Raw genomic sequence first — 56088 nt, forward strand, 5'->3', positions numbered from 1 at the left:
AGCACGTCTCCCGAATTTCTTTCAACAAGGTTGCCGCCTTGGGCGCGCCGAAAACGCAATCCTCGCGTTTTCAATGTCGCTCGGAATCGCGCTCCTATCGATCGTGTGCTTTCTTTCGCGATCATCATCGGCACGGCCACCGGAATGTCCCGCGAGGACTTCTCGTCGGGAATCTGGCCGCTCGTCGCCATCCTGCCGAACATCGGGCTTCCGCTCGCGTTCGTGCTGATCATCACGCTCCTCGTCATCACCTGGGTGCGCCGCAAGCGCGCGAATCAGGCTTCGTCTTGAGCCGACCATGACAGAGGGAACGAGGGAGCTCGCCGCGCGCCTCGCGACCCTCGACGACTCGGAGTTCGCCGCCCTGCTCGCGGCGCGGGGAGTCTCACCCACTGCCGCCTGGCGCGATTACTTCGACGCCGCGGACGCGCTCACCGAGCCGTCCTTCGTCGCACGGGCCCTGCAGGGGCTGACCGCGACCGAGCTCGCCTCGGTCGCTCGCGCGGCCGCCGAGGGCACGCCGGTCCCCGAAGACGTGGCGCCGACGGTGCGAAACCTGGGACTGACGGATGCCTCGGGCATCCCGCTTCCCTCCACTTCCGCCGCGATAGATCTCGTCACGCTCGACCCCGCCACCCCGCAAGGCGCGCTGCCGCCGGCCGACGCGGCGACCGAGGGGGCCATCGCCGAACGGGCCTTCACCAGTGTCGCGTCGCTCGGCGACATCCTCATCCAGTCGTTGCAGGCGCCGTTCGCGCGCCTGGGGTCGGGCGCGCTCGCCGCCGCGGATCGCCGCCGGATCACCGAAGATCTGCAGCGCCCCGATGACCTCGATGCCCTGATCGCCCTCGCGCAGACCGCGGGTCTGCTGAACGTCGAGGGGCGCTGGTTGCTGCCCACCGCCCAGGCCGAGCTGTGGTTGCGCGAGCCCACGGTGCGGCGCTGGTCGATCGTCGCCACCGCGTGGCGCGAATAACTGCCCCGCGGTATCCGCGCGGGCGGCGCCTGGACCGACCCGTCGACGTGGAACGCGACATTCCCCGCGGATGCCTCCTGGCCGGCGCGCGCCGGTGCCCTGCATTCCCAGGCCCTCGTGTGGGGCCTGATCGCACCCGACGGCGCCGCGCCCCCGTGGTCACGCGCGCTCCCGTCCGGCGCCACCGAGGCCGAAGCCCGGCTCGGGGCCCTGCTCCCCCATGAGGTCGACCGCATCTACCTGCAGAACGACCTGACGGCGATCTCGCCCGGGCCGCTCGCATCCGGACTCGATGTGCGCCTGCGCCAACTCGCCCACCGCGAGTCGCACGCACAGGCGTCGTCGTACCGCTTCACGCCCGAGACCATCGCCGCCGCCCTCACCGAGGGCGAGACCGCCGAGTCGATGCTGGCGTTCCTCGCGGGCTTGTCATTGACCGGCGTGCCGCAACCCCTCGAGTACCTCGTGCGGACGACCGCCGACAAGCATGGGCTCGTCCGCGTCGGATACGACCCGGATGCCCCGCCCGAGACCCCCCGCGCTCTCGTCACGAGCACCGAGATGCAGGCGCTCGAGACGATCGCCGTCGACCAGTCGCTGCGGCCCCTCGGTCTGGTCCGCACCGCGGACGGTGCGGCGCTGACGTCTCGCGCGCCCCGCGACACCGTGCTCTGGGCGCTGATCGACGCACGCTATCCGGCCGTCGCCGTCGATCACGAGGGCCGCGAAGAACCCATGCGACGCCACCGCATCGCGGCGAGCGCGCTGGCACCGGGCTCCGCCCCGCCCGAGGCCTATACGACACTCATCGCGACGCTCCGCGCATCCGTTTCGTCCAACGCGGACGCCGCCTGGCTCGAACGCGAGATCGAGGCCGCCGTCCGCGCCCGCTCGATCGTCGACGTCGACGTGCAACTGCCCGATGGATCGACCCGCACGTTCACGCTCGAGGCCAGCGGCCTGGGTGGCGGTCGCCTGCGCGGCCGCGAACGCGGAACGGACGTCGAGCGCACGCTGCCCGTTTCGAGCGTCCAAGGCATCCGACGCGTGTGAGGCGCGCCCGGGCACGCGCGCGCACCGGTAGAATTGGCCCTTATGTCTGATGGCCCCCTGATCGTGCAGAGCGACCGGACCGTGCTGCTCGAAGTGGCCCACCCCGACGCCGAGACCGCGCGACACGAGCTCGCGATCTTCGCTGAGCTCGAACGCGCACCCGAGCACATCCACACCTACCGGATCACCCGTCTCGGTCTCTGGAACGCGCGTGCCGCCGGACACCTCGCCGAAGACATGCTCGCCACGCTCGAACGGTGGTCGAAGTTTCCCGTGCCGCCGTCGGTCTCGATCGACGTGCAAGAGACGGTCGGGCGTTACGGCCGCCTCGTCATCGAACGCGACGACGAGGGGACGCTCGTGCTGCGCAGCACGGATGGCGCCGTGCTGTCGGAGGTCGCGCGCAACAAGCGCATCCAGCCGCTGCTGACGGGCCAGCCCGTCCCGGGCACCTACACGGTCGACGCGTGGGCGCGCGGACACATCAAACAAGAGCTCTTGAAGATCGGGTGGCCGGCCGAAGACCTCGCCGGTTACACCCCCGGCACGCCGCACGAGATCGCGCTCGACGAGAGCGAGTGGAACCTGCGCCCCTACCAGCGCCAGGCGGTCGACAGCTTCACGGATGGCGGATCGGGCGTCGTCGTGCTGCCCTGTGGCGCGGGCAAGACTCTCGTCGGTGCTGCCGCGATGGCCGATACCAAGACCACCACGCTGATCCTCGTGACCAACACCGTGTCGGCCCGGCAGTGGCGCGACGAGCTGCTCAAGCGCACGACCCTCACGGCGGAGGAGATCGGCGAGTACTCCGGACAGGTCAAAGAGGTCAAGCCGGTCACGATCGCGACGTACCAGATCCTTACCGCGAAGCGGAAGGGCGAGTACGCGCACCTCGCGCTGCTCGATGCGCTCGACTGGGGCCTCATCGTCTACGACGAGGTCCACCTGCTCCCCGCGCCCGTGTTCAAGCTCACCGCTGAGCTGCAGGCACGCCGCCGCCTCGGCCTCACCGCGACGCTCGTGCGCGAGGACGGCCGCGAGGGCGATGTGTTCAGCCTGATCGGGCCCAAGCGCTTCGATGCCCCGTGGAAAGAGATCGAGGCTCAGGGCTTCATCTCCCCCGCCGCCTGCTACGAGGTGCGCATCGACCTGCCTGCCTCCGACCGGCTCGAGTACGCCGCCGCCGCGGACGACGAGCGCTACCGGCTCGCCGCGACCGCCCACGCCAAGATCGACGTGGTGCGCCAGCTCGTCGACCGCCACGAGGGCGAGCGCATCCTGATCATCGGGCAGTACCTCGACCAGATCGACATCCTCGCCGAGGCGCTCGACGCCCAGAAGATCACGGGCGCCACGCCCGTCGACGAGCGCGAGCTGCTGTTCCAGGCGTTCCGCGAGGGGTCGATCTCGGTGCTCGTGGTGTCGAAGGTCGCGAACTTCTCGATCGATCTGCCCGACGCATCCGTCGCCATCCAGGTCTCGGGATCGTTCGGCTCGCGCCAGGAAGAGGCGCAGCGCCTCGGGCGACTGCTGCGGCCCAAGACCAACGGCCACACCGCGAGCTTCTACACGCTGATCGCGCGCGACACGGTCGACCAGGACTTCGCGCAGAACCGTCAGCGCTTCCTCGCCGAACAGGGCTACGCGTACACGATCCTCGACGGTTCGGCGATCGCCGCCTGAGGGCGCACGAGCCCCCCGATCGCACGCCGAACGCGCCGATCAGGGCGGTATTCAGCGGATGCATCACTCCAGCGGCGATAATGGGGTAATGACTGCACCGCGCATCCTCGTCGTAGACGACGAGCCGAACATCCGCGATCTTCTGATCACGAGCCTGCGATTCGCCGGTTTTCAGGTCAGGGCCGTCTCGAACGGCGCGCAGACGATCTCGGCCGTTCTCGAAGAAGAGCCCGATCTGATCGTGCTCGACGTCATGCTGCCCGACATGAACGGGTTCAGCGTCACCAAGCGCCTCCGGAGCGCCGGCTACACCGCGCCCATCCTTTTCTTGACCGCCAAAGACGAGACCGAAGACAAGATCGAGGGCCTCAACGCCGGTGGCGACGACTACGTCACCAAGCCGTTCAGCCTCGACGAGATCGTCGCGCGCATCCAGGCCATCCTGCGCCGCACGATGCAGGCCGACGAAGAGGCCGTCATCCGCGCCGGCGAGCTGTCGATGGACCAGGACACGCACGACGTCAAGGTCGGCGAGGTCTCGATCGACCTCAGCCCCACCGAGTTCAAGCTGCTGCGCTACCTCATGCTCAACCCCAACCGTGTGCTGTCGAAGGCCCAGATCCTCGACCACGTGTGGGAGTACGACTTCAACGGTGACGCCGGCATCGTCGAGAGCTACATCTCGTACCTGCGTCGCAAGATCGATCCGCACTCGTCCGAAGCGCTCATCCAGACCAAGCGAGGCTTCGGCTACATGCTGAAGGCCGGCAAGACCGCGTAGGGGGACTCCCTGAGCGATCGTCACAAACCCGACAAGGTCACCCGGTGGTGGCGGGGCGTCAGCCTCCGCGCCAAGGTCACCGGGGTCACCGTGGCGATCCTCGCGATCGGCCTGTTCGCATCCGGGATCGCGACGATGGCGTTCGTGCGCAACGCCCTCGTCGCCGCGCAGGACGAACAACTCGTCGCGCGAGCCTCGTCGAACCTCGCCGCCGGTCTTCTCGACGTTACGATCGACGATGCCACGGGAAGGGTGGAGATCTCGCTGACCGACCAGGCGATGGCCGGCGACTACTTCATCGCCGTCTACGAAGCGGAGGGCGAGTCACTGGGTGGGCGCCCCACGGGCGCTGGTCCGAACTGGCCCAAGGAGTACACGCTCGAGAAGACGATCTCACTCGGCACGAACCCGTTCACCCTGAAGGATGACGACGGCGCGGTGTATCACGCCAGCGCCGGCACGCTCGAACCCGGTCTGAACGGGCAGCTCTACACGCAGATCATCGCGCAGCCACTTGCCCCCATCGATCGCACGGTCGCAACCTTCTTCGGCGTCTTCACGATCCTCGGCCTGATCACGATCGCCGCGGGGGCGCTCACCACTCGCCTGCTGGTCACACAGACGTTCCGCCCCCTGGGCCAGGTCGAGCGCGCGGCGATGTCCATCTCGTCCGGAGACTTCGGCCAGAGACTGGCGCCCGGCGATCCGCGCACCGAGGTCGGCAAGCTCACCGGGGCCCTCAACACGATGCTCGACCGCGTGGATGCCCTGCTCAGCCAGCGTGAGGCGACCGTGCGCCAGATGCGGCGCTTCATCGGCGACGCGAGCCACGAGCTGCGCACACCCCTCGTGACCGTCCGCGGATACGCCGAGCTGTACCGCATCGGCGCGATCCGCGGCGATGCGGACACCGCGCAGGCCATGGAACGGATCGAGAAAGAGGCGATCCGCATGGGGGTGCTGGTCGAAGACCTGCTCGCCCTCGCGCGACTCGACGAGCGTCGCGAGGTCGAGATCACCCCCATCGACCTGCGCCCCATCGCGCGAGACGCCGGAATGGACCTCCGCGCCGCGGCACCGCAGCGCACCGTCACCGTCATCGACCTCGATGCACCGGGGTCGCGCACGGCGACGAATGCTCCCGAGACCCACCCCTCTGGTCTCGCTGACGGTCCCGGTGAGGATGCGGCTGCGAAGGATGCCGCGTCGCCTCGGCGCCGTGGCGGTGGCGGCTCGGGCGCTCGGGCGCGTTCGCTCCTCCGACGCATCCCCCGCCCCCTCCCGTCGCCTCGGTCCGGGTCCGGCGACGGAGCGGCCGATGCGCCCGCCCAGCTGTCGTTCCCGACGAAGCCGATTCCGATCGCCGCGAACCGCCCGCCCGTCGTGCTCGGTGACGAGAATCGCATCCGTCAGGTCGTGGCGAACCTGTTGGGCAATGCCCGCCGTTTCACCGCCGACGATTCGCCGATCGAGATCGTGGTCGGCACAGACCTCACCGCGGTGAGCGAGACCGCACCCCTGGGTATGGGGTGGGTCGCGATCGTCGACCACGGCGAGGGCATTCCCGAGCAGATCCGCGACAACATCTTCCAGCGCTTCTGGCGCGCCGACTCCTCGCGCACGCGCGAGACGGGCGGCTCGGGCCTGGGTCTTGCGATCGTCGCGTCGATCGTCGCTGCCCTGAACGGCACCGTCGCGGTCGAAGACACCCCGGGCGGCGGCGCCACGTTCCGCGTCTCGTTCCCCATCGCGCCCGAGTCGACCCTCTACCTCGACACGCAGCCGCTCCCCGAGCTGCCGCCCCTCCCCCCGCTGCCGCCAGCGCCCTGACCCGCACGCGCCGCGCTGCATCTCAGGACCGCTCCCCGGGCACTTGTTGCTGGTCCGGAGCGCCGCAAACCACATCTACTGCCAGGGGAGCCGCTCGATCCTTCCTCCCCAGGGGCGCGAGCGACGGGACGGAGCCCGATCCGGATGCCTGGGCACGGCCGGTACCCGCCAGGCCCGTAGCGTCGGGGCACCCGCAGCACTCGGCGACCCCGATCCGCACCTCAAGGAGCCCCCATGGCCGTGTTCACCGTCGACTCCGACGCCGTCATCGCCCAGTCCGCCGCGATCCGCGGCACGACCGACCGCATCCAGGCCGAATCGCAGGCCATGCTCGGCCAACTCGTGCAGCTGCAGTCGTCGTGGACCGGCCAGGCATCCGCCGCGTTCCAAGAAACCATCGAACGATGGCGCGCCACGCAGCGGCACGTCGAAGAGAGCCTCGCCGCGATCACCCTGGCGCTCGAGTCCGCCGGACGGCAATACGCGGATGCCGAGGTCACGAACGCCGCCCTGTTCCGCTGACCCGAGCCTCGCGCCCGCGCCCACGAAACCCAGGCCCACGAAAATCCAGGCAGACGAAATCCAGGCAGACGAAAAGAAGGGCCCCGGCATGACGCCGGGGCCCTTCTTGTGATTCGTGCGGGACTTAGAAGTCCATGCCACCCGTCGGGTCGCCCGCCGGAGCGGAGACCTTCTCGGGCTTGTCGGCAACGACGACCTCGGTCGTCAGGAACAGACCGGCGATCGACGCCGCGTTCTGCAGGGCAGAGCGCGTCACCTTGGCCGGGTCGATGATCCCGTACGCGAACATGTCGACGTACTCACCGGTGGCGGCGTTGAGGCCGTGTCCGGTGGGCAGCTCGGCGACCTTGTTCGCCACGACGCCGGGCTCGAGGCCGGCGTTCAGGGCGATCTGCTTGAGCGGCGCCTCGATCGCGACGCGAACGATGTTCGCACCGGTCGCCTCGTCACCCGTGAGGTTGAGCGTGTCGAAGACGTTCTTGCCGGCCTGGATGAGGGCGACGCCACCACCGGCGACGATGCCCTCTTCGACGGCGGCCTTCGCGTTGCGAACGGCGTCCTCGATGCGGTGCTTGCGCTCCTTGAGCTCGACCTCGGTTGCGGCTCCGGCCTTGATGACGGCGACGCCACCGGCGAGCTTGGCGAGACGCTCCTGGAGCTTCTCACGGTCGTAGTCGCTGTCGGTGTTCTCGATCTCGCGGCGGATCTGGGTCACGCGACCCTCGATCTGCTCCGAGTCGCCGGCACCCTCGACGATCGTGGTCTCATCCTTGGTGATGATGACCTTGCGCGCCTTGCCGAGAAGGTCGGTGGTCGTGTTCTCGAGCTTGAGACCGACCTCTTCGCTGATGACCTGACCACCGGTGAGGATGGCGATGTCCTGCAGCTGCGCCTTGCGACGGTCGCCGAAGCCGGGAGCCTTGACGGCAGCCGACTTGAAGATGCCGCGGATCTTGTTGAGCACGAGAGTCGCGAGAGCCTCGCCCTCGACGTCCTCGGCGATGATGACGAGCTCCTTGCCCTCCTGGATCACCTTGTCGACGACCGGCAGAAGGTCCTTGATGTTCGAGATCTTGGAGTTCGCGATGAGGATGTAGGGGTCCTCGAACACGGCTTCCTGGCGCTCGGGGTCGGTGACGAAGTAGGGGTTGATGAAGCCCTTGTCGAAACGCATGCCCTCGGTGAGCTCGAGCTCGGTGCCGAACGTGTTCGACTCCTCGACGGTGACGACGCCTTCCTTGCCGACCTTGTCGATCGCCTCGGCGATCAGGTCACCGATGGTGGTGTCGGCGGCCGAGATCGACGCGGTGGCGGCGATCTCTTCCTTGGTCTCGACCTCTTTGGCGCTCTTGAGCAGCTCGGCCGAGATGGCCGCGACGGCCTTCTCGATGCCGCGCTTGAGCGAGATGGGGTCGGCGCCGGCCGCGACGTTGCGCAGGCCTTCCTTGACGAGCGCCTGAGCCAGAACCGTGGCGGTGGTGGTGCCGTCACCCGCGACGTCGTCGGTCTTCTTGGCGACCTCCTTGACGAGCTCCGCGCCGATCTTCTCGTACGGGTCGTCGAGTTCGATCTCCTTGGCGATCGAGACGCCATCGTTCGTGATCGTGGGGGCGCCCCACTTCTTCTCGAGCACGACGTTGCGACCGCGGGGGCCGAGCGTCACCTTGACGGCGTCGGCGAGGATGTTCAGGCCGCGCTCGAGGCCGCGACGGGCCTCTTCGTCGAAAGCGATGATCTTTGCCATGTGTGTGTCGTCCCTCCCGGACGTAGGTATTGGTTTAGCACTCCGGTAAGGCGAGTGCTAACGCCCATTCTGGCACTCACCCCCACCGAGTGCAAGCCGCGCGGAGTCCGAATGGTTCGGGTCAGACGACGGTGACGCTTCCGCCACGCGCGTTGGGAACGAGTTCGACCCACGTGTTGCCCGGCGCCAGATACACCGGGGTGCCGTACGCGTTGGTGAGTTGGATCGGGGCGTCCCGCGATGTCTTGGTCCAGGTGACCTGCACCACCTTGCCGCCCGTGGCGACCCACGCCGGACCGCTGCCGACCATCACGGTCTTCGGAATGTCCCCGTAGGTCCAGTCGATGCTGACCGAGAGAGCCACCACGTTCGTGGCGGCGAGCTGCCCGCCCGCCGAGTCCATGTCGGGCGCTCCGTTCTGCGACCGCAGGTAGCGACCGGAGCCCGCATCCCACAGCCACGTCCGGCCCTCTTTAGCAGAGAAGAACAGATCGAGCCCCGCCGCGGGGTTGCCGTAGGCGGCGGCAGATGCGGTCTGCGGGCGCTGCGAATAGGCGAACTGCTGCGCGGGCGGTGGGATGTCGGCATACGCCGCCCGCAGCTCGGGCGCGCGGACGATGACGTTGTGCGGCGCGGCCTTCGACCGGGTGCGGTACATGAACTGATCGTCCGCGCCACCGTGGATCGCGTTGTGCACCGGCGCGTTCAGCATCATGTCGACGAACCGCTGTTGGCCGCCCGAATAGGCGATCAGGCCTCCGAACGGCGAGACGATGTCGGGATCCATGGGACGGATGCTGCGCACCGGACCGATCTCGGCGGGAACGTCCGAGAACCAGACCGCGACGTAGCGGGTCAGGCCGCCCTCGACGAGCTCTTCGAACACGATGTCCGTGTGATCGAGGCCCACCTGCGGCCGGGCTCCGACATGGTTGTCGATCTTCGCGGCGAGCGCCGGGCCCGCGATGGTCTCGGGTGAGACCTGCGTTCCGCGGAGCGGCTGCACGGCCATCGGCGGCGCCTCGGCCGTCACCGTGGGCGTGGGCTCGGGCGACGCCGCACCCCCGGGTGTCGCCGTGGGCGACTCGGCGCCGGTCGATTCCGCGGCGCACGCACCGAGCACCAACGCGGACACGAGCATGCCGACAGTCGCGGCGAGCCGCACCGAACTCGGGAGCGCGCGGGCCCGGGCAGGCGTCGTCATGCGCGCCACACTAGGACGCGCGCAACGGCTCGCACCGCCGACACGACGAGCGAGGGGGAAGCCGAGTCGTCAGGAAACGACGCGAACGGACTCGGCCTGGGGGCCCTTCTGGCCCGCCCCGACCGTGAACTCGACGAGTTGCCCCTCTTCGAGGACGCGGAATCCCGTCATGTCGATGTTCGAGTAGTGGACGAAGACGTCCTGACCACCGTCGACCACGGTGATGAAGCCGAATCCCTTCTCGGCGTTGAACCATTTGACGGTGCCCTGGGTCATGCGTGAACTCCTGTGCTGCGTGGGTGAGACAGGGTCATGCTAGCCAGCGCGATCGGCTCAGAAGAGCCCCGAGCGCAAGTATTGACACGAGGGCCGCCAACTCGTAACTCCGCCGAAACATGCGGGCGAATGCGTCCCGAATACGACCCGGACCGAACGACCCGGCGGGTGCCACGCCATCCCGCAGACGACGCGTTATCCGGCGGGCGTCTCGGAGGCGGCCGGTTCGATCCGGTCGAGTCCGAGCACCACGGTGAGCTGCGTCGCGGGTGTGCCGGGAAGCGGATAGTCGGGGTCGAGCGCGATCTCGGTGGCACCGATCAGACCGGCCAGGCCGCGGGCGGCCCCCTCGGCCTCGGGCGCCGCGTAGTAGACGGTCGTCAGGGGGAAGGAGCGGTTTCCGGCGTTACCCGCGAGCACGTTGGCCTCGGGCCATCCGTTCGCCACGAGCTCGTCCTTCGCCAACGTCGCCTGGCCCTCTTCGGGCGTGCCGTTCAGGACCAGGACGGTGTACGACGTGTCGACGACGGGCTCGGCCGTCGGAACGATCGAGATCGAGGGGGCGGGCGTCGGGAACAGCACGATCTTGCCCTGCCAGATCATGCTCGCGAAGATTCCCACCACGACCAGCACGACGGTTGCGGCGAGCGCCCACGCGAGCGTGGTCCAGCCGCGCACGCGGGGGTTCTCGGCCCGGTGAGCTCCGACGCGGCCGGGGGACGCGGAGATGTCGTCGAATCGATCGCGTGAGGGCGTGGGCACCACAGAATGCTACCGGCGGTCGCGTGTGCGAACCCTCAACGCCGCGGCCGGGCCTCCTTCGCGGCCCCGAGGGCTACAGGCCGAGTGCACCCTCGCGCGCGGCCCGCTCGGCCTCGCGCTGGTCGCGCACACGCCGCAGGCGCTTGACGAGCATCGGGTCGTAGGCGAGAGCCGCCTCGGTCTCGATCAACCGGCCGAGCAGCTGGTAATAGCGCGGGGGTGTGAGATCGAGTTCGGCACGGATCGCCTCTTCCTTCGCTCCCGCATGGCGGCGCCACTCGGCCTCGAAGTCGAGCATCGCGCGCTCGGCCGCGGTGAGGGCATCGCTCGGGGACTCGAACATGACCCCAGGTTAGGTCGGACGGGCGCATCAGCCGGCGCGCCACTCCAGCCACGCGCCAAGCGGATCGGCCGCGGCGAGCACGCGACCGTTCAGGCTGAGAACGAACCCCGGCCATCCGTTCGGGTCCACCGGTGTCGTCCAGCGATCGTGCAGGGCCGGAGGGTCAAGCGAAACCCAGTCCACCCCGCGCCCGCGCCCACCCCTGTCGCGCAGGCCGGCGAGCGTTTCGAACAGGCGCTCGCGACCGGCCCGTGGCACGTGCGGCAGCAAGCCCGGGGTGGTCACGACGATCGTCGCCCCGGAAGGCGCGGAATCGACCAGGTGCGCGAGCGCCGAGGGGTCGGTCGCGTCACCGGCGTCTATCCGCAGGCCCTCGCCCGAGGCGATCTCGAGCGCCGCCCCGATGCGCGCGGCGCGACCCGTCTCGCCCGGCCACACGAGCGCGGTCGCGAACCGGCGATCGGCCGGATCGGACGGATCGAGCGGGCGCAGGTCGAGCCCGGCACGCCAGACGATCTCGGGCATCCGCAGGTCGGGTACGCGATCGCCTCGCAGAGCGCACGAGAGCACGACCGATGAGGTTCCCCCCGCCGGATCGAGCCCCACGTGCGCGGCGCCGCCGTAGCGGTACGAATAGCGGTCGGGCACGAGGCACAGGCCCGCGGACGCCCCGAGCTCGATCAGCGCGATCGGTCCCTCGATCGCGGCGAGCGCGGGCAACAGCACGGCCGATCGCTGCGGTTCGTTGGTCTGCAGCGAGCGGACGGATGCGTCGACCACGAGCTCATCCTCGTGCCGCACGAGCCACGCGGCGAAGGCCGAGTACCCACCGGTCTCGGGAGCGCCGCGCAGCCGCGCGAGCGCGAAGACGAGCGGGGGTTGACGCCGGTCGGGCGGGAGTCGTCCGATCACGTCGCACGCCGAGGCATCCTGCGCCACTCCGCTCGCCCACTCGGCGTAGAGGGCGGAGCGACCGGGGGCCTCGACAAGCGCGAACCGCTCGTAGCGCTCAGCTACCTCGTCGCGGGCCGTCATGGTCCTATTCAAGCGTGTTCATTCACGCGCGATGCGCCGCGTCGTCCGCACGCAGGGTTGAATGGAGGGGACGACAGGAGAGTGCGATGGACTACACCGTCACCAAGAGCGACGAACAGTGGCGCGCAGAACTCGACGCGGATCGATTCGCCGTGCTGCGACAGGCCGCGACCGAGACCCCGTTCACGGGCGAACTGCTCGACGAGGAGCGGTCCGGCCTCTACACGTGCGGAGCGTGCGGCGCCGAGCTGTTCGAGAGCGGCACCAAGTTCGATTCCGGATGCGGCTGGCCGAGCTTCTACGAGTCCGTCCGCCCCGACGCGGTCGAGCTGATCGAGGACGACTCCCTCGGCATGATGCGCACCGAGGTGCGTTGCGCGTCGTGCGGCTCGCACCTGGGTCACGTCTTCCCCGACGGCTACGGCACGCCGACCGGCGACCGGTACTGCATGAACTCGCTCGCCCTGTCGTTCGAGCCCGAGAAGTGAGCGCACTCGACGCCGTCCGGGCGCGGCGATCCTGGTCGAAGGTCACGGACGAGGCTCCCACGCACGAAGAGCTGCTCGAGCTGGTCTCTGCCGCGGGTCGCGTCGCCGATCATTCGGGACTGCGCCCCTGGCGTCTGATCGAGCTGCGCGACGATGACCGCGAGACGCTCGGGCGCGCGATCAGCAAGGCCGAGGGCGAGAAGGGCGTATCCAGCAAGCCCCGCCGCGCTCCCCTGCTGATCGCGGTCGTCGCGAGCTACCGCAAGAGCGAAAAGGTGCCCCGGTGGGAGCAGGAGGCCGTGGCATCCGGAGTTGCGCACGTGCTCAGCCTGCTGCTCGACGAGGCCGGCTACGGCGTGCTGTGGCGCACCGGCCACTACACGCGCGCGAAGGCGGTCGCCAAGGCACACGGGCTGAAGAAGAACGAAGCGCTCTTGGGTTGGCTCTACGTGGGGAAGAAGCCCGAGCACACGCGCGGTGGCTTCCGCCGCGGCGTCGACGCCTCGCGCTTCGTCTCGCGGATGCCCCGCCCCTAGCGCCGCGCTCGGCGGGCCTGCCCGGCGCCCCCTGCCCCGCCCCACCCCCGCGGATCAGCGCCGCGGGACAGCGCCGCCGGGTCCGCCCGGCGCACGCCGCCGCGGCATCACGACGACGAAGACCCCGACCAGCGCGACCGCCACGGCGATGAGCGCACGAGCCACGTCGAGTTCGGCATCCGTCGGCCATACGGCGTCGAGCACGACCGACGTCGCGAGCAGTCCGACGACCGAACCGAGCCCCAGCAGCAGCACGCCCGTGTATCTGACGAGCCCCGCCGATACGAAGATGTAGACCACCCCCGTGGCACCCCCGAGGTACAACCACGGATTCGTGGGGAGGGAAGCGGGCGGCCCGACGACCGCGATGTGAACCGCGGCCGCAACACCGAGGATGACGGTGCCGCCGAGGAAGTTGACGAAGGTCGCGGCGAACGCCGAGTCGACCCGCTGACGCAGGCGCCCGTTCGTCGCCTGCTGCCAGGAGATGCCGGCCCCCGCCAGGAACGGAAGGCTGAGCATCCACCAGGGCACCGACGCCAGGCTTCCCCCCGCGAGTCCGATCCCGACGGCGACGAGTGCCAGCGCCCCACCGGCGACGCGACGCATCGTGACGGGAACGACTCCCGCCGGGCCATAACCGACGCGGTCGAGCACCAGACCGCCGACCGTCTGTCCCGCGACGACCCCGACGGTGAAAAGCGAGACGCCGAGCAGCCCCACGGTCAGGCCCTGAGTCGCGTTCGTGAGCGCGCCGGCGAGACCACCCAGGAGCATCCAGGAGGGGAGGCTCCGGCCCCGGACTCCCGCGAACAGCCGCCGCATCGCGTCTCGCCCCGCGGATGTCAGGGGTGCCGCCACGACCAGGATCAGCAGCCCGGTCCCGAACGAGACGAACGCGGCCAGGATGCCATCGCCGGACTCGCTGCCGAGGCCGCCGTTCATGCGCGCCTGCACCGCGGTCAGGGCGCCGACCGAGACGGCACCCAGCGCCGCGAGGATCATCGGGGGGCGACGACGCACGGCCACTCCCCCTTCTCGAGCCGGCTTCTGGCCCCATGGTAGCCCGCGGCTCCGCGGACTTCTGAATGCTCTCGTCCGTCCGACAGGGGGGATCTCAGGCGCGCAGCAGGGTGCGGTCGAGCGCGCCCGATTCGCTCAATGACCAGCCAGGCCGCGCGAGAAGCGATCCGCGCTCGTGGCCGCTTCCCTGTTCTCGGTGAGCGAGGTGAACTCGACTTCGTATTCGCCTCGGGGCCAGAGAAGCACTCGATGAACGAAACGCCCGGCCGCCGCGACGTCGACCTCGTCGGAGATGATCTCCGTCTCCGCGTCGAAGAGACTCAACGTCTCGATGGTGGAACCCGGTTCCAGCCGCAGCTCGGCGTCGACGTATCCCAGTTCCACGAACTCGTAACCAACCTGCATGTCGCCGATCAGAACGCGACAGGTGAGCATGTCGCGGGGCAGGTACTCGAAGGATCGAACCATCCCGTCGTGCAGATCGATGCCGTCGACCAGGCGCTCCGCTCCGCCGCTCAGACGCGGTAGCACCTCGACGCGGTGCGCGAGATGCAGGCGCCAGCGCTCCTCGTACTCTTCGTGGCTCAGTCCGCCCGTCGCCCACTCGTGCGTGAGCCATGTCATTGGCATGATGACAACGCTATTGCCTATGGATAGGGCACCACCGGCCAGAGCCAGGGGCCTAACTCAAAAGGAGCACCACAGTGGTCACGATGAGTCCCAGGGCTCCCGCACCAGCGAGTGTCGCGCTCGTGACTCCAGGTGCGCCCGCGATTCGTTCCTCACTGTCCTGAGGCCATTCGGCGCGCGAGCGCCACGCCCGCCGGAATCTAACGACCGAACTCACTGCCAGCACCACGCCCGCGGCGATGAGCACTCCGGCGATGACCCACAGGATCGCGTTCGAGGACGGAGAGACGCCACCAAAGCGGTTGACTATACCGTCGCGGACGCCCGGAACGACGAACACCCACCCGGCGAGTAAGGCCCCCAAGACGATCAGCACACCACCCCAAGAAGCGACAGCGCGCGGGCTGGAGTAGTAGGGCGCTAGCGCCGACACCGCAGAGGCGTTCGACACGAACCGTTTGCGTCCGAGGATCATCAACAGTCCGGTGCCGATCAGACAGAGACAGAGAGCCGAGATGAGCGCGATCGCGACCATCGTTGTCCTCCCCGAGATGCGTCGTACTAGCGCAGTACAGCACATTGTGAGGTGGCCTAATCGACGCGCTAATGGACGGGGATGGCAGGGCGAGCTGTCGAAGCGTCTGCGCAAGACGCCGCAGGGAGTGCGGGAAATACAGTCTGATCTGGCATTCCCTCGTGGAGCCGACTACGGGACTTGAACCCGTAACCCCCTAATTACAAGTCAGATGAGAGGTGTCCGAGCCCATACATCCTACGTAGTCGCAACGTCCGAGATTGCCCGCTCGACCGGGGATGAACCGGCGCCGCGTGCACGTAACGTACCGCCTCAGGTCACGTGCGTTTGCTAGCTGTTAGCTAGCACCGAGCTAGCGGAGCCCCCACACCCCGGCCGTTCCGAAACGCGCGGCCTCGAAAGGGTCGCTGCCTGCTCTGGCATCCAACAGAGGTCCAGAAAAATCGGGCCCGTTCCGAGCGTCAGCGGTTGGAGTAAATCTCGGTCGGGATGTCGCCCGGATCGGTTGACCCTTGACCGCCGGGATACACGACGATGCTTTTCGGGAGCCGGTCATTCGCTGATCCGCCACATGCCCACTCGCCGCCGGGGTAGCTCCCGCGGAAGTCCCACGATAGGCCTGACGGGTTCTCGTCGTTGACGTCGTGCCCGGTGACCTCGGACTCATCGACGCCCGCCCACTCCGCGACTCGATCGGTGCACTCGCTCAGCATGTCGTCCTCAGACACGGACGTGATCATCGCGACCACGACGATCCCGATGATCACAAGGAATGTGACGATGCCAGCCAGGATGAGCACGAGAAAGCCCGCTAGAAACCCCCACCGTTTCTGCTGCGGCGGCGCGGCGAACGTTGGCGAGAAGTCAGACTTGCGCCCACGCGGGGGCGGGAAGTCTCGGCGCGAACGATCGGCCATCATGCTTGGCTCCCAGCCGCGATGAAGCTATCGAGCGCGAGCAAGATCAAGCCGACGGCGGCGCTCAGCAGAAGCACCCATTGGCGCACCAGCTCCTTGGTCGATACGACGCCAGCGGACATCTCCCTGTCGACTTGGTCGACCAGGTACGGCAGATGCGTTACCGGGATGCGGTGCATGCGCAAGATTCGGTCCCTCACGCGGTGGGGAATCGCACGCACACGCTTACCCTCGGGCGAATCCGGACTGGAGCCCGTCGCGCGGTTCTCTAACCGCGCCCGCTCGTGAAGCTCCTGAACCCTGGGGGCAAGCGCGAGCCGCATACGACGCTCGCGCGCGAGCAAGGTCTGCTCGATGACGAACGACGCACCGGCATAGAGGGAGGCGCCGATCGGGATAATCGCCGCCAGAAAAGCCAGGATGCTCACTCAGGCAGTGTCGCAGGTCTTCGCGCCCATGTGCCGGCGGCGTGCGAAAGTCATTCGGCGCCGGGCGAGATTACGGACGTCCCTGCGCGTCCAGCCACTCTTCAAAACGCACTCCGTCCCATATCGCGATGTCCGGTCGCCCCGCGGCCTCCCACTGCTGGTACTGCACGCGGGTCAGGACCTCGAGCTTCGACTGCGCGATCGATGCGCGACGATCAGCGACGGACGAGGACGATCGTGGCGAGGTCGTCGAGACAGCGGGCATCGCGAGCAGGACGAGGATGCCCACCAAGAAGCTGAACAGGAACGCCAGCATGAAGAATCCGAAGCCGCTACGCCCCTTTTGAGTCGCCGCGTACCCGACGACCGCAGCGAGTGCGACGTTGGTCACGAAGAGGGTCACGAACCACGCTTCCATGCGCTCACGATAGCGCTCGCGCTTCTCGGCGCTCGGTTACCTCGAGAAACGCCCACGGATCCAGGGCGAAAGTCGCAGGCCAACCCCGAGCGCCGGGCCGCGCCACTCAGTTAAGGTCTCGGCATGAGCGATGCACAGCAAATGCACACCGCGACCAAGCAGCAGCTCGTGAGGGCCGACGCGGCACAGAGAGCCCAGAGGGCATGGGCGCTGCGCGTAGCGGGCTCCACATGGGCGCAGGTGGCGTCAGCGGTGGACTACGCCGATGCCAGCACCGCCTGCCGAGCCGTTCGCCAGTTCTTCGGGCAGCTCCCGACGATCGAGGCAGACGAGCAGAGGCGGCTCTGGCGCGACCGACTCGAGCGCCTCTGGAATTACGCGGACCGTGATGCGAAGCGCGGGCGACCTGGTGCTGTTCGTGCGGGTGTGGCGGTCGCACAGCCGCGGCATCACTCGACGGCCTGGACGCAGCGACGCGAGTCGAGGTGGGCACGGATGCCCGCGAGATAGAGGAGATCGTCAGACAGATCCGTGTCGCTCGCGGCGATCTTCCCGACGAGGCCGACGTGCTCGAGCTCGAGGTGCTCCCGAACGAGTGAGGGGACGGGCGGGGCCTCAGCTCCCCACCCGCCCCGGTCTTCACCAAGCCGCGACGGTTTCCTGTTCGGCCTCTGCGCGACGTCGGGCCAGCTCGGCGGCGACCCGTTCGTCGTGAATCGTCGTGAACTCGGCCTGGCGATCTTCCGGCGCGAGGTCCGGCCGAGCGGTCCAGATTTCTGCTCGCAGAACCTCGAGTTGTGGTGACCAGGCGAATGGCGTCGTGCGCCCTACCGGATCGCCATCGCTCGATCGGCAGTACGGCTCAAGTTCGGCGGGCGCGACGTGTCCCATCGGCAAGCGATAGCCCGACACCAACTCGAGCACCGCGGCCCTCTGCCGCTCCTCCCGCGTCGCGTGCGGAGTCGTGCCGCCCCACCGAGCCCACACCGTGTCGCACTCGCCGCAGAGAGGCGCGGGAGTGCCGTCAGACCATTGCAGCTCGCTCTCGAACCATGCCGACGAGTAGCGCCGCCCGCAGCATCCGCAGGCGCCGTCGCTGCACAAGATGCTCCGCCCGTCCGCTTGTGCCAGCTCGGCCGCCGCCCGCAATGCCTCACGCTCCGCATCGCTCACGAACGCCCACGGCCGGTCGCTCGTGCGATTCCACGGCCACGCACTCGCCGTGGGCAATGGCGCCTCGACGTGCCGCGCCTGCTCGGTTTTGAGGAAAACGCCCGTGAGAACGTGGACGATTCCTGCCCGGTCGAGTGACGCGCATTCGTCGTGGGCTCGCCGCCAGCGGTCGGCATCCTTCGGCGCGGGCACCCATTGCTCGTGAACGGGCGACCAGCAGTCGCCGTGACGATCCGCGGGCGGCGCAGGCAACCGCTCGCCCTCCCCTTGCGCGACCATCGCACCGCACACGCGGCACGGCGCGGGGATCAACTCAGCACGGCGCTTTCGGGTGCGTCTCGTAGCTTGGTGTCAATTCCTGCGGGGTTCTCGTCGTCGTTGACGTAGGAGGGCCATCGTGGGATGACCAGTTGTTTCCGCCAAGAAGCAAAGAAGAGATCCCACGATGACCCAGAATCAGTCTGCCTTGACGACCCTGATCGCAGAAGTCCTCGCCGATCCTGACCTCGCCCATTCCGACGTGTTCCGTCGGATGCTGCAGGCGGGGCTGCAGGACCTTGTTGACGCGGAAGCGACCGCGAAGATCGGCGCGGCCCGTTACGAACGCACGGCGGAGCGCACCACGCGTCGCAACGGTGCTCGCGCGAAGACGCTCGCCACGCCCGCGGGGGAGGTCGACATTCAGATTCCGAAGCTGCGGGAGGGGTCGTTCTTCCCGAGCCTGCTCAGCCCACGCCGCCGTGTCGACAAGGCGCTCTACGCGGTGATCTGCCAGGCCTGGATCGACGGAGTCTCCACCCGCAAGGTCGACCAGCTCGTCCGCGCGCTGGGCAACGACACCGGCATCAGCCGGTCCACCGTCTCCCGCATCTGCTCCGAGATCGATGAGGTGGTGCACGAGTTTCTGCACCGCCGGCTCGATCACACCTGGTTCCCGTACCTGTTCCTGGACGCCACCTACCTCGACGTGCGCCACCGTGGCCGGGTTCTCTCCCAAGCCCTCATCGTCGCGACCGGGGTCAGCGGCGACGGCCGTCGGGAGATCCTCGGGATGGCTCTCGGCGACGCGGAGACGACGGACTTCTGGACCGAGTTCCTCCGCTCCCTCCGCGACCGCGGTCTGAAAGTCTCCACCGACACAGACCCGCTCGGCGTGACCCTCGTCACGTCCGACGCTCACGCCGGCATCAAAGCCGCCGTCAAAGCGATCCTCCCCGGATCGGGCTGGCAGAGATGCCGCGTCCACTTCGCTCGTAACGTCACCCAGAAGCTCGGATCGGCACGCTCCAAGCCCGTCAACGCGCTGATCTCGACGATCTTCGCGCAGACCACCCCCGAGGCCGTGATCGCCCAGTATCACCAGGTCTCCACGTCCCTCCGCGGGTCGTTCCCGGAGATCGCAGACATGCTCAATGCTGCCGAAGCAGACCTCACCGGATTCGCGCCGCTCCCGCGTGAGCATTGGCAGAAGGTCTGGTCCAACAACCCGATCGAGCGCCTCAACCGTGAGATCAAACGCCGCGCCGACGTCGTGCAGATCTTCCCCGACCGCGACTCCGTCACCCGCCTCATCGGCGCCGTCCTGCAGGAGCAGCACGAGGAATGGCAATACGGTGAACGCCGCTACCTCTCCGACATCTCCATGCGCAAACTCGTCCACACACTCCAAGACCACGCCGAGCCTGAGCGCCCCGACCTGTTCCTCACCGCCTGACCCTCACCCATCAAGGAAGCAGCCGGATTGACACCACAACACGGGACTTGACCGCGCTTTCGCTCTGCCTCACGTCGCGCTCGCTCGGTTTCGTGACGCTGACGCGCACTGTCCAACGTTGCTCGGGCGACTCGCACGCGTTCCAACCTTTCTCGCGGATCTGACATCGGTTCTTCCGTTCGTTCGTTCAGACAGGCCGCACACGATGCGACGGCCGCAACCAGTTCGGGCGTCAATGCGAAAAGCCCCTGCACTCCGTCATCGCCCGTTTCATCCCCACAGCCCCCGCAGCGCGAGGCGAGTGCGGCAAAGCCAGCGCCCGCGGCACACTCCGCGCAGCGAACGACGTGAGCACCGAGCAGCGCGTATTGGGTTCCCGTGTGGGGGCATCCGCGCTGTAGCGGCACTCGGAGCCACGACCGCAGCCGCTCGAGGACGGCGGGTGGCAAGCCGTCGAGTCCGATCGGCGCGATACCCGCGTGGCCTGCCGCCGACCAGATGCTGTCGCGGGCGTTCACGTCGTTTCGCTTTCGACGGGCAGCCAGAAGTAGTCCCGGCCGATCCGAATGCGCACGAGTACGCCCGCACTCGCTGCCGCCTCGAGCAGAGACTGCGCGCGAGCGACGTCGCCGCCAAGCACGGGAGCCAGCAGCTCTGGCCGGTACGCGGGAATCGTGATCGTGGGAGCGCTCATCGTGTGACCCCCATCCAGGCATCCATCGCTCTGTCGACGGCGCGTTCTGCCCGGGCGCGGTCGTCGTACCCGAGCAAGGCCAGATGCGCGACGAGGTGCGGGCGTAGCCGGGCGAGCCGGTCTCGGGCGAGTGCGCGCCTCAGCACTTCTCGGCTCGCTCGTTGTTCATCGGTCAGGACAGCCATTCGGGTTTCCTTTCGTCGGGTGTGATTGCGGTTCCTGGTCGACATGCAGCGCGGCGTGCAGGTTGGTCACGCACGCGCGTGCCCTCTTAAAGAGGGGCACTTGCGTGCGTGCTTGCGCGCAGCCCCGTGCGTGCGTGTCCGTGCGTGCTCTCGTGCAGCGTGATTCCGGGGTTTTCGAGCGCAGCGTGGAGGTGCGTGCGTGGTCGCGTGCGTGCTCAGCTCGCGAGGGGTGCGTGCGTACTCGCGTGCGTCCTCCCCACTCGACGGACAACCTCATGGCATGCCCCCCGATTCGGTCGCTGCGACGTATGCGATTCGCTCCACGCCGCCGGCCACGCCGCGAACCGGAAGCCGCTCGACCTGGCCCAACTTGGTGAGCTTGTCCAGCTCGCGGCGCGTCCGAGACTCTTCGGCCCGTGTCACGTCGTCGCGTCCGTACTGGATCTGCGCGACCTGCTTCGCTAGCAGCGCCCCCTGCCCGCGCAGCGCGTCCAGCGCGGTAGGTGCATGCTCGGCGGACATCGTGCCTCGCGCGCGGTCGATAGCGACTTTCAGTGGCCCGACGTCGCCGCGGGGCACCCGCATTCCGCGTAGCTCCACGGTCGTGTCGGTTGCCTCGCCGATCAGCCCAAGCACCGACCCGGCGCCAGCAACCAGCCAGGTACTCCCGTAGACGTCATCGAGATTCAGGGACCGGCGCCCCTCGCCCGGCGCCTTCCGCGCGTGGTGCAGCTCGAGCACTTCGACGCCCTCCGCGAGGCAGTGCTGCCGCGCCACGTTGAATGAGCGCCCGCCTTCGTCCTCGCTCAGCCGTGCGGCGACATCCTTGATGCTGTCGACAACCAGCGTCCCCGCTCCCGCCTCGCGGGCGAGCTCGAGCAGCAGCATCGGGTGCGCCGCGAGGTCATCGAGCAGCGGGCCGCGCCAGACGCGCAGCCGCTCATCCAGCACCGGCCGCTCATCTTCCGTGAACTGGCGACGAAGAGCCCGCGCGATCTGTCGTGGTCGGTCGGCTGCGAGGTACAGCACCCGCCGCTCATCGGCTCGAACCGGCATACCGAGCACGACTCGCTCGAGCCCCATCCGGGCGCGCACGAGCAGCCCCGCAAGCGTGCTTTTTCCGACGCCCGGCGCGGAGTAAACCATGCAGCTCTCGCCCGGCGCCCAGGCGACGCGCTCAGCATCCCCCCAGATCGGTTCGTCGTTATCCTCGCTGTCGAAGATGAACGACCCGCCCTGCGCCACCCGGGCACGGTCAGGTTCCGCGGTCGCGACGTCGCCGCCCACCCGGGCCCGGTACTGGGCGACGGTTTCGCTCCGCAGATCCTCGAGGGTCATGGGCGCATCGCCCGTCCACGCTGCAAGAGCATCCGTCACGTCGTTCAGCCCGTCGCGTGCTGTGACGACACCTCGCACGACCGCCCCGATGCTCTCCAGATGCGTAGTCAGTTCGAGCCCGCGGCGGACGCCCGCCGTGTCGTTGTCCGCAACGACGATCACCGGAGCACCAGCGAGGATGCCGTAGTCCACCTGCGACCAGTTTGCGGCCCCCATCGGGGCGGTCGTTGCAGCGATTCGCTGCGGCGCGGCGATTGCCTCGAGCGTCAGCGCGTCCTCTTCACCCTCAGTCACGAAGACGTCAGCGCCCGCCTCGACACCCTCTCGCACGTGTGCGAGCCGCCATAGCTCGGCGGGGCGGTCGGTGCCGGTCTGTCGGAATTGCTTGCGGCGTGAACCTGTCTCGAGCACGCGCCAGGCAACGCGCCCCGAGTCGTACCGATACGGCACGCGCTCGGGCGAGCCGTCGAACAGGTCGCGCAGCTCAAGCCCGAGTGAGGCCACGACGTCGACCAGCTGGCATCCGGCGTGGCAGTGAGCGAGCACGCGGCCTGGATCTCCAGCGCGTTCCGTGACGCTCAGCGAGGGGGACTTGTCGGCGTGAGCCGGGCATGTCGCGATCCATCGCCCTGAGCCTGCCGCGCGGACAGTCTCGCCGTGCTGGCGCAATGCGTCGGTGAACCGTTCGGCAGCGTTGGCGACGCCCCCTCCGGGCGGTGTGTCGAGGGTGGGCAGCGGCGTAGCCATGACGCCTACTCAGAGTCGCGAGCGGCCGCGACGCTTCGGTCTTGTGCGGTGACCAGCGCCAACTCGACGTCGATCCCCAGGCTGCGCAGCAAGTCGGACGACCGAACGAAGAACCTCTCCCCCAGCTTCACGACGGGGCACGGGAACGCGTCTTGAGCTGCCAACTCGTACGAGCGGGCTCGAGACAGGCCCCATCCGATGCGGCCCGCAGTGGGCACGTTGATCGTCGCTGGCAGGTTCAGCAGGTCGAGTAGGGCTGTCTTCGGTTGCCCGGGGCGAGTGTTCTCCATGTCCATAGTCTGCCTCTGGCGTCCGTAAGCAAACAACATGTATATTTATGTCTATGCCCGTAAATAAAGTGACTCTGAGCCGGGGCCAGGTCCGCATTCGACTCGACCCACGCACTGGCTATCGGGATGGCCTGAGCTTCACAGGTCGGAAGACATACAGGGCGAGCGACTGGATTGCCGCCGCGGACGCCGAGCGCGGGCACCCGTCCTCCGACGTGGAGGCCGCGAACATCGCACGCATAGCTCGTGCACCCCACTGGGAGTCGCGGGACTCCGTGCGCATCACCGACGGGTCCGGCGTCGTTTACGAGGTCGTCGTGGAGTTATTCGAGGGGCGACCCGCTTGCATTCATTACTCCGAGACAGCCGTGCGCGGCCCACTCGCGAACGGCGATCGCCCAATGCAACGCAACTACCTGGCGAACCTCGCGTATGCGTTCCAGCAGACGCAACTCGACGCCTCATTCGGCCAGGAGGGATACGCGGGCAGGCCCGCCTCTCGACGCCCAGACGACGAGACCCTGCTGCGCATCGTTCGCGCAGCACTGATGGACGGGCAACCTGCGCGGAGAGTTCTCGCCGACGTGTTCGATGTCAGCCCCAATTCCGCGGATGACTGGATCAAGCACGCGAGGTCGCTGCCGGGATCGAACCTGCCGGAGGCCAAGCGCGGCCGCCCATCCAAGACGAGACGACCGACGACGAACGGGGAGACAGAATGAGCGCACGAACTGGGGGCGGCGTCAGCCAGCGACACACGGCCTGCGACTGCGACCGGGCCCATACGCCGGGATGCAGCGGCGAGCGTTGCCGCTGCCCGCGAGAGCACGGCTCGCGCTGCATGCATCGCGAACGCCCGGACGGTCGCACCGCCTGCGGTTGCCCGTGGGCGTTCGTCGCAAGCGCGATGCGCGCAGGTCGCCGCGTCCAGTCCACGGGCTCGGGATACAGCTCCAGAACCGCAGCGGCGCGCGCCCGTGCTGAAGCCGTCGACACGCTGCGCCGGGCCCCCGCAGCAGCCAAGCGCGGGCAGTCGCTCGGTGACTGGCTTGACTCATGGCTGGAGCGTCGCGAGAGCGGGTCTAACGCGCTCCGCCCCACGACGCTCAGCGAGTACCGCCGATACGTGGCGATCATCCGCGAGTCGATCGGGGACGAGCGGTTGCGCGACGTGTCAGCCGACACGCTCGACTCGCTCGAGACGCACCTGCGGCGCACGCGCCCGGGCCGGGCCGTGACTCACGCTCAGTGCTTCGCCGTCCTGCAGAGCGCGCTGCGTGACGCCTACCGACGCGGCATGATCGCGGACGACCCGACGCGCCGACGTGACGCCGTGCGCGCGCCGAAGAAACGCCGCGTCATGCTCCAGCCGAAGCAGTTCGCCCGGCTGCACGACTGGATGGAAGCGCGCGGCGAACGCATGGCCGGCGCTTTCTGGCTCGCCGCAGCCACGGGCCTACGTCGCGGTGAGCTGGCAGGGCTCCGCTGGGTCGACGTGTCGCTGGAGGATGGGCGCATTGTCGTCGCTCAGCAGGCAGTGCAGGTTGGTCGCGACGTAATCGTGGCCGCACCCAAGACCGCGGCGGGCGAGCATCGCGTGGTGATGCTCGATGCACGGACGATTGGCGTCCTCCGCGGCATCCACGTGCAGCAGGCCACAGAGGCGGCGCTGTGGGGCTCCGACTACCGGAACGGAGCCGCGCTCGTGCTGACCCGCGAGGACGGCTCACCGCTCGCACCTGAGCAGCTCACACGCGCACTCCCCCGACTCATCCGCGCATTCAATGCCGAGCTTCGGATTCGTTCGCTCCGTGACGACGAGAACGCCGACGAGCTGGCGACCCTTGCCCGCAGTCACGCGATGGGGGTCGCGCGACTGGCTGCGATCCGCGCGGACGAGACGCTGACCGGCGAACCGTTGCCCGTCGTCACGTTCCACAGCCTGAGGCACCTGCACGCGAGCGTCATGCTCGCATCCGGGCGCGGGCTCGCAGCCGTCCAGCGCAGGCTCGGACACTCATCTATCGCCCTGACGAGCGACCTCTACGGGCACGCCGTCGAGTCGTCCGCACGTGAGGATGCAGAGGCCGCTGCGGCACTGTTCCCGACGCGCCCACGTACCCTCGAAACGCCCACAATCCAGAGCGGTAGCTAGCGAATAGCTAGCCCGGCCGCCGGTGACGTGCGCAAGGCACAGAGACGCCCGGTCGGGATTCGTAGACTGACCGGGCGTTTCTGACTGGAGCCGACTACGGGACTTGAACCCGTAACCCCCTAATTACAAGTTAGGTGCGCTACCAATTGCGCCAAGTCGGCAGGTCCACCAGTCTACCGACGACGCTGGCGCGCGGTGAGCGCGATCCGGCGTAGCGGGCACTCGGTGTCAGGGTGCCGGTGATGGCGTCGTGGTCGGGGCAACCGTCGGCGTGGGGGTCGGCGTCGAGAAGTAGGCCTCACTCGCGAGGGTCAGCACGAACTGCGCGAACTCTTTCGCATCGGTCAGGTCGCCGTTGTACGGCTTGCCGTTGACGTAGACCTTCGGGCCGGTCAGTGCAGCATCCGTGCCCTCGACGGGCTCGGCCAGTGCGCGAGCCGTGGCCTTCTGAACCCACGGCACGAAGCTGGCGTTCTCGATGCACCGGGTGACGCGCTTGGGGTTCTCGACCCCCACCGCCTGGGCGAGCACGGCCAGGTCGGCGTCACTGAGCCCGTCGGTGTCGATCTCCGGGCGCTGCTCGAGCAGTTTGTGGTTGAACGCGAAGAACGAGTCCGGCGCGTAGGTGGCGACACATGCGGCGGCGCCCGCCGAACGGAGCGAGTACTTCGTTCCGTTCGACTTGCCCGTCAGGAGTGCGACCGGGTGGTACGAGATCGTCGCCGCGCTCTCCGAGACCCATTCCGAGAGCTGCTGGGAGTTCGCGAGCTGGAAGTCCGAGGATGCCTGCGACAGATAGTCGACGTAGACCTCGATCTGCAGGGGCTGCTGGGTGGACGACGGTTCGGGGGACGCGCCCGGAGCGGGCGCGTCGGAGGGCGCCGCGTCGCTGGCCGAGGGCGGGTTTTCGGCGCTGCTGCCACCGCCCGAGAAGGATGCCAGCACGCTGGCCGGAATCGAGTCGACCGTGATGCCGTCGTCCTGCACATCGGGAGAGAGCTGCGGCTGCGAGGCGGACTCGCCGAGCGTCCACGCCACCGCGATGCCGGCGCCGACCACGACCGCTGCCACGACGACGCTGCCGACGACGATGCGTGCGACGCGCCCGCGGCGCTGGCGCGCCTGCACCGCGGCCGCCTTCTCACGCACGGCCTCACGGCGGTCGCGGCGTGCGGGGACGTTGGGCGTCTCATCGCTCGACATGGAACCTCTGAATCACTCGGCCGGGAGCATCGGGCGCTCCCGGGTAGGACACGCGCGGGTAGAGCGACATCCGTATCCGATGCTAGCCAGCCAGGCTGGGAAACACCCAGACGGGCGCGCGTTTGCTGTGTCATACTTTCCGCGGGCCCGAAGAAGCGCCTGCGGCGGCTCAACCCCGCCACTTCCATTCACTACGGATCGTCCGGCACGTACCTGCCGGTGAAGGAGAAAACAATGTCGTCTGTCACGTTCGACAACGCCACCCGCCTGTACCCCGGCGGGGAGCGACCCGCCGTCGACAAGCTGAGCCTGGATGTCGCCGATGGCGAGTTCCTCGTTCTCGTCGGCCCCTCGGGCTGCGGCAAGTCCACGTCGCTGCGTATGCTCGCGGGCCTCGAAGAGGTCAACTCGGGACGCATCCTGATCGGTGACCGCGATGTCACCGACGTGCCGCCGAAGGATCGCGATATTGCGATGGTCTTCCAGAACTACGCCCTCTACCCGCACATGACGGTGGCCGAGAACATGGGCTTCGCCCTGAAGATCGCCGGTGTCGGCAAGGACGAGCGCGCCGCCCGCGTGCTCGAGGCGGCGAAGCTGCTCGACCTCGAGCAGTACCTGACCCGCAAGCCCAAGGCCCTCTCGGGTGGCCAGCGTCAGCGCGTCGCAATGGGTCGCGCCATCGTCCGTCAGCCCCAGGTGTTCCTCATGGACGAGCCGCTGTCGAACCTCGACGCCAAGCTCCGCGTCCAGACGCGCACGCAGATCGCCTCGCTCCAGCGCCGCCTCGGCGTCACCACGGTGTACGTCACGCACGACCAGACCGAGGCGCTCACGATGGGCGACCGCATCGCCGTGCTGAAGGACGGCATCCTGCAGCAGGTCGGCACGCCGCGCGACCTGTACGAGACGCCCAAGAACGTCTTCGTCGCCGGATTCATCGGATCGCCCGCCATGAACCTGTTCACGGTTCCCCTCACCGAGGGCGGCGTGCAGTTCGGCAGCTCGGTCGTCGGTATCGAGGCCGACACCCTCAGCCGGGCCCACGGCAGCGAGGTCACGATCGGTGTCCGGCCCGAGGACGTCGTGCTCGGCCCGGCAGATGGTTCGGGCCTGTCGGTCACGGTCGACCTGGTCGAAGAGCTCGGCGCCGACGGATACCTCTACGGCCACGCAGACGTGCTGGGCAAGCGCACCGACCTGGTTGCCCGCGTCGACGGCCGTAACCACCCGAACGCCGGCGAGACGGTCACGCTCGCGCCGGTCCCCGGACACATGCACGTGTTCGACGTCGTCACGGGCGAGCGCCTGAGCGACAAGCCGGTCGTCTCCGCGTAATACCCTCGTGCGGCGCGGGTCCTCTTCGGGGGCCCGCGCCGCACGCATTCTCGGGCTCGGGACGTGCGAGCCCACAGCCAAACCATCCACAGGAAACCGAGCCGAGGAGTCACCGTGAGCGATGCCCTGAGCATCACCGCGAGCGAGGTCGACCCGGGCCTCTTGACACTGCCGTGGTCGGTGCCGCTCGCCGAGTGGCCGAGCAGCACGATCGTGTCGCTCCCCAAGGGGCTCTCGCGCCACCTCGTGCGTTTCGCCAATCTGTCGGGCCGTGTCGTCGCCGTCAAAGAGACGACGGTCGAGATGGCGCGTCGCGAGTACGAGATGCTCGGAAACCTGCACCGACTCGACGTACCCTGCGTCGACCGCGTCGCCGTGATCGCGGGACGCACGGATGCCTCGGGCGAGCCGCTTCCCGCAGCGCTGGTGACAGCGCACCTGAAGTTCTCGCTCCCCTATCGCGCCCTGTTCACCCAGGTGCTGCGCCCCGACACCGCGACCCGCCTGGTTGATGCGCTCGCCGTGCTGCTGGTGCGCCTGCACAACGTCGGGTTCTTCTGGGGCGACGTTTCGCTCTCGAACACGCTCTTCCGCCGCGACGCCGGCGCCTTCGCCGCCTACCTCGTCGACGCCGAGACCGGTGAACTGCACGAGGGCGGGCTGACGCTCGGCCAGCGCGAGCACGACCTCGATGTCGCCCGCACGAACATCGCGGGCGAGATCATGGACCTCGAGGCGGGCGGGCGACTCGAGGGCGGGGTCGACGCCGTCGAGATCGCCGACGGCATCCTCTCGTCGTATCACTCGCTCTGGGCGGCTCTGACCGACCAGGAGAGTTTCTCGGCGGCGGAGTCGTGGCGCCTCACCGAACGGGTGCAGCGTCTGAACGCGCTCGGCTTCGACATCGGCGAGATGTCGATTCAGGCGGCTCCCGACGGCACCCGTGTCTCGATCCAGCCCAAGGTCGTCGACGCGGGGCACCACCAGCGACGCCTGATCCGCCTGACCGGTCTCGATGTCGAAGAGAACCAGGCGCGGCGACTGCTGAACGACCTCGACGAGTTCCGCGCCCGCGTTTCGCGGCTCGGCGCCGACGAAGAGATGGTCGCCCACGAGTGGCTGACCCGCGTCTTCGAGCCGGTCGTCAAAGCCATTCCCTACGACCTGCGCGCCAAGCTCGAGCCCGCCGAGGTCTTCCATCAGGTGCTGGAGCACAGGTGGTACATGTCGCAGGAGCGCGGGTCGTCGGTGCCGCTCGCCGAAGCGCTGACGTCGTACATCAACGACGTCCTGCGGCACCGCCGCGACGAGGCGACGATCATGGGACCGCCGACCGAGACGCTGGCGATCCCGATCATCGACGACGACGACGCCGAGATCGAGCCGGATGCCGAAGCCGACGCGATCGACTGGCGCGACCTGGTCTGATCAGGACCCGGTCTGATCAAGGGCTGCCCGGATCACCCGGTCAGTAGCCGACGGTGAAACGCTCGCGCGAGTGCTTCGGAGACTCCACCTCGTCGATCACGGCGACCGCGAGGTCTGCGCCGGAGATGAACGAGTCGCCCGCCGCATCGGTCACGATGACCTCGCCTCCATCGCGGTAGTCACCCGTTCGCTCACCCGGGTTCCACACCCCGAAGCCACCCGCGGGATGCACGTAGAACCAATCGACCGAGGGGTCTCCGGCCTGCAGATCTTCGAGAATGCCGATCGCCTCGAGGGCTTCCGGCTTGTACTCCTCGGTGAAGCTCGGCAGGTCGATCACTCGCGGGCCGCCGGGCGCCACCAGGCTGCCGCCCGCGCCACCGATCACGCCGATGCGCGTGCCCGGCTGCAGCGTCGCGACGAGCTCGGCGACGGCCGGACGCAGCAACCCCAACATCGCGCCACGCGCGGGAACCGTCACGATGACGACCTCGGCGCCCTGGATCTCGGCCACGAGACCCGGCACGTCGAGCAGCGTTCCCTCGATGTACGTCACCCCGGCGACGCGCTCTGCGGGTGCCGTGCGCGCGACCGACAGCACGGTATGCCCCCGGTTCACCGCCTCGTTGACGATGTGGCTACCGGCGTAGCCGGTTCCTCCGATGACGGCGATGCGAGACATCCGAGATCCTTCCGAGAGCGTGCGGACGGGTGGGTCAGTCGCCGACGGATGCTCGCAGCGTCGACACCTGGTAAAGCGCGACGGATGCGGCGATGCCGGCGTTGAGCGATTCGGTGCTGGCAGAGATGGGGATCGACACGATCTGGTCGCACGTTTCGGCCACCAGCCGCGAGAGCCCCTTGCCCTCGCTGCCGACGACGATGACGATGGGTCGGTCGGCGAGTTCGAGGGCGGGCAACGAGACATCCCCGCCACCGTCCAACCCCAGCACGAAGACGCCCTGACGCTTGAAATCCTTCAGCGTCGACGTCAGGTTCGGGGCGACGACGACGGGGGTGCGCGCCGCCGCTCCCGCGCTCGTCTTCCACGCGGCGCTGTTGACGCTCGCCGAACGACGCTGCGGGAGGATGATGCCGTGCCCGCCGAAAGCAGCGGTCGATCGGATGATCGCGCCCAGATTGCGGGGGTCGGTGATGCCGTCGAGTGCGACGAAGAGCGGGAGCTTGCCCGCCTCGATGACCTTCTCGAGCAGATCCTGCGGGTGCCCGTACTCGTACGGGGGCACCTTCAGCGCGACGCCCTGGTGCACGCCGTCGAAACCCGCCATGCGGTCGAGCTCGGGACGCGTGACCTCGAGCACCGGGATCTCGCGATTCGTCGCGATCGACAACATCTCCTTGACGCGGTCGTCCATCTCGACGCGCTGGGCGATGTAGAAAGCGGTCGCGGGGATCTTCGCCCGCAGCGCCTCGAGGACCGAATTACGGCCCGTCACGACCTCGGTCTCTTCGTCCTTCTTCGCGCGAGGCGCTCGCCCCGTGTTCGGGTTCGAGCTCGGCCGCCCCTTGCCGCCGGCGGCGGCGAAGCGCTCCGCAGCCGCCTTGCGCTTACCGGCCGGGTGCCACGCGCGGTCCTCGGCCTTGGGCGTCGGCCCACGACCTTCGAGCGAACGCTTGTTCTTTCCGCCCGTGCCCTTCGTCGGGCCCTTCTTGCCCCTGCTCGCGCCGGGCCGTCCTGGCTTAGCCATCGATGCTCCAATGCGTGCCGTCTGAGGTGTCTTCGAGAGTGATGCCGGCCGCCGCAACGGCGTCGCGGATCCGGTCTGCCGCGGGCCAGTCCTTGCCGGCGCGCGCACGGGCGCGCTGGTCGATCAGGCTCGTGACCAGAGTATGCAATGCGCGGGCCTCCGCGCCGTCCGAATGGCCCCGCCACCGCTCGGATGTCGGGTCGATCCCGAGGATCCCGGCCATGGTGTGGACGTGGATGGCGGAGTTCGTCGCCGCATCCACGTCGGAGGCATCCAGCGCGGCGTTGCCGGCACGCACGGTCTCGTGCAGCACGGCGAGCGCCTCGGGAACGCCCAGATCATCGTCCATCGCGGCGACGAACGCGTCGGGAAGGTCGGTGGCGAGCCATCCGTACTCTCCGCCCTTGGCGCGCGCCAGCCGCACGAGGAACGTGCGGATTCGCTCGAGCGCCGACGCCGCTTCGGCGAACGAAGACTCGGTGATGTCGAGGCTCGACCGGTAGTGCGCCGCGACCAGGGCATAGCGGACAACGAGCGGATCGTAGGCGCGCAGGATGTCTTCGGCGAGCACGAAGTTGCCGAGCGATTTGGACATCTTCTGCCCGTCGACGGTCACGAGGCCGTTGTGCACCCAGTACCGGGCGAACGCGTCACCCGCGGCCGCCGACTGCGCGAGCTCGTTCTCGTGATGCGGGAAACGCAGATCGAGGCCGCCGCCGTGGATGTCGAACTCGGGCCCGAGGTACCGGCGTGACATCGCGGAGCACTCGATGTGCCAACCCGGACGGCCCGCGCCCCACGGAGAATCCCAGCTGGCACTGTCGGGCTCGCCCGCCTTGGCGCCCTTCCACAGCGCGAAATCGTGAGGATCGCGCTTGCCCCGCGGGTCGGCGTCGGTCGCGGGCTCCATCGCGTCGAGGGACTGACGTGTGAGCTCGCCGTACGCGGGCCACGAACGGACATCGAAGTAGACGTCGCCCTCGGCGGCGTACGCGTGTCCCCCGGCGATCAGCCGCGCGATCAGTTCCTGCATCTGCGGGATCGACGCCGTCGCGCGCGGTTCGTAGGTCGGCGGGCGGATGCCGATCGCGGAGTACGCGTCCGAGAACGCGCGCTCCATGCGGTACGCGAGCGCCCACCAGGTCTCGTCGGGCGTAGCGTTCGCGAGCACCTTGTCGTCGATGTCGGTGACATTGCGGACGTAGGTCACGGCACCGACGCGGTGCTCGAGCCACCCGCGCAGCACGTCGAAAGCGAGCGCACCGCGCAGGTGCCCGAGGTGGGGGCCCGACTGCACGGTCGGGCCACACACATACATCGACACGCGTCCGGGCTCGCTCGGCACGAAGTCGCGCAGTTGCTGCGCCTTCGTGTCGTAGAGCCGGAGAGTCACCCACTAACCCTACCGGCGGGCGTTCGGAGCATCGAGCTGTCACGAAACGCTCGATCAGGACAGCGGATGCAGCGTTTCGTGACGGTTCGATGCACTGGCGTCGCCGGGCATCTCGGTTCCGGTAGAACTGGAGGGTGCTTCCCGTCCTCGCCGTGCTCGCCGCGGCCGTCCTGTTCGGCACGACCGGCACGTCGCAGGCGCTCGGCCCCGAGAACACCACCCCCCTCTCGGTCGGAGCGGTCCGCCTCGTGCTCGGCGGGACGGGCCTCGCGGTGATCGCCTTCGCCCTCGCCCGCCGCGCGCACCGGCGGGGCACCGTCCCGCCGCGGCCCCGCCTCACCGCGGCACCCCTTGCCCTCATGGCGTTGACGGGTCTGTGCCTCGCTCTCTACCAGCCGCTGTTCTTCCTCGGCACGGCGCGCAACGGCGTGGCGGTGGGAACGGTCATCGCGCTCGGCTCGGCGCCGATCCTGGCCGGTGTGCTCGAGTGGTCGCTGACTCGTCGCCGTCCGAGCGGCGCCTGGCTGCTCGCAACGGCGCTCTCCACCGTCGGCGTCGCCCTCCTCGGCATGGGGGGCGGGACGGATGCCGCGGGAGCCGTCGGCACCGACCCCCTCGGATTCCTCGGCTCGGTCGGCGCGGGCGCGACCTTCGCCATCATCGCCAACGCCCAGCGGAGACTGCTGGATGACGGGTGGGACCCGTTCACCGTGGTCGGCGCGATGGGAGCGGGCTCGGCGATGCTCTCCGCCTGCGTGCTGCCCTTCGTCGACCTCGCGTGGCTCGGCGAACCCGCGGGCCTCGTGATGGCCGTGTGGCTCGGCATCGGGACGATCTCCGTCGCCTACGTGCTGTTCACGTGGGGACTGAACGGGCTGACCGCGGCGACCGCGGCGACGCTGACCCTCGGTGAGCCACTTACCGCGAGCATCCTGGGCGTCGCCGTGCTCGGCGAGCGGCTGAGCGTTCTCGCCGTCGCGGGGCTCATCGTGCTCGCGGTCGGCCTCGCAACCCTGGCGTGGGGCTCTCGCGCGCCCCGGGATCCGAAGCCCTTCGCCGTGGAGGCGTGACGACTCAGACCGGCACGACGAGAGCGACGGCGAAGGCTGCCACGCCCTCGCCACGTCCGGTGAAACCGAGCCCGTCCGTCGTCGTCGCGGCGACCGACACGGGAGCCCCGAGGATGTCGGAGAGCGCGGCCTCCGCCTCGGCGCGTCGTGCCGAGAAGCGCGGACGATTCGCCTGCACCTGCACCGAGACGTTTCCGACAGCCCAACCGGCGTTGCCCAGCAGCTCGCGGGTCCGCGCGAGGAAAGCATCGGCGTGGGCGCCCGCGAAATCCGGGCGGTCGACCCCGAAGTGCATGCCGATGTCGCCGAGTCCGGCGGCGGACAGCAGGGCATCGACGATCGCGTGCGCCACCGCGTCCCCATCCGAATGTCCCGCGAGCCCGGGTTCGCCAGGCCAGTGCAGGCCTGCAAGCCAGAGGTCCCCCGCACCCGCGAAAGCGTGCGCGTCGGTGCCGACACCGACGCGCGGACCCCGGGCGACCCGATCGAACCGGGCGTGGGCAGGGGCGAGGGGCGCCACCAGTCCGCGCGCGCGATCCATGTCTGCGGGGGTGGTGATCTTGAAAGCGAGCGGATCGCCCGGCACGATGACGATCGGATGTCCTGCCGCGGCCACGAGCGCCGTGTCGTCGGTGTACTCCTGATCGGCGGTCGCGTACGACGCGTCGAGCATCGCGCGAGGGAACCCCTGCGGGGTCTGAGCCGCCGCGAGGTCGGCTCGATCGACGGCCTCGACCACGACGCCGGAATCGACGCCGGCACCCACGCGCTTGATGGTGTCGATGACCGGCAACGTCGGAACGACGCCGGATCCGGTCCGGTCGACGGCCTCGATGACCCGTTCGAACACATCGGGTGGGGTGAGCGCGCGCGCGGCGTCATGGACGAGCACGATCTCGATATCGGCCCAGAGCGCGCCGAGACCCGCGGCAACCGAGCGCTGCCTCGTCTCACCACCCGTGACGACCGAGATCAGATCGCGACGACGCCCGCTCTCGAGCGGCGGTGCTTCTTCGGATGCCGCCAGCGCCTCGGTGAGCGCATCGCCCTCGCGCCCGGCAGGAGCCACGATGACCACCTGCGCGGGACCCGCCGCGAGCACGCCCCGGAGGGCGTGCCGCAGCATCGAATGCTCGTCGATGCCGACGAACGCCTTCGGTGCGTTCGCACCGAGGCGCGTACCCGAACCGCCGGCAACGACGATGATGCCGATGCTCGGCGTTGGCGTGATACCCACGCCGGGAGCCTAGCTTGCGAGGACCTCGTCGAGCACGACACCCGCGCGCTCTTCGTCGGTCTTCTCGGCGAGCGCCAGCTCAGAGATCAGAATCTGACGAGCCTTGGCCAGCATCCGCTTCTCACCCGCGGACAGACCGCGGTCCTGGTCGCGGCGCCAGAGGTCACGAACGACCTCGCTCACCTTGATGACATCCCCGGAAGCGAGCTTCTCGAGGTTCGCCTTGTACCGGCGCGACCAGTTGGTCGGCTCTTCGGTGAACGGTGCGCGCAGCACCTCGAAGACCCGATCGAGACCCTCTTTGCCGATGACATCACGAACGCCGACGAGATCGACATTGTCTGCCGGGACCTCGATGACGAGATCACCCTGAGTGACGTTGAGCTTCAGGTATCTCTTGGTCTCGCCCTTGATGACCCGGTCTTTGACTTCGATGATCGTCGCGGCCCCGTGATGGGGGTAAACGACCGTTTCGCCAACCTCAAAAAGCATGCAGTTATGTCCTTTCGGCAACCTACAGAATACCACAGGGGCCATACGCTAAGGTTCGCCGTGCACGCACCGCAGCGGCGGCCGAGCGCACCCCCCTAGAATGAGGATGCAACGTCTGCGATCTCCCTGGAGGACCCGTGAAATCCCGTCGGCTCGCGTCTCTGGCCCTTGTGGCCGCCGTTCTGGTGGGTACTTCCGGCTGCGCCCTGATCTCACCGCAGGCGACGCTCATCCCCTACGCTCCGGCCGACGGCGTCAGCGCCCACACCGGCGACGTCGCCGTCCGCAACGCCCTGATCGTCTCCGACGATGGGATCGACGGCAACTTCCTCGCCGCTTTCGTCAACGAGGGCACCGCCCCGGTCACGGTCCGCATCTCGTACGGCGAGGGCGCCGACAAGACCGAGATCACGCTCCGCGTTCCGGTGAACCCGCCGATCAGCCTCGGTATGGACGGCGAGAACGACCCGCTGCCCTTCCCCGACATGGACACCATCCCGGGCGCCACGATGCCCGTGTACTTCCAGGCCGGAGACGCCGAGGGCGCACTCGTCGAGGTCCCGATCCTCACGGGCCAGACGAGCTACCTCGAGCCGTTCGTCCCCTGAGCGGGATCGGCGCTCGGTTCGCCGAGCGCCACGACGGCTACTCGGCCTCGAAGCGGTAGCCGAGACCCCGCACGGTCACGAGCATGGTGGGCTCGCTGGGCGTCTGCTCGATGCGCGACCGGATGCGTTTGATATGCACGTCGAGCGTCTTCGTGTCGCCGAAGTAGTCACTCCCCCAGACGCGGTCGATGAGCTGACCACGCGTCAGCACGCGCCCGGCGTTGCGCATCAGCACCTCGAGGAGCTCGAATTCCTTCAGAGGCATGCTGATCTCGGTCCCGTCCACGGCGACGCTGTGGCGGTCGATGTCGAGCGTCACACGACCGCCCGTCAGGATGTGGTCCTCGAGGTCGACATCAGGCTCGGTCGTGCGGCGCAGGACCGCGCGCATCCGCGCGAGGAGCTCGCGCGCGGAGTACGGCTTGGTGACGTAGTCGTCGGCCCCGAGTTCGAGCCCGACGACGATGTCCACTTCGGAGTCTTTCGCGGTGACCATGACGATCGGCACGGCGGAGGTCTGCCGGATGCGTCGACACACCTCAGTCCCCGACATCCCGGGCAGCATCAGGTCGAGCAAGACGATGTCGCACCCGCGCTCCTCGAAAGCGGCAACGGCTGTAGGACCGTCTTCGGCGATCTCGACCTCATAGCCTTCGCGGCGCAGCAGGTAGGCCAGGGGCTCGGCCAGATCGGGTTCGTCTTCGACGAGGAGGACCCGGGTCATATCTTCTTCTCTCCCTGAGGGGCACGTTCGGCGCCGACGGCGCCTCGGCGTTTCTTGGCGGGTTCAGCCGCTTTGCGGCGGTCCGTAGAGTCAGCCGCTTTGCGGCGGTCCGTAGAGTCAGCCGCTTTGCGGCGGTCCGTAGAGTCAGCCGCTTTGCGGCGGTCCGTAGAGTCAGCCGCTTTGCGGCGACGGCGGGGTTTCTCGACTTCTTCGGGAATGGCTCGCGGAAGACGGATCGTGAACGTCGAGCCGCGCCCGGGCTGCGACCACACGCGCACTTCGCCGCCGTGGCGCTGCACGGCGTGCTTGACGATCGCCAGGCCGAGGCCGGTGCCGCCGGTGCGGCGCGAGCGAGCCCCGTCGGCGCGGTAGAAGCGCTCGAAGATGCGTTGCTGGTCGGCCTCGACGATGCCGATGCCCTGATCGGTGACGGCGATCTCGACGACCTTGTCTTCGACTCGCACGCCGACACCGACCCGTCCGGCCTTCGGCGAATAGGCGATGGCGTTCGCCACCAGGTTGCTGACGGCCTCGATCAACATGGTCGGGTCACCCCGGACGATGGCACCGCGGTCGCCCCCGCGCAGCAGCTCGACGCCGACCGAATCGGCCTGGACCGCGTTGGACTCGACGGATGCCGCGACGACCTCGTCGATCGAAACGTCGCGCGGCTCCGGCAGCTCGTCGGCCGCCTGCAGGCGTGAGAGATCCATGATGCGCCCCGTGAGGCGGGAGAGGCGGGCGGCCTCGGCCTGCAGCCGCACGGCGAATGCGCGCACCTGCGGCGGGTCGTCCGCGGCGGATTCGATCGCCTCCGCGAGCAGGCTCACGGCTCCGACGGGTGTCTTGAGCTCGTGACTGGTGTTCGCGACGAAGTCGTAGCGCATCTGTTCGAGGCGCTCCTGCTCCGTGACGTCATCGACGACCAGCAGGACGTGGGTGCCGTCGATCGCGGCGGCACGGGCCGACACGAGGCGGCCCTCGGTCGCGAGGAGCGCGGTTCCACCCGCCGCCCTGCGCATGCGAAAGCGCGCGCTCTCGGCACCGCCCGAGGTGCGCGTCGCGCGGACGAGCGCGCGCAGGTCCTCGACGCTGATGACCTCACCCGCCGACATTCCGAACCCCGGCGCCGCGGGGGAAGCAGCGACGACCGTGAGTGATGCATCGACGACGGACGCCGCGCCATCCATGGCGTCGAGCACCTGAAGGATGCCCGAGGGGACGCTCGCGCTCGCTTCGGCCTGGGCACGCTGTGCCGCCCGCAGCGCCGCGAAGACGAGAGCGGATACGCCGAGCCCAATCACCGCTCCCGCAAGCAACGCGAGGAGCGCGATCTGCACCGGGTCCATGAGTCCCAGCGTAGGGTCACGCGTCAAGAACGGCTGACCGGGGCCACAAGAGGGCGGCGCCCACCCGGGTACTATTCACCGGAGCGGCACCGTCCGTTAACCTTCGACGGAGATGATCGCGGAGGTCGCGGGCGCCGTGTCCGACCGACCGGGAAAGGGACCAGCACCGTGCGCGAAGTCTTCCATCAGTCCCTCGAGGACGTCCAGGGGCGCCTCGTCGAGATCTCCGAGCTCGTCGCGATCGCGATCGAGAAGGCCACGCAGGCGTTCGGCTCGAGCGATGTCTCGCTCGCCGAAGAGGTCATCGACGCCGACAGCATCATCGACGACAAGGCCGTGGCGCTCGACGAATTGGCGATCGAGATTCTCGCCCGCCAGCAGCCGGTCGCTCGCGACCTGCGCATCGTGGTCAGCGCGCTCCGGATGTCGGCCTCGCTCGAGCGCATGGGTGACATCGCCGAGCACATCGCCCAGCTCACGCGCTACCGCTTCCCCGAGCGTGCGATCCCCAAGGGTCTCAAGAGCACCTTCACGAGCATGGGCCAGATCGACGTGCAGATGGCCCAGATGCTCACCGAGCTGCTGCGCACGCAGGACGTCAGCATCGCCGAAGAACTGCGTAACCTCGACGACCAGCTCGACGACCTGCACGTCTCGGTCTTCGAGAAGGTCCTCGGCGAGAACTGGCAGGGCGAGGCGATGGCGACGGTCGACGCGACCCTGGCGAGCCGCTACCACGAGCGCTTCGGCGACCACGCCGAGTCCGTGGCGAAGAAGGTCGTCTACCTCGCGACGGGCGACTGGGTGGACACGAACGTCGGCACCGCCTGACCCGATCACACCAGCAATGACAGAGGGACCGGATGCCGAGGCATCCGGTCCCTCTTCGCTGTGCGTCGGCGCGGCTACTTCTTGCCCTGCGCGGCGACGGCGGCAGCCCCTGCGGCAGCCGCTTCGGGGTCGAGGTACTCCCCCGGGCCGAGGGGACGGAGGTCCTCGCCCAGGCGATAGACGAGCGGGATGCCGGTCGGGATGTTGAGCTCCGAGATGTCGTCGTCGCTGATGCCCTCGAGGTGCTTCACGAGGCCGCGGAGCGAGTTGCCGTGGGCCGTGACCAGAACGGTCTTCCCGGCGCGCAGGTCGGGGACGATGCCGCTCTCCCAATACGGGAGCATGCGGTCGATCACGAGCTTGAGCGACTCGGTGCGCGGGATGTCGCCGTCGATCCCGACGTAGCGCGGATCGGAGACCTGGCTGAACTCGTCGTCGTCTGCGATCTCGGGGGGCGGCACATCGAACGAGCGGCGCCACAGCATGAACTGCTCGGGACCGAACTCGGCGAGGGTCTGCGCCTTGTCCTTGCCCTGCAGTGCGCCGTAGTGGCGCTCGTTCAGTCGCCAGGAGCGGGTCACGGGAATCCAGAGGCGGTCGGCCGCATCCAGCGCGATGTTCGCGGTCTGGATGGCACGGCTGAGCACCGAGGTGTGCAGGACGTCGGGCAGCAGTCCCGCCTCGGCAAGCAGCTCGCCGCCCCGCTGAGCCTCGGCCTTGCCGAGGTCTGTCAGGCGCACATCGACCCAACCGGTGAAGAGGTTCAGCTCGTTCCACTCGCTCTGGCCGTGGCGGAGCAGGATCAATGTATGAGGCTCGGTCATGCGCCCATGATATCGAGGCGAGATGACGCTCATCCCGCCATCATGGAGGGATGAGCCCGCGACCCCCGCCCGCACAACGCCCCATCGGGCAGGCGACGCGCGGCACGACCGGCACGAACCGGTTGCGACGCAACGACCGCTACCTCGCCGGACTGCCGGCACTCCGCCGGACCGGCGACCCGCTGGTCGTGGACCTGGGTTTCGGGGCGAGCGCCGTCACGGCTCTCGAGCTCTGGACCCGCCTGGCGCGCGTACGACCGGATGTCGAAGTGATCGGCGTCGAGATCGACCCCGAACGCGTCGCGCGAGCGCGTGAGCAGCTCGTCGCGGTCCGCGACGGCACGACGTCCTTCGCACCCGAGGCCCGGGTCGCGTTCGAGGTCGGAGGATTCGAGGTGCCGCTGCCCGATGGGCGCCGCCCGATCCTGGTTCGCGCGATGAACGTGCTGCGCCAGTACGAGGAAGAGCAGGTAACGGATGCCTGGGCCCTGACATCCACTCGGCTACAGGCCGCGGGAACCCTCGTCGAGGGCACCTGCGACGAGATCGGTCGCGTCTGCTCGTGGATCGATGTCGACGAGGCGGGGAAACCCATGCGATTGACGATTTCGCTGCGGTTGGCGGACCTCGAACTCCCGTCGATCGTCGCCGAACGTCTGCCCAAGGCGCTGATCCACCGCAACGTCCCGGGTGAGCGCGTGCATGCCGTGCTGTCGGCCCTCGACACGGCGTGGGCCCGCGCCGCACCCCTCGGGGTGTTCAGCCCGCAGCAGCGCTGGATCGCCGCGGTCGAGGCACTGCGCGCCTCGGGCGTCCCCGTGCTGGGCGGCCGGTCGCGGTGGCGACTGGGGGAACTCAGTCTGCCCTGGGCGGCCGTCGCTCCCGGCTGACCCGCGAATCCTCAGATGCGCGGGATCGCTTGGCGGGCGCGATCGGGCGGCATGCCCGCACCGATCAGCAGGTCGACCACGAAGGGTCGGAGCGCGGCGATGAGGTTCTGATCGCCGAAGCCCGCACCCGGGACGACGCGCGTCGGGTCGAGGTGCTGGGCGATGCCGAGCAACGCCTCTTGCGCGATGGGCTCGAGCGAGATGTCGGCGAGCGACTGCTCGACGAGGGAGGCCCCGCGTCCGAGCGACAGCACCAGGTCCGCGGCGACAGGACGCGGAACGCGGTCATCGACGAGGTAGGCGGTGCGCCGTGCGACGACACGCAGGTTGCGCGTCGCGAGGTCCATCGCGGCGAGCACCCGCTCGGCGCGCGCCAGCTCGGCCCGGCTCGCCCACAGCCAGGGCGAGATGCGCGCGATGGCGACCGAAGAGTCGAGTGTCTCGCGCCACGACCGCACGAGCGGATCGAGCGCGCGTGCCTTTTCGAGACCCCGCTCGGCACGGGCGCGGTCTCCGGTGCGCAGCGCGATCGCCAGGCTCATGACGGCGCCATCGAACGCACGGAACAGCGTCGCGACATCCCGCCGCGCCTCGCCCCGCGGACTGCGCGGGATCAGCGCGGTTGCCAGCAGGGCGGCCGCTCCCCCGATGACGCCGTCGATCATGCGCGAGAACGGCACACTCGTCGAGGCGGGAATGATCAGCACGATGAGCGACTGGATCGCCGCCGCGATCGCGAAGCTCGCCTGAGGGGAGAGGAATCGCGCCACGATCAGCGTCACCGACAGGGCGAGCCCGACCTGCCACCACCCACGTCCCGCCACGAGCAGCAAGATCTCGGCGATCAGGATCCCGAGGATCATCCCGATGACGGTCTCGAACACGCGCCGCGGACGGGCATCCCGCACCAGCCCGAGACTCGCGACCGTCACGGTCCCCGCGAGCAGCGGTGTCTGATGCCCCACGACGAAATACGCGAACGCATACGCGGCCGTCGCTGCGACGACGATCTGGACGATCGGCAGCGCCGAGTTGCGCACACGACGCAGGCCCGGGCGCGGGTCGAAGCGATCGCGCAGGCGCACGGGAATCGAGGTCGTGATCGGCGGCAGCGACGCCGAGCCAGAACCGGCTTCCGGCTCACCGGAACCGGCAGAACGGCCTGCGCCGTCGCTCACGCTCGGGCGCGCGCCGAGAGTCGCGGTAGACGGGGAACGGATGCTTCGGCACCGGCCCCCGGCGGCACGATGACTTCTTGTGCGGCCACCACCGTCTCGTCGCCCACGGCGATCGTCAGCGTCGCGTCGATCGGCAGGGTGCGCTTCACGACGGCCAGCGCGATCGGCCCCAGCTCGTGGTGCAGGGCGGAGGACGTGATGCGCCCCACTTCGGCACCCGCCGCGTCGCCGTCGAGCGAAACCGGCGCACCCGGCTCGGGCAGCAGAGCGTCGCTGCCGTCCAGGTGCAGGAAGACCAGGCGACGCGGGGGGTGGCCGAGGTTGTGGACCTTCGCGACCGTCTCTTGCCCGCGGTAGCACCCCTTGTCGAGGTGCACGGCCGAGCGCAGCCAGTCGAGCTCGTGGGGCAGCGTCCGCTCGTCGACCTCGTTCGCCCGCCGGGGACGCCACGCGGCGATCCGGAGCGCCTCGGCCGAGATCAGGCCGGCAGCATCGACATCGTCCGCGTTCGCGATCGCGCGTGCCAGTTCGGCGGCGGCATCCGTCGTCACGATCGCCACGCGCCAGTCCCAGCCCTCCCCGGGGTGCGGCTCGGCGGCGTATTGGTGCCCACCGACCGCCACGTGCGACCACGGGTCGATCCAGATCAGCGACGCGCCCGCGGGTGCGTGCGCCCGCGGTGCGGCAAGCGCCTCGGCGGCACCCCCGCCGATGAAGCCGATCGCGGTGAGATCGGCCTCGAGAGTCACGACGACCTGGGCGCGGAAGACCATGCGCTTCAGCCACGTGACGAGCGCGTCGGCGCTGGTCGCGTCCACGACGAGCCATGTCGTCACGCCGTCATCCAGCACCGATGCCGCGTGCTCCACGTGTCCGTGCGGGTCCAGCACGAGCAGCTCGGTCGCTCGGCCCGGCTCGAGCCGCGCCAGGGACTGCGACGTGATCGAGTCGAGCCAGGTCAGCCGGTCGGCACCGGTGACCGACACGACGACACGGTCGCCGAGGTGCACGAGTGCACGCCCCTCGGCGAGCAGGCGCTGCTCGCGCAGGAAGGTTCCGAAGTGCAGCGGCGCGCCGCTCGGATCATCCGTGACGGCACCCGGGAGCCCGGCGAAGGGAGAGGCCATCACTCCGCCTTGGCCAGGCGCGCGGAGGCGTGGCTGCCGAGTTCGGTTCCGAGCGCCGCGATGTCCCACGCCCACAGCAGGTGGCCATCGACGAGCCCGTACAGGCGCGTCGCCGCCGCGTACTCCTTGGCTCCCGACGGACGCACGACGGCATCCGTCGCGAGATCGATGCGCGGACCCGTGACGTGGCCGAGGTAGAGCTCGGAGATCCCATCGGAGTGGACGATCACGGCCTCGATCTCGAACCCGCCCTCGGGGACGCGCAACGCTTCGACGTCATCGACGGTGCGCGGGGGCGCGGGCGAGAGAGCGGGGAGCAGACCCGGACCCGCGTCCGCGTCGCCGAGCGGACGTGCGAGGCGCCAGTACCCCGTCTCGGCCACCAGTTTCACGCCGGGCCCGTCATCGCCCGAAGACATCCACGCGGTTGCCGAGTAGTTCAGGTAGTCACCACCGTCGTGGCTGAAACTCACGCGATGGGCGAACTCTCCGGCATAGCGGTGTCCCGCCGCCTCGTAGTCGATCACACCGGTGCCCTCCCAGACGCCGACGAGCCACGAGAGCGGCACCAGGTCGGCGGGTAGGTCTGTCGGCAGATCGATCACGATCGGCCGCTCAGCGCTGGCCGCGATAGAGGTTGAGGATCACCACACCCGAAACGAACGCGATCGCGACGGATGCCAGGGCGAGGAGTCCCACGAAGAAGATCTCGAGAGCGAGGAGGTCCATGCTGACACTCTAGCCCGCCTGCGCCCGCGCGGATCAGCCCGGAACGCTTGTCAGCCCGGATTGTCCATCAGCCCGGAATGATCGTCGCGAGCCCGACCGCGGCCGAGACGACCCCGAGGGCGAGCAACGCGCCGAGCACACTGGCCGCCACGCGCCGGATGAAGCCGGTGGAGCGTCCGTAGGCCAGTTGCACCCCGAACGACACCAGCAGACTGGCCGCGAGCGCGAGGACGAACCACTGCGCCTGCTGCGGTGCGGGCACGAAGATGGCGATCGCGATGCCGCCGAGGAGCGCCGCGATCCAGACGGCACCGATTCCGGTGACGCTCGAGCGGGGAGCGAGTTCGGGTGCCGACATGCATTCATCTTCCCCCACCGACGCTGGCCGCGCGAGCCGGGAAAGGGGCACGGGCGGCCCGATAGCCGCGGTCGGCGTAATATGGGGGGCCACGACGACCCTGGGGGCGTCGCCCGAGAGGAAACGCGTGGCCCAACTGCTCGTTCTGAGTTCCGCACACGGCAGCGGTCCCGTTCTGCCGTCCCTGGAACTCTTGAGCCACCGCGTCCGGCAGATCCCCGCCGAGCCGGCCCAACTCGTCAATGCACCGAGCGCTGACGTCATCTTCGTCGACGCGCGCACCGACCTGGTCGGTGCGAAGTCGCTCTGCAAGATCCTCAACACGACCGGGCTCGATGCGCCCCTCATGCTCGTCGTCACCGAGGGCGGATTGACCGCCGTCAGCACCGACTGGGGCGTCGACGACGTGATTCTCGTCAGCGCGGGTCCCGCCGAGGTCGATGCCCGAGTCCGGCTGGCGATGGGCCGGATGTCCCAGGAGCAGGTCTCGACGCGCATCCAGACATCCGGAATCACGATCGACGAGTCCTCGTACTCAGCCAAGGTCCATGGCAAGCCCCTCGACCTGACGTACAAGGAGTTCCAGCTCCTGCACTTCTTCGCCACCCATCCGTCGCGCGTCTTCACCCGCGAGCAACTGCTCAGCGAGGTCTGGGGGTACGACTACTTCGGTGGCACCCGCACCGTCGACGTGCACGTTCGACGACTGCGCGCGAAGCTCGGCGACCTCGAGCAGCTCATCGGCACGGTGCGGAACGTCGGGTATCGGTTCAACGTCTACGAGGACGACCAGCTCCCGACCGCGAGCGGCCGTCAGGGCTGACGCCCCGTCATCCGGTTCACCCGTTGGACACGTGCGCCCTGCAATGATGGACCATGCTCGAATCCTCGATCCTCGACGCTGGTCTGGGCGATGCCGACGATGACGACTTCGATGAAGCCGTCGAAGCGTTCGACTCGCAACTCCCCGAGAACAGATACCTCGACCGCGAACTGAGCTGGCTCGCGTTCAATCAACGCGTTCTCGAGCTCGCCGAAGACCCGAGCGTTCCCGTGCTCGAGCGTGCGAACTTCCTCGCGATCTTCGCCAGCAACCTCGACGAGTTCTTCATGGTCCGGGTAGCGGGCCTGCGTCGCCGCATCGTCACGGGACTCGCTGTCCCGACGAACGTCGGTCGGTCGCCCACCGAAGTACTGGCCGACATCTCGGCCGAGGCCTACAGGCTGCAGCTGCGTCACGCCGAAGCCTGGCGCGCCGTGGTGCAGCCCGACCTCGCCGCGGCCGGCATCGAGGTCGTGACCTGGGACGCGCTCGGCGAGGACGACCGTATCGCCCTGTACGAGTACTTCCAGTCCCAAGTCTTCCCCGTCCTCATGCCGCTGGCCGTGGATCCCGCGCATCCGTTCCCTTACATCTCGGGACTGTCGCTCAACCTGGCCGTGCGCATCCGGAACGCCCGCACGGGGCGCCAGGAGTTCGCGCGCCTGAAGGTTCCGCCGATGCTGCCGCGATTCGTCGAGGTGCCGGGTGCCGCGAGCGCCGGACGCGGACGCTACCTGCCGCTCGAGGACCTGATCTCGAACAACCTGGTCGACCTGTTCCCCGGGATGGAGGTGCTCGACCACCACGCCTTCCGCCTGACGCGCAACGAAGACATGACGATCGAAGAGGACGAGACCGAGAACCTCATCCAGGCCCTTGAGGCGGAGCTGCTGCGGCGCCGGTTCGGCCCGCCGATCCGGCTCGAGATCACCGACGACATGGACGACGTCACGCTCGGCCTGCTGATCCGCGAACTCGACATCACCGAGCAGCAGGTCTTCCGCCTGCACGCGCCGCTCGACCTGCGCGGCCTGTTCGATCTGTCCCGCATCTCGCGCCCCGATCTGCACTACCCGCCGCATCTGCCGACCACGGCGCTGGCGTTCCAGCCGGGCGACAACAACGAACGAGCCGACATCTTCTCGGCGATCCGCCAGGGCGACGTGCTCGTGCATCACCCGTACGAGTCCTTCGCGACGAGCGTTCAGGCTTTCCTCGAACAGGCGGCGAAAGATCCGCACGTCCTCGCGATCAAGCAGACGCTCTACCGCACGTCGGGCGATAGCCCCATCGTCGAGGCGCTGATCGATGCCGCCGAAGCGGGCAAGCAGGTGCTCGCGCTGGTGGAGATCAAGGCCCGCTTCGACGAGGCCGCCAACATCGTGTGGGCGCGCAAGCTCGAGAAGGCCGGCGTGCACGTCGTGTACGGCCTGGTCGGCCTCAAGACGCACTGCAAGCTCGCGCTCGTCATCCGCGAAGAGGGCGGCGTGCTGCGCAGCTACAGCCACGTCGGCACCGGCAACTACAACCCCAAGACCAGCCGCATCTACGAAGACTTCGGGCTCTTCACCGCCGACGACCAGGTCGGACGCGACCTGACGCGGCTGTTCAACGAGCTCTCGGGCTACGCGATCGAGAAGAAGTTCAAGCGCTTGCTCGTGGCTCCCCTGCACTTGCGGAAGGGACTGCTGCGGCTGATCGACAAGGAGCGCCGGAACGCGCTCGACGGCAAGCCCGCGAAGATCCGTTTCAAGGTCAACTCGATGGTCGACGAACAGATCATCGACGCCCTGTACCGGGCGAGCCAAGCGGGGGTCTCGATCGAGATCTGGGTGCGCGGCATCTGTTCGCTCAAGCCGGGCATCGAGGGCGTCAGCGAGAACATCACCGTGCGCAGCATCCTGGGCCGATACCTCGAGCACTCGCGCATCTTCGCGTTCGAATCGGGCGGCGATCGCCAGGTGTACATCGGCAGCGCCGACATGATGCACCGCAATCTCGACCGCCGGGTCGAGTCGCTCGTGCGCGTCGTCGCACCGGCCCACCTGAAAGAGCTCGACGAACTGTTCGATCTGGCCATGAGCGACGGCACGAGCTCGTGGTGGCTCGGCCCCGAGGGCGCGTGGACCCGTCACAGCGTCGACGCAGAAGGACTGCCGCTGGTCGACATCCAGGACAAGACGATGCACGACGTCCAGCGCCGTCGCCGCGCGCGAGCGGTGCGATGACCGAAACCGCCGTCTACGCGGCGGGAGCGGTGATCTGGCGGCTCGTCGAGGGCAAGCTCCACATCCTCGTCATCCACCGCACGGCCTACGCAGACGTGACCCTCCCCAAGGGCAAGGTCGATCCGGGCGAGATGCTCGCCGAGACGGCCGCGCGCGAGGTGTTCGAAGAGACCGGCATTCGCGTCGCGCTCGGCATCCCGGTGGGCGTCTCGCGCTACCGGATGCCCAACAAGCGGCAGAAGATCGTGCACTACTGGTCTGCCGAGGCCACGGATGACGCTATCCGCGCATCGCGATTCGTGCCGAACAAAGAGGTCGCCGCTCTCGAATGGGTGACGCCCAAACGGGCACGGACGTATCTGAGCTACCCCGTGGACGTCGAGATCCTCGACGCCTTCCTGAAGTTCGTCGATGACGGGGTGCTGCAGACCTTTCCCCTCATCGTGCTGCGGCACGGCAAGGCAGTCAGCCGGGATGCGTGGAACGGACCGGATGTGTTGCGCCCCTTGACGGCCCGCGGCACCCGCCAGGCGCACGCGATCGTCGGGCCGCTTCTGGCTTTCGGGGCGCGCAAGATCGTCTCATCCGATGCGGTGCGGTGCGTGACGACCGTCACCCCCCTCGCCGCGGTTCTCGGCAGGCCGATCCGCCGTACCGAGCTGCTCAGTCAGGATGCCTGGGAACAGGGCCGCGCGGACATCCGGGGCGTCGTGGGCAAACGGGTGCGCTCCGGAAAGCCGGCCGTGCTGTGCAGCCACGGCCCGGTACTGCCCGAGATCATGAGCGAGATCGCCCTGGCAACGGGCACGCTCCGCGGGTCGTACCTGGGCAGCGCATCGACGCTGGAGTTCGCGGCGTTCTCGGTCGTGCACCTGTCGGCGACGAACCCCGGTTCGGGCATCGTCGCGATCGAAACGCACACCCCGAAGGAGTGAGCGGGCAGCCCGGGCACGCCCGCGCGTCGGTGGTCCGGCGCTCGGGGGTACGTGTCGCGTGGCAAGCGATTCCGCGTGAATGCGCCCGCCGGGACCTCGCGGACGCCCTCGTCGCGAGCCTCGCCGGATCTCACGGCGACTCGATCACGGTGGGCCGCCGGTGCGAACGCTGCGGGGCCTCGAATCATGGGCGCCCGTTCGTCGTCGGCGCAGCTGTGCACGCGAGCATTTCGTACGCGGGCGATCTCGTCGTCGTCGCCGTGGCCGACTCCCGCCGGGTGCTCGCACTGGGCATCGATGCCGAACGGGTCTCACGTGTATGCCACGATCTGCGCGGCGTCATCACCCCGGGGCGCGCCGCGTCGCTACGCCGGTGGACACGCGTCGAGGCCGTGCTCAAAGCCGACGGGCGGGGGCTCTCGATCGAACCCGATCGGGTGCGCATCGAGCGTTCGATCCGCGGAGTCCACGGGAGCATCGCCGGCGAGGGCACCGGGTCCACAGCCGGTGCCCTCGACATCCGTCCCCGCCTGCTGCGTGTGCGCGGACCGCGGGGCGTCGTGATCTCGCTCGCGGTCGCGTCAGTGTGACGCGGCGAGCACCGGCAGCGACGTCTGCGAGAGCCAGCTCATGAACAGGTCGGCGAGCGGCGCATCGGCGACCGACTCCGCGCACACCACGAAGTCCTCGGTCGTCGCGAGACCGTGGCGACGCTCGGCGCACCAGCGTCGCAAGACCTCGAAGAACGCCGCCTCCCCGATCCGCAGGCGCAGGGCATGGAGAGTGAGCGCGCCGCGCTTGTAGACGCGGTCGTCGAACATGAGATCGGGGCCGGGATCCGAGAGCAGCAGATCCTGCGGCAGCACCCGGAGCATCGCGTGGTGCGCCGCGGCGCATGCGGCGACGGAGGGTCCCCCGGATGCCTCGGACCAGATCCACTCCGCGTAGCACGCGAAACCCTCGTTCAGCCAGATATCGCGCCAGTGCGCGAGCCCGACGCTGTTGCCGAACCACTGGTGCGCGAGCTCGTGCGCGATGAGTCGTTCTTCCGAGCCGTCGAGGTGGTTCGAACCGAAGGTCGCCATCCCCTGCGCCTCGAGCGGGATCTCGAGCGGGTCGGCCGTGACGACGACGTCGTAGCGCGAGAACGGATACGGCCCGAAGACACCCTGGAAGACCCGCATCATGTTCGGCAGGTCCGCGAAGGCCGTTCCGACGGCAGCCGTCAGATCGCGCGGGTGATGCAGCATCCCGGTGACACCGTCGAGGTCGACCGGTGTCTCGACGTAGCGACCGATCTGCACCGCGACGAGATAGGTGGGCGTCGGCGCGGCCTGCTCGAAGACCCAGGTCGCCGCGCCGCCCACGCGGCCGAGTGCGACGCGCTCCCCCGTCGCGACGACGCGGTAAGCGACATCCGTCGTCACCGCGATGCGATAGGTCGCCTTGTCGTCGGGGCGGTCGTTGCAGGGGAACCACGTGGGCGCGCCCGTCGGCTGAGCGGCGACGAGCACGCCATCCTCGAGCTCTTCCCATCCGATCGTCCCCCACCGCGACCGGCGCGGCGCGGGCGACCCCGCGTACGTGATCTCCACCGAGAACCGCTCATCGAGCGCGATCGCAGAACTCGGGGTGACACGGATCATCCGCGGCCCCTGCCGGTAGGCAGTGCGACGGTCACCATCGACGCGCACCCTCGAGGCACGGAGACCCACGAGGTCGACCGTGAACGAGCGGATCGGTCGCCGGGCGACCGCGTTCAGGACGGCGCGACCGGAGAGCCGGTTCGTCGAGGGTTTGTAGGTGATCTCGATGTCGTACGATTCGACGTCGTACGACAGGTCCCCGCTCTGCGGGGCGTATGCATCGGGGGCCGGCAGCCGGGCGCCGGTCACTGTGGTCTCGTCGCTGTGCCGGTCATTGGGCGCTCGTTTGATACGAGCGAACCTTGACCGCGCGCCAGGGTCCGATCGGGTTGCCGCTCCAGCGACTGCCGACGGGAACCGTCTCGCCGCGCATGACGAGCGACGCGGGTCCCACCGTCGCATGGGCACCGATCGAGGCGGCGGGAAGGATCACGCTGTGCGGCCCGAGCGTTCCGCCGGGTTCGATCGTGACGACATCCATGCTCATGATCCGATCATGGAACAGGTGCGTCTGCACGACGCAACCCCGATTGACCGTCGATGCATCGCCGAGCGTCACGAGATCCGGTTCGGGCAGCCAGTAGCTTTCGCACCAGACCCCGCGGCCGATCTTGACGCCGAGCGAGCGCAGCCACACGGCGAGCGCGGGAGTGCCGGTCGCGGCGCGCGCGAACCAGGGAGCGGCAACCATCTCGACGAAGGTGTCGGACACCTCGGTGCGCCAGACGAAACTCGACCACAGGGGTTTCTCGCCCGCGTGGATGACGCCCACGAGCGCCCACTTCGCGAGCGTCGAGACACCCGCCGCGGCCGCGCCGGCGATGAGCAGGACGATGCCCGACAGCAGCACCGCGACGATCGCACCGAACGCCTGCACGAGCAGCGCGAGCACGAAAACGACGCCGAGGCCGATCGCGCAGGTCACGATGACGGGCACGATGCGGCACAGCTCCCACAGTGCGCGTGCGACCTTGAGACCCGTGCGCGGGTGGTAGGTGCGGCTTTCGTCCGCGTCACTCGAGACCCGACGCAGGCGCACGGCGGGCGAACCCAGCCACGAGGTGCCGGACTTGGCCTTCAGCGGCGCGGACGACAGCACGGCCACGAGGCCGCCCTTGGGAACCCGATGCCCGGGCGCCGCCATCCCGGAGTTGCCGAGGAACGCACGCTTGCCGATCTTGACCGAGCCGATCCGCATCCATCCACCGCGCAGTTCGTACGACGCCACCATCGTGTCGTCGGCGAGGAACGCGCCGTCTTCGATCGTCGTCATCGCGGGGATCAGCAGAACAGTGGATGCCTCGACATCGCGGCCCACGTGCGCCCCGAGCATCCGCAACCAGACCGGCGTGAACAGACTCGAGTACAGCGGGAACAGGATCGTGCGCGACGAGTCCAGCAGCCGTTCGATCGTCCAGGCCCGCCATCCCATCGCGCTCCGCACGGGGAATGTCCCCTCCGCGAGGCCCGCTTGCAGGAGTCGGACCAAGAGCACGACGGATGCCGCGAACACCAACCCGGTGACCAGCACCGCGGGAACGAGCCACGCGAACGCCGCGACGGCGGCCGATCCGAGCGAATCGGCGCCGCGCATACCCGCCGCCAGAACGAGCGCACCGACCGCGAAAGCGATCACGGGCAGCAGCGCCAGCAGGGTCGAGGATGCGGCGTAGGCCCACAGCCAGCGCGTGGGTGCCGGCGGACGCTCGCGCGGCCAGTCCTCGGCGGCACCGCCGATCCGTTCCGCGGGCGAACCCGCCCAGCGCTGGTCGGCGCGTACCCGGCCGAACACCGCCGACCCGGGCGCGATCTCGGCACGGCGACCGATGCGCGTCCCGGGCGCGAGTGTGCTGCGCGCACCGATCGTCGCCTCGGCGCCGATGCGCACGGCACCGATCCGGACGACGTCCCCGTCGATCCAGTAGCCCGTCAGGTCCACCTCGGGCTCGATGGACGCACCGTCGCCGATCTGGAGCATGCCCGTGACCGGCGGCAGGGTGTGCATGTCGACGTCGCGACCGACCTTCGCCCCGAGGGCGCGCGCGTAGTAGCTGACCCACGGCGCACCGGCCAGGCCGACCGCGTCCACCTGATCGGCGATCTGCTCGGCGAGCCAGAGACGGATGTGCACGTGCCCCCCGCGGGGGTGGTCGCCCGGCCGCACCCCGGCGAGCAGGACCCGGGCGGCGACGGCCGAGATCGCCATCCGGCCAAACGGGGTGGCGAAGATCAGCAGCGCCGGAACCAGCACCCACCAGTCCACGGTCGGCAGCGCGGTGAAACCGGGCACGAGCTGGAGCAGGGCACTCGCCGTCAAGAGATAGAGCAGCCAGCGAACGCCGCTCAGGATGAAGAGCGGCACACCCATGATCGTCTGCAGGATCTGCGTCGAGCGCGGCGTCGGCGCGGGCTCCCGGTACGACGCTGCCGCCTCATCGCCCAGCGGGCCGAGGGCCTTCGCCATAGCGCCGAGCCGCGGCAGGTCGTAGATGTCGGCGACGGCGAACTCGGGAGCGCGCACCCGGATCCGCGAAACCAGCTGAGCCGCGGCGAGCGAGCCGCCACCCAGGTCGAAGAAGTCGGCGTCGGCATCGGGCACGGAAACGCCGAGCACAGCTCGCCATTGCTCGGCGAGCCACTCCTCCACACCCGACAGCGTGGATTCCTCGGCCGGCATACCGGAAAGCGGCCAGGGGAGCGCCGCCTTGTCGACCTTGCCCGACGTGCGCACGGGCAGGTCATCCACGACCGCGAGCAACGGCACCATGGGCGCGGGCAGGGTCGAGGCGAGGTCGGCGCGCGCGGCGTGGCGGTCGAACCCCTCGTCGACGACGAGGTAGCCGACCAGGATGTCGACTCCCGCATCCGTCCGGCGCACCGCTACGGCGGCGCCCCCGACGTGCGGAAGGGCCTGCAGGGCGGCCTCGACCTCACCGAGCTCGATACGGCGCCCGCCGATCTTGACCTGGTCGTCGGCACGCCCCTGAAACACGAGCCCCGCGGGGTCGTACCGGACGAGGTCGCCCGACCGATAGGCGCGGTCCCAGCCGAGCGAGGGCATGGGTGCGTACTTCTCCGCGTCCTTGGCGGGGTCGAGATAGCGGGCCAGACCCACTCCCCCGATGATCAGTTCGCCCACGCCGCCCTCCGCGACCTCGGCGCCGTCGGCGTCGACGACCGCGAGCGCCCACCCGTCGAGGGGAAGCCCGATCCGCACCGGCGGCTCACCGCTCATGAGCGCCGCGCATGCGACGACGGTCGCCTCGGTCGGGCCGTACGTGTTCCAGACCTCGCGCCCCTCTTCGGTCAGGCGCGCGGCCAGCTCGGGCGGGCACGCCTCGCCTCCGAAGATCAGCAGGCGGACGTTCTCGATCGACTCGGCGGGCCAGAGCGCGGCCAGGGTCGGGACGGTCGACACGACCGTGATCTGCTGACGCACGAGCCACGGCGCCAGGTCTTCACCCGACCTTACGAGCGCGCGCGGCGCGGGCACCAGGCACGCTCCGTGCCGCCAGGCGAGCCACATCTCCTCGCACGAGGCATCGAACGCGACCGACAGGCCCGCGAGAACACGGTCACCCGGACCGAGGGGGTCGCCCTGGAGGAACAGTGCGGCCTCGGCATCGACGAACGCGGCCGCCGAGCGGTGGCTGACCGCGACGCCCTTCGGCGTGCCCGTCGAACCCGACGTGAAGATCACCCACGCATCGTCGTCGTGGGTCGGCGGTGGCACCGCCACGACCGCGTGTGTGCTGGGGTGCGGGACATCACCCACGAAGAGAGCGGATGCCTCGGGCGCCGCATCCGCGGTCGTCGGCCGGAACTCGCCCGTCCCTTCGATCACGCCGCGCACGGCCGCCTCGCCGAAGACCAGGACCGCGCGCTCTTCGGGGTCATCCGCGTCGACCGGCACATATGACGCCCCGGCAGCAATCACACCCAGGATCGAGATGTAGAGCTCTTTCGTGCCCGAGGGCATGCGCACCCCGACGCGGTCGCCGCGCCGCACCCCGGCCTCGTGCAGCCGCGCGGCGGTTCGACCCACCCGCGCCATCAGCTCGCGATAGCTGAGCGCACCAGAACCGTCGTCTACTGCGGAGGCCTCGGGGTAGCGCGTGGTCGTCGCACGCAGGATGTCGAGAAGCGTGCGCTCTGCCGGCGCGTGGGCTCGCCGGTCGAGCTCCGGCTGGCGCGACTCGGGGGCGGGTGCCGGGGCGGAGGCATCGGTCATGTCAGCTCGAGAGGAGGGCGATCAGCTGCGCCCGGGTGAGGCGCGAGTAACCGGTGCGTCCGGCTCGTACGGCCGGCTCTTTCTTGCTCGTCTGGGGCATGCCGCACAGCCTATTCCGCCGCGGTTGACGCTCCCCCCGCGCCCGATCCCGTTCACCTCCCGTTCACCACTCTGGCCCACGCTCTTAAGGCGTCGCTCCTACCGTCACTGTGTGCCCTGCACCGGGACACGTCCTGTCAACGGATCGAACGGAAACACAGTGAAGATCACCCGAATCTCGCGGATCGCGGCCCTCGGCGCCGTCGCCGCCCTTGCCCTTGCCGGCTGCGCCTCGAACGAGGCCGGCGGCTCCACCAGCGAGGCCCCCACCGAAAGCAACCTGACCGGCGAGCTCGTCGGCGCGGGATCGTCCGCCCAGGAAGTCGCCGTCCAGACCTGGTCCGCCGGTTTCCAGACCCTCAACGAGGGCGTCACCGTCAGCTACGACCCGTCGGGTTCCGGAGCCGGGCGCGAGTCCTTCCAGGCCGGCGCCGTCGGATTCGCCGGTTCCGACCGCGCGTTCACGACCGACGAGATCGCCGAGGGACCCTTCGACGGCTGCGTCGAGGGCACCGACATCATCGAGATCCCCTCGTACATCTCCCCGATCGCCGTCATCTTCAACCTCGATGGCATCGACAGCCTGAACATGGACGCCGCGACCATCGCGGGCCTGTTCGCCGGCACGATCACCAACTGGAACGACCCGGCGATCGCCGCCCTCAACGAGGGTGTCACCCTTCCTGACCTGGCCGTCACGCCCGTTCACCGCGCGGACGACTCGGGCACCACCGAGAACTTCACCGACTACCTCGCGCAGGCAGCTCCCGAGGTGTGGACGTTCGAGGCCGACGGAGAATGGCCCGCCACCACGGTCACCGGCGAGGCCGCACAGGGCACCTCCGGTGTCGTTGCTGCCGTCGACGGCGGCCAGGGCACGATCGGCTACGCGGACGCTTCGCGCGCCGAGGGCTTCGGCACCGTCGCGGTCCAGATCGGCGAAGAGTTCGTCACCTTCTCGCCCGAGGCCGCAGCGGCGATCGTCGACCTCTCGCCGGTCGCCGAGGGTCGTGGCGCGGGTGACCTCGCGATCGAGCTCGACCGCACGCCCGACGAGGCCGCTTACCCCATCGTTCTCGTCAGCTACATGATCGCGTGCGAGGAGTACGCCGACGCCGCGGTCGCCCCGCTCGTCAAGGGCTTCCTCAACTACGTGATCAGCCCCGAGGGCCAGGACGAGGTGGCCGCAGCGGCCGGCAGCGCCCCGATCTCGGACACGCAGCGCGAGTCGATGCAGGCCGCGATCGACCTCATCGTCGTCGAGTAATACCCGTGCCCGGCCCGCGAGCAATCGCGGGCCGGGCACACCCCCTCCCACCCGGTACCACCCAGGACAGGACGAGATGACCACCACCGCGCCCCCCGCCGTCAAGGCGAAGCAGCGCCCGGGCGACCGCTGGTTCTCAGGAACGGCCCTCTTCGCGGGCTCGATGATCCTCGTGACCCTCGCCGCCGTGACGATCTTCTTGGTCGTGCAGTCCCTCCCGGGCCTGGTCGCCACGAGCGAGGATGCGTCCATCCTCTCGACGAACTTCTGGGACTACGTCTGGCCCCTCGCGTTCGGCACGATCTGGGCATCCTTCCTCGCCCTGTTGATGGCCGTGCCGCTCTCGGTAGCCGTCGCCCTGTTCATCTCGCACTACGCACCGCGGCGCCTGGCGCAGGGGCTGGGATACGTCGTCGACCTCCTGGCCGCGGTTCCGTCGGTCGTCTTCGGCCTGTGGGGCATCCTCGTCCTCGCCCCCGCCGTCCAGCCCATCTACGACTGGTTCGTCGTCAACGTCGGCTGGTTCCCCCTCTTCGCTGGTCCCGTCTCGAGCACGGGCCGCACGATCTTCACTGCCGCAATGGTGCTCGCGGTGATGGTCGTCCCGATCATCACCGCGATCTGCCGTGAGATCTTCCTGCAGACCCCCGTCCTCCACGAAGAAGCCGCCCTCGCCCTCGGCGCGACGCGGTGGGAAATGGTTCGGATGGCCGTCTTCCCCTTCGGTCGCAGCGGTATCGTCTCGGCGTCGATGCTCGGCCTCGGTCGCGCGCTCGGCGAGACGATGGCGGTCGCGCTGGTGCTCTCTGCGACCGGCATCGTGACGTTCCGCCTGTTCACACCCGAAAACCCCAGCACGATCCCCGCGAACATCGCACTGACGTTCCCCGA

General features: G+C 68.9%; 57 protein-coding genes and 1 tRNA gene (1 of these 58 only partly in view). 25 read left to right on the plus strand and 33 right to left on the minus strand.

All coding sequences use genetic code 11. The features are described from left to right. Window positions 1–105: 105 nt before the first annotated feature. The 7 genes from CGU35_RS11270 to CGU35_RS11295 all read left to right on the plus strand — a co-directional run bounded on the left by CGU35_RS11270 (window position 106) and on the right by CGU35_RS11295 (window position 6845). Window positions 106–291 carry a hypothetical protein gene (locus CGU35_RS11270; protein ID WP_232711277.1) on the plus strand — a complete coding sequence of 62 codons (186 nt, stop codon included), beginning with the start codon at window positions 106–108 and terminating at the stop codon, window positions 289–291. A gap of 7 nt (window positions 292–298) precedes the next feature. Beyond that, a complete protein-coding gene (locus CGU35_RS18585) occupies window positions 299–976 on the plus strand; it encodes a hypothetical protein (protein WP_232711278.1) in 678 nt (225 codons plus the stop codon). 117 nt (window positions 977–1093) lie between these two features. Further along, window positions 1094–2029, plus strand: a complete 936-nt coding sequence (locus CGU35_RS18590) for a helicase-associated domain-containing protein (RefSeq protein WP_232711279.1) — start codon at window positions 1094–1096, stop codon at window positions 2027–2029. Window positions 2030–2071: 42 nt separating this feature from the next. Next, entirely contained in the window at window positions 2072–3712 is a 1641-nt protein-coding gene (locus CGU35_RS11280) for a DNA repair helicase XPB (RefSeq protein ID WP_100811695.1), read from the plus strand. An 88-nt stretch (window positions 3713–3800) separates the two neighbouring features. Next, on the plus strand, window positions 3801–4493 hold the full coding sequence (locus CGU35_RS11285; protein ID WP_036300315.1) for a response regulator transcription factor: 693 nt from the start codon (window positions 3801–3803) through the stop codon (window positions 4491–4493). A 90-nt stretch (window positions 4494–4583) separates the two neighbouring features. Next, the gene (locus tag CGU35_RS11290) at window positions 4584–6323 is read left to right on the plus strand and encodes a sensor histidine kinase (protein ID WP_232711280.1); all 1740 of its coding nucleotides are present in this window, start codon (window positions 4584–4586) and stop codon (window positions 6321–6323) included. Window positions 6324–6557: 234 nt separating this feature from the next. Further along, a complete protein-coding gene (locus CGU35_RS11295) occupies window positions 6558–6845 on the plus strand; it encodes a WXG100 family type VII secretion target (protein ID WP_100811696.1) in 288 nt (95 codons plus the stop codon). Between the two features lie 124 nt (window positions 6846–6969). Here the strand turns inward: CGU35_RS11295 and groL are convergent, their stop codons facing one another. From groL to CGU35_RS11325, 6 genes are all read right to left on the minus strand, one after another. Further along, complete coding sequence (gene groL, locus CGU35_RS11300) at window positions 6970–8589, minus strand: chaperonin GroEL (RefSeq protein ID WP_100811697.1); 1620 nt, start codon at window positions 8587–8589, stop codon at window positions 6970–6972. A 121-nt stretch (window positions 8590–8710) separates the two neighbouring features. Then, window positions 8711–9793 carry a DUF3048 domain-containing protein gene (locus tag CGU35_RS11305; protein ID WP_157813949.1) on the minus strand — a complete coding sequence of 361 codons (1083 nt, stop codon included), beginning with the start codon at window positions 9791–9793 and terminating at the stop codon, window positions 8711–8713. A 69-nt stretch (window positions 9794–9862) separates the two neighbouring features. Then, window positions 9863–10069, minus strand: a complete 207-nt coding sequence (locus CGU35_RS11310) for a cold-shock protein (protein WP_100811699.1) — start codon at window positions 10067–10069, stop codon at window positions 9863–9865. A gap of 195 nt (window positions 10070–10264) precedes the next feature. Then, window positions 10265–10831: a LytR C-terminal domain-containing protein gene (locus CGU35_RS11315; protein WP_232711281.1), complete on the minus strand. Its 567-nt coding sequence runs from the start codon at window positions 10829–10831 to the stop codon at window positions 10265–10267. Between the two features lie 73 nt (window positions 10832–10904). Then, the gene (locus tag CGU35_RS11320) at window positions 10905–11174 is read right to left on the minus strand and encodes a DUF3263 domain-containing protein (protein WP_100811701.1); all 270 of its coding nucleotides are present in this window, start codon (window positions 11172–11174) and stop codon (window positions 10905–10907) included. Between the two features lie 27 nt (window positions 11175–11201). Next, window positions 11202–12209 (minus strand): DUF2332 domain-containing protein, encoded by a 1008-nt coding sequence (locus CGU35_RS11325; protein WP_100811702.1) that lies wholly within the window; start codon window positions 12207–12209, stop codon window positions 11202–11204. A gap of 86 nt (window positions 12210–12295) precedes the next feature. Here CGU35_RS11325 and msrB point away from each other — a divergent pair, with 86 nt between their 5' ends. Together msrB and CGU35_RS11335 are read left to right on the plus strand one after the other, a co-directional pair. Further along, entirely contained in the window at window positions 12296–12697 is a 402-nt protein-coding gene (gene msrB / locus CGU35_RS11330; RefSeq protein ID WP_100811703.1) for a peptide-methionine (R)-S-oxide reductase MsrB, read from the plus strand. Then, window positions 12694–13233, plus strand: coding sequence for a nitroreductase family protein (locus tag CGU35_RS11335; RefSeq protein WP_100811704.1), 540 nt, complete (start codon window positions 12694–12696; stop codon window positions 13231–13233). The genes msrB and CGU35_RS11335 overlap by 4 nt, the downstream gene beginning before the upstream one ends. A gap of 54 nt (window positions 13234–13287) precedes the next feature. Here CGU35_RS11335 and CGU35_RS11340 read toward each other — a convergent pair whose 3' ends face one another. The 6 genes from CGU35_RS11340 to CGU35_RS11365 all read right to left on the minus strand — a co-directional run bounded on the left by CGU35_RS11340 (window position 13288) and on the right by CGU35_RS11365 (window position 17184). Next, window positions 13288–14238 (minus strand): DMT family transporter, encoded by a 951-nt coding sequence (locus CGU35_RS11340; protein ID WP_100811705.1) that lies wholly within the window; start codon window positions 14236–14238, stop codon window positions 13288–13290. Between the two features lie 153 nt (window positions 14239–14391). Beyond that, window positions 14392–14886 carry a hypothetical protein gene (locus tag CGU35_RS11345; protein WP_157813950.1) on the minus strand — a complete coding sequence of 165 codons (495 nt, stop codon included), beginning with the start codon at window positions 14884–14886 and terminating at the stop codon, window positions 14392–14394. A gap of 52 nt (window positions 14887–14938) precedes the next feature. Beyond that, window positions 14939–15421, minus strand: coding sequence for a hypothetical protein (locus CGU35_RS11350; protein WP_100811707.1), 483 nt, complete (start codon window positions 15419–15421; stop codon window positions 14939–14941). A gap of 461 nt (window positions 15422–15882) precedes the next feature. Further along, complete coding sequence (locus tag CGU35_RS11355) at window positions 15883–16221, minus strand: hypothetical protein (protein WP_198519575.1); 339 nt, start codon at window positions 16219–16221, stop codon at window positions 15883–15885. Between the two features lie 116 nt (window positions 16222–16337). Then, window positions 16338–16766 carry a hypothetical protein gene (locus CGU35_RS11360; RefSeq protein WP_100811709.1) on the minus strand — a complete coding sequence of 143 codons (429 nt, stop codon included), beginning with the start codon at window positions 16764–16766 and terminating at the stop codon, window positions 16338–16340. Window positions 16767–16836: 70 nt separating this feature from the next. Then, window positions 16837–17184, minus strand: coding sequence for a hypothetical protein (locus tag CGU35_RS11365; RefSeq protein WP_100811710.1), 348 nt, complete (start codon window positions 17182–17184; stop codon window positions 16837–16839). Window positions 17185–17307: 123 nt separating this feature from the next. Here CGU35_RS11365 and CGU35_RS11370 point away from each other — a divergent pair, with 123 nt between their 5' ends. Further along, a complete protein-coding gene (locus CGU35_RS11370) occupies window positions 17308–17694 on the plus strand; it encodes a hypothetical protein (protein ID WP_100811711.1) in 387 nt (128 codons plus the stop codon). A gap of 129 nt (window positions 17695–17823) precedes the next feature. Here the strand turns inward: CGU35_RS11370 and CGU35_RS11375 are convergent, their stop codons facing one another. Then, window positions 17824–18549, minus strand: a complete 726-nt coding sequence (locus CGU35_RS11375) for a hypothetical protein (protein WP_100811712.1) — start codon at window positions 18547–18549, stop codon at window positions 17824–17826. A gap of 253 nt (window positions 18550–18802) precedes the next feature. On the opposite strand from CGU35_RS11375, the gene CGU35_RS11380 reads away from it, so the two are divergent. Continuing rightward, entirely contained in the window at window positions 18803–20071 is a 1269-nt protein-coding gene (locus CGU35_RS11380) for an IS256 family transposase (RefSeq protein ID WP_100809674.1), read from the plus strand. 514 nt (window positions 20072–20585) lie between these two features. On the opposite strand, the gene CGU35_RS11385 is transcribed toward CGU35_RS11380, so the two are convergent. The 4 genes from CGU35_RS11385 to CGU35_RS11400 form a co-directional block, all read right to left on the minus strand. Next, complete coding sequence (locus CGU35_RS11385) at window positions 20586–20765, minus strand: hypothetical protein (RefSeq protein ID WP_100811713.1); 180 nt, start codon at window positions 20763–20765, stop codon at window positions 20586–20588. Continuing rightward, the gene (locus tag CGU35_RS11390) at window positions 20762–20950 is read right to left on the minus strand and encodes a hypothetical protein (protein ID WP_100811714.1); all 189 of its coding nucleotides are present in this window, start codon (window positions 20948–20950) and stop codon (window positions 20762–20764) included. The genes CGU35_RS11385 and CGU35_RS11390 overlap by 4 nt, the downstream gene beginning before the upstream one ends. A 273-nt stretch (window positions 20951–21223) precedes the next feature. Beyond that, window positions 21224–23035 (minus strand): bifunctional DNA primase/helicase, encoded by a 1812-nt coding sequence (locus CGU35_RS11395; RefSeq protein ID WP_100811715.1) that lies wholly within the window; start codon window positions 23033–23035, stop codon window positions 21224–21226. 5 nt (window positions 23036–23040) lie between these two features. Next, a complete protein-coding gene (locus tag CGU35_RS11400) occupies window positions 23041–23325 on the minus strand; it encodes a hypothetical protein (RefSeq protein ID WP_157813952.1) in 285 nt (94 codons plus the stop codon). Window positions 23326–23378: 53 nt separating this feature from the next. Between CGU35_RS11400 and CGU35_RS11405 the strand changes: the two genes are divergently transcribed. Beyond that, window positions 23379–24047: a hypothetical protein gene (locus CGU35_RS11405; protein WP_157813953.1), complete on the plus strand. Its 669-nt coding sequence runs from the start codon at window positions 23379–23381 to the stop codon at window positions 24045–24047. 119 nt (window positions 24048–24166) lie between these two features. Beyond that, window positions 24167–25480, plus strand: a complete 1314-nt coding sequence (locus CGU35_RS11410) for a tyrosine-type recombinase/integrase (protein ID WP_198519576.1) — start codon at window positions 24167–24169, stop codon at window positions 25478–25480. A gap of 85 nt (window positions 25481–25565) precedes the next feature. Here the strand turns inward: CGU35_RS11410 and CGU35_RS11415 are convergent. Both CGU35_RS11415 and CGU35_RS11420 read right to left on the minus strand, forming a co-directional pair. Continuing rightward, window positions 25566–25641: transfer RNA gene (locus tag CGU35_RS11415), tRNA-Thr, on the minus strand. Window positions 25642–25708: 67 nt separating this feature from the next. Further along, on the minus strand, window positions 25709–26683 hold the full coding sequence (locus CGU35_RS11420) for a DsbA family protein (RefSeq protein WP_100811719.1): 975 nt from the start codon (window positions 26681–26683) through the stop codon (window positions 25709–25711). A gap of 234 nt (window positions 26684–26917) precedes the next feature. Here CGU35_RS11420 and CGU35_RS11425 point away from each other — a divergent pair, with 234 nt between their 5' ends. Both CGU35_RS11425 and CGU35_RS11430 read left to right on the plus strand, forming a co-directional pair. After that, a complete protein-coding gene (locus tag CGU35_RS11425) occupies window positions 26918–28021 on the plus strand; it encodes an ABC transporter ATP-binding protein (protein ID WP_100811720.1) in 1104 nt (367 codons plus the stop codon). 114 nt (window positions 28022–28135) lie between these two features. Continuing rightward, window positions 28136–29449 (plus strand): DUF4032 domain-containing protein, encoded by a 1314-nt coding sequence (locus tag CGU35_RS11430; RefSeq protein ID WP_100811721.1) that lies wholly within the window; start codon window positions 28136–28138, stop codon window positions 29447–29449. A gap of 40 nt (window positions 29450–29489) precedes the next feature. Here the strand turns inward: CGU35_RS11430 and CGU35_RS11435 are convergent, their stop codons facing one another. Genes CGU35_RS11435 through cysS form a run of 3 tightly spaced genes read right to left on the minus strand, consistent with a single transcriptional unit; the run spans window position 29490 to window position 32551 of the window. Further along, complete coding sequence (locus tag CGU35_RS11435; protein WP_100811722.1) at window positions 29490–30131, minus strand: NAD(P)-dependent oxidoreductase; 642 nt, start codon at window positions 30129–30131, stop codon at window positions 29490–29492. Between the two features lie 34 nt (window positions 30132–30165). Further along, window positions 30166–31158 carry a 23S rRNA (guanosine(2251)-2'-O)-methyltransferase RlmB gene (rlmB, locus tag CGU35_RS11440; RefSeq protein ID WP_100811723.1) on the minus strand — a complete coding sequence of 331 codons (993 nt, stop codon included), beginning with the start codon at window positions 31156–31158 and terminating at the stop codon, window positions 30166–30168. After that, window positions 31151–32551: a cysteine--tRNA ligase gene (gene cysS / locus CGU35_RS11445; protein ID WP_100811724.1), complete on the minus strand. Its 1401-nt coding sequence runs from the start codon at window positions 32549–32551 to the stop codon at window positions 31151–31153. The genes rlmB and cysS overlap by 8 nt, the downstream gene beginning before the upstream one ends. A gap of 134 nt (window positions 32552–32685) precedes the next feature. Between cysS and CGU35_RS11450 the strand changes: the two genes are divergently transcribed. Further along, window positions 32686–33621 carry a DMT family transporter gene (locus CGU35_RS11450; protein WP_100811725.1) on the plus strand — a complete coding sequence of 312 codons (936 nt, stop codon included), beginning with the start codon at window positions 32686–32688 and terminating at the stop codon, window positions 33619–33621. Window positions 33622–33625: 4 nt separating this feature from the next. Here CGU35_RS11450 and ispD read toward each other — a convergent pair whose 3' ends face one another. Together ispD and CGU35_RS11460 are read right to left on the minus strand one after the other, a co-directional pair. Continuing rightward, window positions 33626–34858: a 2-C-methyl-D-erythritol 4-phosphate cytidylyltransferase gene (gene ispD, locus CGU35_RS11455; protein WP_100811726.1), complete on the minus strand. Its 1233-nt coding sequence runs from the start codon at window positions 34856–34858 to the stop codon at window positions 33626–33628. 9 nt (window positions 34859–34867) lie between these two features. Continuing rightward, complete coding sequence (locus CGU35_RS11460; protein WP_100811727.1) at window positions 34868–35350, minus strand: CarD family transcriptional regulator; 483 nt, start codon at window positions 35348–35350, stop codon at window positions 34868–34870. A 137-nt stretch (window positions 35351–35487) separates the two neighbouring features. Here CGU35_RS11460 and CGU35_RS11465 point away from each other — a divergent pair, with 137 nt between their 5' ends. Next, entirely contained in the window at window positions 35488–35958 is a 471-nt protein-coding gene (locus CGU35_RS11465) for a DNA modification methylase (RefSeq protein WP_100811728.1), read from the plus strand. 37 nt (window positions 35959–35995) lie between these two features. On the opposite strand, the gene CGU35_RS11470 is transcribed toward CGU35_RS11465, so the two are convergent. Next, on the minus strand, window positions 35996–36682 hold the full coding sequence (locus CGU35_RS11470) for a response regulator transcription factor (RefSeq protein WP_100811729.1): 687 nt from the start codon (window positions 36680–36682) through the stop codon (window positions 35996–35998). Further along, window positions 36679–38031, minus strand: coding sequence for a sensor histidine kinase (locus CGU35_RS11475; protein ID WP_100811730.1), 1353 nt, complete (start codon window positions 38029–38031; stop codon window positions 36679–36681). The genes CGU35_RS11470 and CGU35_RS11475 overlap by 4 nt, the downstream gene beginning before the upstream one ends. Before the next feature lie 168 nt (window positions 38032–38199). Between CGU35_RS11475 and phoU the strand changes: the two genes are divergently transcribed. Then, window positions 38200–38862, plus strand: coding sequence for a phosphate signaling complex protein PhoU (gene phoU / locus CGU35_RS11480; protein ID WP_100811731.1), 663 nt, complete (start codon window positions 38200–38202; stop codon window positions 38860–38862). Window positions 38863–38936: 74 nt separating this feature from the next. Here the strand turns inward: phoU and CGU35_RS11485 are convergent, their stop codons facing one another. Next, window positions 38937–39686, minus strand: a complete 750-nt coding sequence (locus CGU35_RS11485; protein WP_100811732.1) for a phosphoglyceromutase — start codon at window positions 39684–39686, stop codon at window positions 38937–38939. A gap of 50 nt (window positions 39687–39736) precedes the next feature. Between CGU35_RS11485 and CGU35_RS11490 the strand changes: the two genes are divergently transcribed. Beyond that, window positions 39737–40576 carry a class I SAM-dependent methyltransferase gene (locus CGU35_RS11490; protein WP_100811733.1) on the plus strand — a complete coding sequence of 280 codons (840 nt, stop codon included), beginning with the start codon at window positions 39737–39739 and terminating at the stop codon, window positions 40574–40576. 11 nt (window positions 40577–40587) lie between these two features. Here CGU35_RS11490 and CGU35_RS11495 read toward each other — a convergent pair whose 3' ends face one another. The 4 genes from CGU35_RS11495 to CGU35_RS11510 form a co-directional block, all read right to left on the minus strand. Next, window positions 40588–41754: an FUSC family protein gene (locus CGU35_RS11495; RefSeq protein WP_232711283.1), complete on the minus strand. Its 1167-nt coding sequence runs from the start codon at window positions 41752–41754 to the stop codon at window positions 40588–40590. Further along, window positions 41751–42881: a CAF17-like 4Fe-4S cluster assembly/insertion protein YgfZ gene (gene ygfZ / locus CGU35_RS11500; RefSeq protein WP_100811734.1), complete on the minus strand. Its 1131-nt coding sequence runs from the start codon at window positions 42879–42881 to the stop codon at window positions 41751–41753. The genes CGU35_RS11495 and ygfZ overlap by 4 nt, the downstream gene beginning before the upstream one ends. Next, complete coding sequence (locus CGU35_RS11505; RefSeq protein WP_100811735.1) at window positions 42881–43486, minus strand: FABP family protein; 606 nt, start codon at window positions 43484–43486, stop codon at window positions 42881–42883. The genes ygfZ and CGU35_RS11505 overlap by 1 nt, the downstream gene beginning before the upstream one ends. A gap of 191 nt (window positions 43487–43677) precedes the next feature. Beyond that, on the minus strand, window positions 43678–43968 hold the full coding sequence (locus CGU35_RS11510; RefSeq protein ID WP_100811736.1) for a hypothetical protein: 291 nt from the start codon (window positions 43966–43968) through the stop codon (window positions 43678–43680). A gap of 127 nt (window positions 43969–44095) precedes the next feature. Here CGU35_RS11510 and CGU35_RS11515 point away from each other — a divergent pair, with 127 nt between their 5' ends. From CGU35_RS11515 to CGU35_RS18175, 4 genes are all read left to right on the plus strand, one after another. Next, window positions 44096–44791 (plus strand): winged helix-turn-helix domain-containing protein, encoded by a 696-nt coding sequence (locus CGU35_RS11515; protein ID WP_100811737.1) that lies wholly within the window; start codon window positions 44096–44098, stop codon window positions 44789–44791. Between the two features lie 53 nt (window positions 44792–44844). After that, window positions 44845–47019 (plus strand): RNA degradosome polyphosphate kinase, encoded by a 2175-nt coding sequence (locus CGU35_RS11520; protein WP_100811738.1) that lies wholly within the window; start codon window positions 44845–44847, stop codon window positions 47017–47019. Then, entirely contained in the window at window positions 47016–47954 is a 939-nt protein-coding gene (locus CGU35_RS11525; RefSeq protein ID WP_100811739.1) for an NUDIX hydrolase, read from the plus strand. The genes CGU35_RS11520 and CGU35_RS11525 overlap by 4 nt, the downstream gene beginning before the upstream one ends. Window positions 47955–48169: 215 nt before the next feature. Then, window positions 48170–48544 (plus strand): hypothetical protein, encoded by a 375-nt coding sequence (locus CGU35_RS18175; protein ID WP_157813954.1) that lies wholly within the window; start codon window positions 48170–48172, stop codon window positions 48542–48544. Here the strand turns inward: CGU35_RS18175 and CGU35_RS11535 are convergent. Next, window positions 48536–49849 (minus strand): M1 family metallopeptidase, encoded by a 1314-nt coding sequence (locus CGU35_RS11535; protein WP_232711284.1) that lies wholly within the window; start codon window positions 49847–49849, stop codon window positions 48536–48538. The two genes, CGU35_RS18175 and CGU35_RS11535, sit on opposite strands and share 9 nt — an antisense overlap. 22 nt (window positions 49850–49871) lie before the next feature. Further along, window positions 49872–53831: a Pls/PosA family non-ribosomal peptide synthetase gene (locus CGU35_RS11540; protein WP_100811741.1), complete on the minus strand. Its 3960-nt coding sequence runs from the start codon at window positions 53829–53831 to the stop codon at window positions 49872–49874. A gap of 259 nt (window positions 53832–54090) precedes the next feature. Here CGU35_RS11540 and pstS point away from each other — a divergent pair, with 259 nt between their 5' ends. Together pstS and pstC are read left to right on the plus strand one after the other, a co-directional pair. Continuing rightward, window positions 54091–55197, plus strand: a complete 1107-nt coding sequence (gene pstS, locus CGU35_RS11545; RefSeq protein ID WP_100811742.1) for a phosphate ABC transporter substrate-binding protein PstS — start codon at window positions 54091–54093, stop codon at window positions 55195–55197. A gap of 76 nt (window positions 55198–55273) precedes the next feature. Next, on the plus strand, window positions 55274–56088 hold the 5' portion of the coding sequence (gene pstC, locus CGU35_RS11550) for a phosphate ABC transporter permease subunit PstC (RefSeq protein ID WP_100811743.1). It continues 127 nt past the right edge of the window; 815 of the gene's 942 nt are visible here — the first part of the coding sequence; its start codon is at window positions 55274–55276; its stop codon lies off the right edge, out of view.

This window comes from Microbacterium sp. BR1, assembly GCF_002812725.1.
Classification (GTDB): domain Bacteria; phylum Actinomycetota; class Actinomycetes; order Actinomycetales; family Microbacteriaceae; genus Microbacterium.

What these genes read in the sequence shown, in the direction of transcription:
- CGU35_RS18585 (WP_232711278.1), top strand. Translation starts at nt 299, where the DNA reads ATGACAGAGGGAACGAGGGAGCTCGCCGCGCGCCTCGCGACCCTCGAC.
- CGU35_RS11280 (WP_100811695.1), top strand. Translation starts at nt 2,072, where the DNA reads ATGTCTGATGGCCCCCTGATCGTGCAGAGCGACCGGACCGTGCTGCTC.
- CGU35_RS11285 (WP_036300315.1), top strand. Translation starts at nt 3,801, where the DNA reads ATGACTGCACCGCGCATCCTCGTCGTAGACGACGAGCCGAACATCCGC.
- CGU35_RS11295 (WP_100811696.1), top strand. Translation starts at nt 6,558, where the DNA reads ATGGCCGTGTTCACCGTCGACTCCGACGCCGTCATCGCCCAGTCCGCC.
- groL (WP_100811697.1), bottom strand. Translation starts at nt 8,589, where the DNA reads ATGGCAAAGATCATCGCTTTCGACGAAGAGGCCCGTCGCGGCCTCGAG.
- CGU35_RS11305 (WP_157813949.1), bottom strand. Translation starts at nt 9,793, where the DNA reads ATGACGACGCCTGCCCGGGCCCGCGCGCTCCCGAGTTCGGTGCGGCTC.
- CGU35_RS11310 (WP_100811699.1), bottom strand. Translation starts at nt 10,069, where the DNA reads ATGACCCAGGGCACCGTCAAATGGTTCAACGCCGAGAAGGGATTCGGC.
- CGU35_RS11320 (WP_100811701.1), bottom strand. Translation starts at nt 11,174, where the DNA reads ATGTTCGAGTCCCCGAGCGATGCCCTCACCGCGGCCGAGCGCGCGATG.
- CGU35_RS11325 (WP_100811702.1), bottom strand. Translation starts at nt 12,209, where the DNA reads ATGACGGCCCGCGACGAGGTAGCTGAGCGCTACGAGCGGTTCGCGCTT.
- msrB (WP_100811703.1), top strand. Translation starts at nt 12,296, where the DNA reads ATGGACTACACCGTCACCAAGAGCGACGAACAGTGGCGCGCAGAACTC.
- CGU35_RS11340 (WP_100811705.1), bottom strand. Translation starts at nt 14,238, where the DNA reads ATGATCCTCGCGGCGCTGGGTGCCGTCTCGGTCGGCGCCCTGACCGCG.
- CGU35_RS11345 (WP_157813950.1), bottom strand. Translation starts at nt 14,886, where the DNA reads ATGCCAATGACATGGCTCACGCACGAGTGGGCGACGGGCGGACTGAGC.
- CGU35_RS11350 (WP_100811707.1), bottom strand. Translation starts at nt 15,421, where the DNA reads ATGGTCGCGATCGCGCTCATCTCGGCTCTCTGTCTCTGTCTGATCGGC.
- CGU35_RS11365 (WP_100811710.1), bottom strand. Translation starts at nt 17,184, where the DNA reads ATGGAAGCGTGGTTCGTGACCCTCTTCGTGACCAACGTCGCACTCGCT.
- CGU35_RS11370 (WP_100811711.1), top strand. Translation starts at nt 17,308, where the DNA reads ATGAGCGATGCACAGCAAATGCACACCGCGACCAAGCAGCAGCTCGTG.
- CGU35_RS11380 (WP_100809674.1), top strand. Translation starts at nt 18,803, where the DNA reads ATGACCCAGAATCAGTCTGCCTTGACGACCCTGATCGCAGAAGTCCTC.
- CGU35_RS11385 (WP_100811713.1), bottom strand. Translation starts at nt 20,765, where the DNA reads ATGAGCGCTCCCACGATCACGATTCCCGCGTACCGGCCAGAGCTGCTG.
- CGU35_RS11390 (WP_100811714.1), bottom strand. Translation starts at nt 20,950, where the DNA reads ATGGCTGTCCTGACCGATGAACAACGAGCGAGCCGAGAAGTGCTGAGG.
- CGU35_RS11395 (WP_100811715.1), bottom strand. Translation starts at nt 23,035, where the DNA reads ATGGCTACGCCGCTGCCCACCCTCGACACACCGCCCGGAGGGGGCGTC.
- CGU35_RS11400 (WP_157813952.1), bottom strand. Translation starts at nt 23,325, where the DNA reads ATGGAGAACACTCGCCCCGGGCAACCGAAGACAGCCCTACTCGACCTG.
- CGU35_RS11405 (WP_157813953.1), top strand. Translation starts at nt 23,379, where the DNA reads ATGCCCGTAAATAAAGTGACTCTGAGCCGGGGCCAGGTCCGCATTCGA.
- CGU35_RS11410 (WP_198519576.1), top strand. Translation starts at nt 24,167, where the DNA reads ATGCATCGCGAACGCCCGGACGGTCGCACCGCCTGCGGTTGCCCGTGG.
- CGU35_RS11420 (WP_100811719.1), bottom strand. Translation starts at nt 26,683, where the DNA reads ATGTCGAGCGATGAGACGCCCAACGTCCCCGCACGCCGCGACCGCCGT.
- CGU35_RS11425 (WP_100811720.1), top strand. Translation starts at nt 26,918, where the DNA reads ATGTCGTCTGTCACGTTCGACAACGCCACCCGCCTGTACCCCGGCGGG.
- CGU35_RS11435 (WP_100811722.1), bottom strand. Translation starts at nt 30,131, where the DNA reads ATGTCTCGCATCGCCGTCATCGGAGGAACCGGCTACGCCGGTAGCCAC.
- rlmB (WP_100811723.1), bottom strand. Translation starts at nt 31,158, where the DNA reads ATGGCTAAGCCAGGACGGCCCGGCGCGAGCAGGGGCAAGAAGGGCCCG.
- CGU35_RS11460 (WP_100811727.1), bottom strand. Translation starts at nt 35,350, where the DNA reads ATGCTTTTTGAGGTTGGCGAAACGGTCGTTTACCCCCATCACGGGGCC.
- CGU35_RS11470 (WP_100811729.1), bottom strand. Translation starts at nt 36,682, where the DNA reads ATGACCCGGGTCCTCCTCGTCGAAGACGAACCCGATCTGGCCGAGCCC.
- CGU35_RS11475 (WP_100811730.1), bottom strand. Translation starts at nt 38,031, where the DNA reads ATGGACCCGGTGCAGATCGCGCTCCTCGCGTTGCTTGCGGGAGCGGTG.
- CGU35_RS11485 (WP_100811732.1), bottom strand. Translation starts at nt 39,686, where the DNA reads ATGACCGAGCCTCATACATTGATCCTGCTCCGCCACGGCCAGAGCGAG.
- CGU35_RS11490 (WP_100811733.1), top strand. Translation starts at nt 39,737, where the DNA reads ATGAGCCCGCGACCCCCGCCCGCACAACGCCCCATCGGGCAGGCGACG.
- ygfZ (WP_100811734.1), bottom strand. Translation starts at nt 42,881, where the DNA reads ATGGCCTCTCCCTTCGCCGGGCTCCCGGGTGCCGTCACGGATGATCCG.
- CGU35_RS11510 (WP_100811736.1), bottom strand. Translation starts at nt 43,968, where the DNA reads ATGTCGGCACCCGAACTCGCTCCCCGCTCGAGCGTCACCGGAATCGGT.
- CGU35_RS11520 (WP_100811738.1), top strand. Translation starts at nt 44,845, where the DNA reads ATGCTCGAATCCTCGATCCTCGACGCTGGTCTGGGCGATGCCGACGAT.
- CGU35_RS11525 (WP_100811739.1), top strand. Translation starts at nt 47,016, where the DNA reads ATGACCGAAACCGCCGTCTACGCGGCGGGAGCGGTGATCTGGCGGCTC.
- CGU35_RS11540 (WP_100811741.1), bottom strand. Translation starts at nt 53,831, where the DNA reads ATGACCGATGCCTCCGCCCCGGCACCCGCCCCCGAGTCGCGCCAGCCG.